Source organism: Micromonospora sp. NPDC050495, from assembly GCF_040655175.1.
Taxonomy (GTDB): Bacteria; Actinomycetota; Actinomycetes; order Mycobacteriales; family Micromonosporaceae; genus Micromonospora.
Window position 1 is genome coordinate 57,672 of the sequence record NZ_JBFAJK010000019.1, and the last position, 54,455, is coordinate 112,126.

General features: G+C 73.4%; 45 protein-coding genes and 7 tRNA genes (1 of these 52 only partly in view). 24 read left to right on the forward strand and 28 right to left on the reverse strand.

Translation table 11 applies throughout. The features are described 5' to 3' along the window. Positions 1-1,400, reverse strand: the 5' portion of a protein-coding gene (locus AB0I11_RS19660; RefSeq protein ID WP_357322058.1) for a non-ribosomal peptide synthetase. Its footprint begins 1,078 nt before the window's first position; the window shows 1,400 of its 2,478 coding nt (coding positions 1-1,400); its start codon is at positions 1,398-1,400; its stop codon lies off the left edge, out of view. A 299-nt stretch (positions 1,401-1,699) separates the two neighbouring features. Here AB0I11_RS19660 and AB0I11_RS19665 point away from each other — a divergent pair, with 299 nt between their 5' ends. Then, on the forward strand, positions 1,700-4,021 hold the full coding sequence (locus AB0I11_RS19665; RefSeq protein WP_357322061.1) for a BTAD domain-containing putative transcriptional regulator: 2,322 nt from the start codon (positions 1,700-1,702) through the stop codon (positions 4,019-4,021). Between the two features lie 16 nt (positions 4,022-4,037). Here AB0I11_RS19665 and AB0I11_RS19670 read toward each other — a convergent pair whose 3' ends face one another. Further along, positions 4,038-5,015 (reverse strand): DUF5937 family protein, encoded by a 978-nt coding sequence (locus AB0I11_RS19670; protein ID WP_357322064.1) that lies wholly within the window; start codon positions 5,013-5,015, stop codon positions 4,038-4,040. Positions 5,016-5,085: 70 nt separating this feature from the next. On the opposite strand from AB0I11_RS19670, the gene AB0I11_RS19675 reads away from it, so the two are divergent. The 5 genes from AB0I11_RS19675 to AB0I11_RS19695 all read left to right on the forward strand — a co-directional run bounded on the left by AB0I11_RS19675 (position 5,086) and on the right by AB0I11_RS19695 (position 10,092). Further along, positions 5,086-6,345, forward strand: coding sequence for an MFS transporter (locus AB0I11_RS19675; protein WP_357322067.1), 1,260 nt, complete (start codon positions 5,086-5,088; stop codon positions 6,343-6,345). A 135-nt stretch (positions 6,346-6,480) separates the two neighbouring features. Beyond that, on the forward strand, positions 6,481-7,035 hold the full coding sequence (locus tag AB0I11_RS19680; protein ID WP_357322070.1) for a hypothetical protein: 555 nt from the start codon (positions 6,481-6,483) through the stop codon (positions 7,033-7,035). Between the two features lie 95 nt (positions 7,036-7,130). Further along, positions 7,131-7,811, forward strand: a complete 681-nt coding sequence (locus AB0I11_RS19685; protein WP_357322073.1) for a response regulator transcription factor — start codon at positions 7,131-7,133, stop codon at positions 7,809-7,811. A gap of 5 nt (positions 7,812-7,816) precedes the next feature. Beyond that, the gene (locus AB0I11_RS19690) at positions 7,817-9,211 is read left to right on the forward strand and encodes a HAMP domain-containing sensor histidine kinase (protein WP_357322077.1); all 1,395 of its coding nucleotides are present in this window, start codon (positions 7,817-7,819) and stop codon (positions 9,209-9,211) included. Beyond that, positions 9,199-10,092: a Gmad2 immunoglobulin-like domain-containing protein gene (locus tag AB0I11_RS19695; RefSeq protein ID WP_357322080.1), complete on the forward strand. Its 894-nt coding sequence runs from the start codon at positions 9,199-9,201 to the stop codon at positions 10,090-10,092. The genes AB0I11_RS19690 and AB0I11_RS19695 overlap by 13 nt, the downstream gene beginning before the upstream one ends. A 6-nt stretch (positions 10,093-10,098) precedes the next feature. Here AB0I11_RS19695 and AB0I11_RS19700 read toward each other — a convergent pair whose 3' ends face one another. Together AB0I11_RS19700 and AB0I11_RS19705 are read right to left on the reverse strand one after the other, a co-directional pair. Next, entirely contained in the window at positions 10,099-10,317 is a 219-nt protein-coding gene (locus tag AB0I11_RS19700; RefSeq protein ID WP_357322083.1) for a hypothetical protein, read from the reverse strand. Between the two features lie 52 nt (positions 10,318-10,369). Continuing rightward, the gene (locus tag AB0I11_RS19705; protein WP_357322085.1) at positions 10,370-11,266 is read right to left on the reverse strand and encodes a LysR substrate-binding domain-containing protein; all 897 of its coding nucleotides are present in this window, start codon (positions 11,264-11,266) and stop codon (positions 10,370-10,372) included. Between AB0I11_RS19705 and AB0I11_RS19710 the strand changes: the two genes are divergently transcribed. The 3 genes from AB0I11_RS19710 (at position 11,214) to AB0I11_RS19720 (ending at position 13,137) form a co-directional block, all read left to right on the forward strand. Then, positions 11,214-12,173 (forward strand): NAD(P)-dependent oxidoreductase, encoded by a 960-nt coding sequence (locus tag AB0I11_RS19710; RefSeq protein WP_357322190.1) that lies wholly within the window; start codon positions 11,214-11,216, stop codon positions 12,171-12,173. The two genes, AB0I11_RS19705 and AB0I11_RS19710, sit on opposite strands and share 53 nt — an antisense overlap. Further along, positions 12,170-12,577 carry a RidA family protein gene (locus AB0I11_RS19715; RefSeq protein WP_357322090.1) on the forward strand — a complete coding sequence of 136 codons (408 nt, stop codon included), beginning with the start codon at positions 12,170-12,172 and terminating at the stop codon, positions 12,575-12,577. Before AB0I11_RS19710 ends, AB0I11_RS19715 begins: the two co-directional genes overlap by 4 nt. 77 nt (positions 12,578-12,654) lie before the next feature. Then, a complete protein-coding gene (locus tag AB0I11_RS19720; RefSeq protein WP_357322093.1) occupies positions 12,655-13,137 on the forward strand; it encodes a hypothetical protein in 483 nt (160 codons plus the stop codon). A gap of 51 nt (positions 13,138-13,188) precedes the next feature. Here the strand turns inward: AB0I11_RS19720 and AB0I11_RS19725 are convergent. The 10 genes from AB0I11_RS19725 to AB0I11_RS19770 form a co-directional block, all read right to left on the reverse strand. Then, positions 13,189-13,259 (reverse strand) — tRNA-Cys (locus AB0I11_RS19725). 12 nt (positions 13,260-13,271) lie between these two features. Next, positions 13,272-13,344: transfer RNA gene (locus AB0I11_RS19730), tRNA-Arg, on the reverse strand. Positions 13,345-13,349: 5 nt separating this feature from the next. Then, positions 13,350-13,422, reverse strand: a tRNA-Gln gene (locus AB0I11_RS19735). Positions 13,423-13,445: 23 nt separating this feature from the next. After that, positions 13,446-13,517, reverse strand: a tRNA-Arg gene (locus tag AB0I11_RS19740). A gap of 47 nt (positions 13,518-13,564) precedes the next feature. After that, a complete protein-coding gene (locus AB0I11_RS19745; RefSeq protein WP_357322096.1) occupies positions 13,565-14,764 on the reverse strand; it encodes an RtcB family protein in 1,200 nt (399 codons plus the stop codon). A gap of 28 nt (positions 14,765-14,792) precedes the next feature. Continuing rightward, positions 14,793-14,866, reverse strand: a tRNA-Gly gene (locus AB0I11_RS19750). Between the two features lie 27 nt (positions 14,867-14,893). After that, positions 14,894-14,966 (reverse strand) — tRNA-Glu (locus AB0I11_RS19755). A gap of 30 nt (positions 14,967-14,996) precedes the next feature. Beyond that, a tRNA-Pro gene (locus tag AB0I11_RS19760) sits at positions 14,997-15,069 on the reverse strand. A 241-nt stretch (positions 15,070-15,310) separates the two neighbouring features. Then, positions 15,311-15,433 (reverse strand): hypothetical protein, encoded by a 123-nt coding sequence (locus AB0I11_RS19765; protein ID WP_357322100.1) that lies wholly within the window; start codon positions 15,431-15,433, stop codon positions 15,311-15,313. 92 nt (positions 15,434-15,525) lie between these two features. After that, positions 15,526-16,116, reverse strand: a complete 591-nt coding sequence (locus AB0I11_RS19770) for a helix-turn-helix domain-containing protein (RefSeq protein WP_357322103.1) — start codon at positions 16,114-16,116, stop codon at positions 15,526-15,528. Positions 16,117-16,203: 87 nt separating this feature from the next. On the opposite strand from AB0I11_RS19770, the gene AB0I11_RS19775 reads away from it, so the two are divergent. Both AB0I11_RS19775 and AB0I11_RS19780 read left to right on the forward strand, forming a co-directional pair. Next, positions 16,204-16,899, forward strand: coding sequence for a methyltransferase domain-containing protein (locus AB0I11_RS19775; protein WP_357322106.1), 696 nt, complete (start codon positions 16,204-16,206; stop codon positions 16,897-16,899). A gap of 127 nt (positions 16,900-17,026) precedes the next feature. Then, positions 17,027-18,298 carry a hypothetical protein gene (locus AB0I11_RS19780; protein WP_357322109.1) on the forward strand — a complete coding sequence of 424 codons (1,272 nt, stop codon included), beginning with the start codon at positions 17,027-17,029 and terminating at the stop codon, positions 18,296-18,298. Between the two features lie 102 nt (positions 18,299-18,400). On the opposite strand, the gene AB0I11_RS19785 is transcribed toward AB0I11_RS19780, so the two are convergent. Together AB0I11_RS19785 and AB0I11_RS19790 are read right to left on the reverse strand one after the other, a co-directional pair. Then, complete coding sequence (locus tag AB0I11_RS19785; RefSeq protein WP_357322112.1) at positions 18,401-20,407, reverse strand: translation factor GTPase family protein; 2,007 nt, start codon at positions 20,405-20,407, stop codon at positions 18,401-18,403. 307 nt (positions 20,408-20,714) lie between these two features. Further along, entirely contained in the window at positions 20,715-21,107 is a 393-nt protein-coding gene (locus tag AB0I11_RS19790; RefSeq protein ID WP_357322115.1) for a hypothetical protein, read from the reverse strand. 167 nt (positions 21,108-21,274) lie between these two features. Here AB0I11_RS19790 and AB0I11_RS19795 point away from each other — a divergent pair, with 167 nt between their 5' ends. After that, the gene (locus tag AB0I11_RS19795; RefSeq protein ID WP_357322118.1) at positions 21,275-22,054 is read left to right on the forward strand and encodes an alpha/beta hydrolase family protein; all 780 of its coding nucleotides are present in this window, start codon (positions 21,275-21,277) and stop codon (positions 22,052-22,054) included. Between the two features lie 46 nt (positions 22,055-22,100). Here the strand turns inward: AB0I11_RS19795 and AB0I11_RS19800 are convergent, their stop codons facing one another. From AB0I11_RS19800 to AB0I11_RS19815, 4 genes are all read right to left on the reverse strand, one after another. Then, positions 22,101-23,141, reverse strand: coding sequence for a zinc-dependent alcohol dehydrogenase family protein (locus AB0I11_RS19800; protein ID WP_357322121.1), 1,041 nt, complete (start codon positions 23,139-23,141; stop codon positions 22,101-22,103). Between the two features lie 209 nt (positions 23,142-23,350). Then, entirely contained in the window at positions 23,351-23,857 is a 507-nt protein-coding gene (locus tag AB0I11_RS19805; protein ID WP_357322123.1) for a DinB family protein, read from the reverse strand. A gap of 75 nt (positions 23,858-23,932) precedes the next feature. Further along, entirely contained in the window at positions 23,933-24,763 is an 831-nt protein-coding gene (locus tag AB0I11_RS19810; protein WP_357322126.1) for a M15 family metallopeptidase, read from the reverse strand. Between the two features lie 76 nt (positions 24,764-24,839). After that, the gene (locus AB0I11_RS19815; protein WP_357322129.1) at positions 24,840-25,805 is read right to left on the reverse strand and encodes an acetylxylan esterase; all 966 of its coding nucleotides are present in this window, start codon (positions 25,803-25,805) and stop codon (positions 24,840-24,842) included. 188 nt (positions 25,806-25,993) lie between these two features. Between AB0I11_RS19815 and AB0I11_RS19820 the strand changes: the two genes are divergently transcribed. Beyond that, positions 25,994-27,040, forward strand: a complete 1,047-nt coding sequence (locus AB0I11_RS19820; RefSeq protein ID WP_357322132.1) for a LacI family DNA-binding transcriptional regulator — start codon at positions 25,994-25,996, stop codon at positions 27,038-27,040. Here the strand turns inward: AB0I11_RS19820 and AB0I11_RS19825 are convergent. The 3 genes from AB0I11_RS19825 to AB0I11_RS19835 all read right to left on the reverse strand — a co-directional run bounded on the left by AB0I11_RS19825 (position 27,037) and on the right by AB0I11_RS19835 (position 30,506). Next, positions 27,037-28,332 (reverse strand): D-alanyl-D-alanine carboxypeptidase, encoded by a 1,296-nt coding sequence (locus AB0I11_RS19825; protein WP_357322135.1) that lies wholly within the window; start codon positions 28,330-28,332, stop codon positions 27,037-27,039. The two genes, AB0I11_RS19820 and AB0I11_RS19825, sit on opposite strands and share 4 nt — an antisense overlap. Positions 28,333-28,429: 97 nt before the next feature. After that, a complete protein-coding gene (locus AB0I11_RS19830; RefSeq protein WP_357322138.1) occupies positions 28,430-29,443 on the reverse strand; it encodes an acetylxylan esterase in 1,014 nt (337 codons plus the stop codon). Between the two features lie 25 nt (positions 29,444-29,468). Continuing rightward, positions 29,469-30,506 (reverse strand): substrate-binding domain-containing protein, encoded by a 1,038-nt coding sequence (locus AB0I11_RS19835; protein WP_357322141.1) that lies wholly within the window; start codon positions 30,504-30,506, stop codon positions 29,469-29,471. 273 nt (positions 30,507-30,779) lie between these two features. Between AB0I11_RS19835 and AB0I11_RS19840 the strand changes: the two genes are divergently transcribed. The 8 genes from AB0I11_RS19840 to AB0I11_RS19875 all read left to right on the forward strand — a co-directional run bounded on the left by AB0I11_RS19840 (position 30,780) and on the right by AB0I11_RS19875 (position 43,281). Continuing rightward, the gene (locus tag AB0I11_RS19840) at positions 30,780-33,224 is read left to right on the forward strand and encodes a glycoside hydrolase family 3 N-terminal domain-containing protein (RefSeq protein ID WP_357322144.1); all 2,445 of its coding nucleotides are present in this window, start codon (positions 30,780-30,782) and stop codon (positions 33,222-33,224) included. Between the two features lie 2 nt (positions 33,225-33,226). Beyond that, positions 33,227-34,219: an ABC transporter permease subunit gene (locus AB0I11_RS19845; RefSeq protein WP_357322147.1), complete on the forward strand. Its 993-nt coding sequence runs from the start codon at positions 33,227-33,229 to the stop codon at positions 34,217-34,219. Next, entirely contained in the window at positions 34,213-35,145 is a 933-nt protein-coding gene (locus AB0I11_RS19850) for a carbohydrate ABC transporter permease (protein ID WP_357322150.1), read from the forward strand. The genes AB0I11_RS19845 and AB0I11_RS19850 overlap by 7 nt, the downstream gene beginning before the upstream one ends. A 49-nt stretch (positions 35,146-35,194) precedes the next feature. Further along, complete coding sequence (locus AB0I11_RS19855) at positions 35,195-36,832, forward strand: extracellular solute-binding protein (RefSeq protein WP_357322153.1); 1,638 nt, start codon at positions 35,195-35,197, stop codon at positions 36,830-36,832. A gap of 116 nt (positions 36,833-36,948) precedes the next feature. Beyond that, positions 36,949-38,478 carry a xylan 1,4-beta-xylosidase gene (locus tag AB0I11_RS19860; RefSeq protein ID WP_357322156.1) on the forward strand — a complete coding sequence of 510 codons (1,530 nt, stop codon included), beginning with the start codon at positions 36,949-36,951 and terminating at the stop codon, positions 38,476-38,478. Then, complete coding sequence (locus AB0I11_RS19865) at positions 38,475-39,161, forward strand: DUF624 domain-containing protein (RefSeq protein ID WP_357322159.1); 687 nt, start codon at positions 38,475-38,477, stop codon at positions 39,159-39,161. Before AB0I11_RS19860 ends, AB0I11_RS19865 begins: the two co-directional genes overlap by 4 nt. Next, positions 39,158-41,191: a beta-galactosidase gene (locus tag AB0I11_RS19870; protein WP_357322162.1), complete on the forward strand. Its 2,034-nt coding sequence runs from the start codon at positions 39,158-39,160 to the stop codon at positions 41,189-41,191. The genes AB0I11_RS19865 and AB0I11_RS19870 overlap by 4 nt, the downstream gene beginning before the upstream one ends. Beyond that, positions 41,188-43,281 carry an alpha-glucuronidase gene (locus AB0I11_RS19875; protein WP_357322165.1) on the forward strand — a complete coding sequence of 698 codons (2,094 nt, stop codon included), beginning with the start codon at positions 41,188-41,190 and terminating at the stop codon, positions 43,279-43,281. The genes AB0I11_RS19870 and AB0I11_RS19875 overlap by 4 nt, the downstream gene beginning before the upstream one ends. 47 nt (positions 43,282-43,328) lie before the next feature. On the opposite strand, the gene AB0I11_RS19880 is transcribed toward AB0I11_RS19875, so the two are convergent. Genes AB0I11_RS19880 through AB0I11_RS19895 form a run of 4 tightly spaced genes read right to left on the reverse strand, consistent with a single transcriptional unit; the run spans position 43,329 to position 48,815 of the window. Beyond that, complete coding sequence (locus AB0I11_RS19880) at positions 43,329-45,653, reverse strand: glycoside hydrolase family 3 N-terminal domain-containing protein (RefSeq protein ID WP_357322168.1); 2,325 nt, start codon at positions 45,651-45,653, stop codon at positions 43,329-43,331. A 38-nt stretch (positions 45,654-45,691) separates the two neighbouring features. Continuing rightward, positions 45,692-46,558 (reverse strand): carbohydrate ABC transporter permease, encoded by an 867-nt coding sequence (locus AB0I11_RS19885; RefSeq protein WP_357322193.1) that lies wholly within the window; start codon positions 46,556-46,558, stop codon positions 45,692-45,694. Continuing rightward, positions 46,555-47,550 carry a sugar ABC transporter permease gene (locus AB0I11_RS19890; RefSeq protein ID WP_357322172.1) on the reverse strand — a complete coding sequence of 332 codons (996 nt, stop codon included), beginning with the start codon at positions 47,548-47,550 and terminating at the stop codon, positions 46,555-46,557. Before AB0I11_RS19890 ends, AB0I11_RS19885 begins: the two co-directional genes overlap by 4 nt. Next, positions 47,547-48,815, reverse strand: a complete 1,269-nt coding sequence (locus AB0I11_RS19895; RefSeq protein WP_357322175.1) for an extracellular solute-binding protein — start codon at positions 48,813-48,815, stop codon at positions 47,547-47,549. The genes AB0I11_RS19890 and AB0I11_RS19895 overlap by 4 nt, the downstream gene beginning before the upstream one ends. A 205-nt stretch (positions 48,816-49,020) precedes the next feature. On the opposite strand from AB0I11_RS19895, the gene AB0I11_RS19900 reads away from it, so the two are divergent. Continuing rightward, positions 49,021-50,001 carry a LacI family DNA-binding transcriptional regulator gene (locus tag AB0I11_RS19900; RefSeq protein WP_357322196.1) on the forward strand — a complete coding sequence of 327 codons (981 nt, stop codon included), beginning with the start codon at positions 49,021-49,023 and terminating at the stop codon, positions 49,999-50,001. A gap of 52 nt (positions 50,002-50,053) precedes the next feature. Here the strand turns inward: AB0I11_RS19900 and AB0I11_RS19905 are convergent, their stop codons facing one another. Next, complete coding sequence (locus AB0I11_RS19905; protein ID WP_357322178.1) at positions 50,054-51,073, reverse strand: LacI family DNA-binding transcriptional regulator; 1,020 nt, start codon at positions 51,071-51,073, stop codon at positions 50,054-50,056. Positions 51,074-51,439: 366 nt separating this feature from the next. Here AB0I11_RS19905 and AB0I11_RS19910 point away from each other — a divergent pair, with 366 nt between their 5' ends. Together AB0I11_RS19910 and AB0I11_RS19915 are read left to right on the forward strand one after the other, a co-directional pair. Next, complete coding sequence (locus AB0I11_RS19910) at positions 51,440-52,630, forward strand: endo-1,4-beta-xylanase (RefSeq protein WP_357322181.1); 1,191 nt, start codon at positions 51,440-51,442, stop codon at positions 52,628-52,630. A 251-nt stretch (positions 52,631-52,881) separates the two neighbouring features. Beyond that, positions 52,882-54,315: an endo-1,4-beta-xylanase gene (locus AB0I11_RS19915; RefSeq protein WP_357322184.1), complete on the forward strand. Its 1,434-nt coding sequence runs from the start codon at positions 52,882-52,884 to the stop codon at positions 54,313-54,315. Positions 54,316-54,455: the final 140 nt, after the last annotated feature.

Below are 54,455 nucleotides of genomic sequence, written 5' to 3' on the forward strand. Positions count from 1 at the left end.
AGGTAGCGCAGGGCGGCCAGCGCGTCGGGCGCCTCGGTGGCCAGCTGCCGGGCCACCGAGGTGGCCAGGAACATCATCGTCACGCCCTGCTCGCGCAGCCGCCGGCGCAGCCTTTCCGGCACGATGACGTCGTCGATGTCCAGGTCGGCCAGGCAGGCGCCGTTGAGTAGCGCGCCCCACACCTCCAGGGTGGCCGCGTCGAAGGACATCGTGGCCGCCTGCCCCATCACGTCGTCGGGACGTACGGCCACGTAGTCGGTGTCGCGGACCAGCCGGACGATGTTGCGGTGGCTGACCCCGGTGCCCTTGGGCCGGCCGGTCGAGCCGGAGGTGTACATCACGTAGGCGAGCTGGTCGGGGTGGACGGTGACCGTGGGCGGCGCGTCCGGGCCGTCGCCGGTGGCGTCGTCCACGGCCAGCCGGGGGGTGCCGTCGGCGGGCAGCCGGTCGGCCAGCGCGGCCGGGTGCAGCAGCACCGCCGGGCGGGCGTCGGCGCACATCAACGCCAACCGCTCGACCGGGTAGCCCGGGTCCAGCGGCAGGTACGCCGCCCCGGCCTTGAGCGTGGCCAGGGCGGCCACCACCCAGCCGGCGGTGTCGGCGAAACAGAGCCCCACCAGGGACTCCGCGCCGACGCCGAGGGCGCGCAGCCGCCCGGCCAGCCGGTTCGACCGCCGGTCCAGCTCGCGGTAGCTGAGTACCCGGTCGCCGTCGCGCAGCGCCGGGGCGTCCGGGCGGCGGGCGGCCCACTCGGCGAACAACTCCGGCACCGACCGGTCCCGCGGGTACCCGGTGTCGGTGGCGTTGACCGCGAGCACGCTGCGCCGGTGGGTCTCGTCGTCCAGCAGGGACAGGTCGGAGAGCCGCCCGTCGGGGCGGTCCCGCAGCCGGGCCAGGAGCAGGGTCAGCTCCGCGGCGACCGGTTCGGCGTGCCGGTGACGCACGGTCAGCGTCCCGTCGGCGGCCACGGTGAGCCGCAGCTCGCCCCGGGCCCCGGCGGGCAGCGGGTCGGGCCCGATCGACACCACCGGCCGGTACGCCCCGGCGGCCGGCTCCGGCTCCGGACCGTCCCCGGTCGCGGCGTCGGCGGTCGCGGCGTCGGCGGTCGCGGCGTCGGCGGTCGCGGCCCGGACCAGGTCGCGCAGCTCGCGCCAGGTCGGGTCGGCGGACAGCCGCAGCGGCAGCGGACGCCAGCCGTCCCCGGCCGGCACCTCGGCGAGCAGCTCCCGCCGGCCGGTGCGGCGGCGCAGCAGGGCGAGCAGCCCGGCCAGCACGACGACCAGTGACTCGTCCGACCCGGCCGGCAGCGCCACGACGGCCACGCCGGGGCCGGCCGGGGCCGGCGGGTACGGCAGCTCGGGCGGCTCCGGCAACGCGCGGACCTGCGGCTGTTCGGTCATCGGATCTCATCCCCGATCGGCAGGCGACATGCGACGTCGGGGATTCTGCGCGGCGCGGGTGCCGGTTGCTTGTACGGCTACTGCGGGTGCCGTTCGGCCACCCTGACGGAAGTCTGAGCGTCGGCATAAGCCAATAGCGCATAGCAGTCAGTAAGTACACCGACTCTTTTGGTTATGGCGACAACGCTCGATGCCGACGATGATCGGGCCGGGGGGAAGCCACACCGGGCGAGGAACACGCATCGCCACGGTTGCTCTCCGCACGCCCGATCCTCCACAAGAGACCCCAGGAGCGGTGGATGTCCGGAGACCAGATCAGGCCGGGCTGGCGTTCCACGCCGACCCGGAACGCAAGGAAGGACGAGCATCGGACGCCGCGCGCACCGGACGCCCGGCTGCCCGGTGACGCGGAGCTGGGCGGCGCGCTGCGCCGGCTCGCCGACGCCGGTGACCGCACCGCCGCGCACCTGTGCCTGGTGGCCCAGCCGATGCTGTTCGGCCCGGTGGCACGCCGCACCCCGCTCGGCGATACCTGGCGGGACGCGCTGCGCCGGCACCTCGCCGGCGCCCCCGGCGAGGCGGCGGCCCGGCTGGCCGACGTACCGCTCGGCGGCACTGCCGCCGACGCCGTGCAGGTGCACTGCTTCGCCGCCGCGTACCACCTGGCCGCCGGCGAGCCGGAGCGGGCCGGGTACGCGGCCGAGGAGGCGGCCCGCGCCGCCGCGGGCTGCCGGCTGCCGGCTGCCGCGCAGGCGGTGGCCCGGCTCGGCGTGCTGCTGGCCGCCGCCGGCGGTGACGAGGCGCCCACCCGGGGCGGCCCGGACCTGGCCGCCGGGCTCCCCAGGCCGGATTTTGGGCTGTTCCGGTTGATGCTCCACTTCGAGGTGGCCCATCAGGCGCTGCGCACCGGGAACGCCGGCCCGGCGCTGCGGCACGCGGAGGCGGCGATCCGGCTGGCCGAGGCGACCGGCGGCAGCGGCCACGAACCGTACGCGCTCAGCCTCGCCGCCGCCGCCAAGTGTCAGCTGGGCCGGTTGGAGGACGCGCTCGCCGACGGCGCCGCCGGGCAGCGGCTGCGGGAGTTGGCCGGCGGCTCCACCGAGGAGGCGTTCGGGCTGGCCGTGCTCGGCATGGTGCACCGCCGTCGGCGGGAGCCGCGACAGGCCCGGCAGGCCCTGGAGCAGGCCCTCGCCGCCCTCGACTCCGGCGTGCGCCGCCCCGCCCTGCGGGTCTGGGTCCTCACCGAGCTGGCCCGGGTCCGCGCCGCCGACGACCTGCGCGCCGCCCGGGACCTGGCCGAGCGGGCGGTCACGCTGGCCGGCGACGCCGAGCGGTCCTCCGCCCTGCTGGCCCGGGGCTGGGTGGCGCTGCTGGCCGGCGACACCGGCCGGGCCCACCACGACGCGGCCGACGCGCGCACCGGCGCCACCCTCGACCGGCGGCGCGCCACCCTGGTCCAGGCCCTCCAGCTCACCGTGCTGGCCTCGGCCGACCCGCGGGCCGCCACCGGGCTGCTGGACGACGCCGCGACCCTCTGCCAGGAGCTGGGCGACCGGGCCGAGGAGGCGGCCGTCCGGCTCATCGCCGCGCGGCTGCGCGGCCGCCGGGCCCGCCGCGGCGCGGAGGGCGCCGAGCAGCAGCTCCGTCGCTGCGGGGTACGCCTGGACCCGGGCGTCGCCGACGGGCTCACCGCCATCACGCTGCGGGTGCCGGCCGTGGCGGTGCATACCCTCGGCGACTTCCGGGTGTTCCGCTCCGGCACCGTCGTGCCGTACCGGGAGTGGCAGTCGAAGAAGGCCCGGGACCTGCTGAAGATCCTGGTCGCGCACCGGGGCCGGGCGGTGCCGCGCAGCCGGCTGATGGAGCTGCTCTGGCCGGACGAGACCCCGTCGCGCACCGCCAACCGGCTCTCCGTGCTGCTGTCCACGCTGCGCCGGGTGCTCGGCACCGGGCAGGGCGGCGGGCACGGCCCGGTGCTGGCCGACCGCAGCTCGGTGGCGATCGACCTGAACGTGGTCGACGTGGACGTCGAGGCGTTCCTCATCGCCGCCGAGGAGGCGCAGGCCGCGCAGCGGGCCGGGCACGCCGACGCGCCCCGGCTGCTGGCCCGCGCCGACGAGCTGTACGGCGGTGACTTCCTCGCCGACGACCCGTACGACGACTGGACGCAGCCGCTGCGCGAGGAGGCGCAGGCCGCGCACACCAGCGTGCTGCGGGCGCTGGCCCAGCACGCCGGGGACACCGACCAGAAGCTGGTCTACCTGATGCGGCTGGTGCACCGCGACCCGTACGACGAGGACGCCCACCTGGAGCTGGTGCAGGTGCTCCGCGGCGCGGGCCGGCACGGCGAGGCGGAGCGGCGCTACCGCGCGTACGCCGACCGGATGCGCGAGCTGGGCATCACCCCGGCCGGCCGGTCCGCCCCGGACGAGCCGCTCGCCGCCGCGCCGCCGGCCCTCACCGGTACCGCGCCGCCGGCCGCCGGCCGGCCGACGGCGACCGACGCCCGCCGCGTTCCGCGGCCCCGGCCGGCCTGGTCGACCGAGGTCGGGCCGGGGCACCCGCCGCCGCTGTCGTACCGGCCGGAACACCCGCGACCCGCGCTGAGCCACCGCGGCTGAGGGTGGCCGTGGATCACTATTGGCCGGCCCCGGCGAGCAACGCCTCCGCCGAGCTGGTCCGGGCGTAGCGCAGGAACCGCCCGACCCGGTGGCTGCCGACCAGGCCGGCGTCGCGCAGCGCGGTCAGGTGGTGCGAGACCGTGCCGGCGCTCAGGCCGCAGCGCTGGGCCAACTCGGTGGTCGCGGCCGGTACCGCCAGCTCGTGCAGCAGGATCGCCCGGGTGCGTCCCAGCACCCGGGCGAGCGCCTCGCTGGCCGGGACGGTGCTGCGTTCCCAGAGCGTGCCGACGCCCCGGGCGGCGTAGCGCAGGACCGGCTGGGTGGCCGGCTCGGTCAGGTTCGACCAGACCCGCGAGCCGGCGAAGACCGACGGCACCAGCAGCAACCCGCGGCCGGCCAGGTCGGTCGCGCCGGCCCGGGTCAGGTGGTCGACGCGCAGCACGCCGTCCTCCCAGGAGACGGACGTGTCGATCCGGTTGAGCAGGCCGCGCACGCCCTGGGCGGCCATCACGCCGGCGCCGACCAGCACCTCCCGCTCCAGCAGGGTCCGCATCCGCGGCCAGTACGGCGCCAGCGCCGCGTCCGCGTACCCGGCGATCACGTCGGCGAGCCGGGCCAGGCCGGCGGCGGGGTCGTCGTAGAGGGCGGCCAGCCGGGCCGGCCGGGGGCCGGGCAGCTCGTCCAGTCCGGCCCGGACCACCTCCGGCGGGGTGGCCACCAGGGCGGCCAGTTCCAGCTCCAGCGTGGGCTGGAAGGTCAGCGGCGGTGGGCAGACGAAGGACGGGATGACCGTCGTCGGCACGGGCACCAGGTCGGCGAAGATCCGCCAGTCGAGGGTGGACAGCCGTGGCCGGACCTGCCGCAGCCACGGCTGGTGGGCGGGGAAGAACTCCGGGTTCTTGACCACCCGCAGGCTGGCCACCGCCTCCCACAGCGGCGAGACCGCGAACCGGATGTTGGCGAGGTCGTGGGCCCCCAGCGCGACGCTGAGCATGGCACCTCCATTGGATTCGACGCAGCTCAAACTTATCGACCCAGCCGGGTCCGGCGACCAGGGTGCTGCCATGACCACCATCGCGCGCCCACCGACCCGGTGGCCCCGGCCGTTCCGGTACGTCTACGCCGCCAACCTGGCCGACAGCATCGGCTACCAGGTGGGCTACCTGGCGCTACCGGTGCTCGCGGTGTCCGTGCTCGGCGCCACCCCCGGGCAGGTGGGCCTGCTCGCGGTGCTGAGCACCGCCGCGTTCCTGCTGGTCGGCCTCCCCGCCGGGGTGTGGGTGGACCGCTCGCCCCGCCGCACGGTGCTGATCGTCGCCGACCTGGTCCGCGGCGCGCTCTACGCCTCCGTCCCGCTGGCCTGGTGGGCCGGCGGCCTCACCATCGGGCAGTTGTACGCGGTGGTGCTGCTCGCCGGGGTCGCCACGGTCTTCGGCGACGTGGCGGCGCAGAGCTTCCTGCCGGAACTGGTCGGCCGGGATCGGCTGGTGGCGGCGAACTCCCTGCTGATGACCAGCAACGCCACCGTGCAGATCGGCGGGCGCGGTCTCGGCGGGCTGCTCGTGCAGGGACTCGGCGCACCGGTCGCGCTCGCCCTGAACGCGGTCACCCACCTGCTCTCCGCGCTCGCCCTCACCCGGGTACCCCCCGCCACCGGCGGTGCGGCCCGCGGTGCCGCCCGGCCCGGCGACTTCGGTCGACAACTCACCGAAGGGGTCCGGCATGTGCTGGGCAACCCGCTGCTGCGCCCGCTCGCCGTGTCCCTGGCCGGCATCAACCTCACGGTCAACCTGATGACCACCATGCTGCCGGTGGTCTTCCTGCGCGAACTGGGGCTCGGCGCCGGCGTCCTCGGACTCTTCCTCGCCGCCGGTGGCGCCGGCGCGCTGCTCGGCGCGGTGACGGCCCGGCCGCTGGCCGCGCGGATCGGGCACGGCCCGATGCTCTGGCTGCCCGGGGCGGTGGTCGCGCCGGCCGGCGCGCTGGTCGCGCTGGTCGATCGGGGCGGATGGTTGTGGCTGGCCGGGCTGGGTTGGCTGGCGCTGGCGTGGCGGACCGGGATCGGCAACGTGATCGGCGTCAGCCTGCGCCAACAGGTGACCCCGGACGCGCTGCTCGGCCGGATGAACGCCACCTTCCGGTTCCTGCTCACCGGCGCGATCGCGGTGGGCGCCGGGCTGGCCGGCCTGCTCGGCCAGTACGCCGGCCCACGGACCTCGCTCTGGATCGGCGCGGCCGGTGTGGCGCTGACCTGGCTGCCGGTGTTCCGCTCGCCGCTGCGGACCCTGGCCGACCCGGCCGCGCCGCCGGCGGTCGAGCGCTGACCGCCGCCGCGCCGCCCGGCCTGTTACCCGGCGGTTACCCGGCTGCGAAGCCACTGTGGCACGCCGGGCCGACCGTCGAGGCACGGAAGCACCGGAACCCGTCCGGTGGTCCGCAACCTCGACAGGAGAACAGCGATGAGACTGCGCAGAGCGATGTTGGCGCTGGTGGTCGTGCTCGGCGGACTGGTCGCCGGCGCGAGCGGCGCCACGGCGGCCGCCCCGTACTGCGGGATCACCTGGGGCAGCACGGCCAAATCGGGGGGCGCGCTGAGCGCGGCCCCGCTGATCGAGGTCCGCACCGGGCGGCACGACTGCTGGGACCGGGTGGTCTTCGAGTTCGACGGGTCCGCGGACGGTTACGCGGTGGCCTACGGCGAGACGTACACCGAGGGGCAGGGGCTGGCGCTGTCCCCGTACACCGCGGGGGGCGCGCTGCTGCGGGTGTCGCTGCGTGCGCCCGCGTACGACGACAACCACGTCGGCACCCTGCCGTACCGGGCCGGTGAGCACGCCGCCACGGTGCTCGGCTACCGGACCCTGCGGGACGTGGTGTTCGGCGGCAGCTACGAGGGCTACAGCACCTTCGCCGTCGGCGTCCGCGCCCAACTGCCGTTCCGGGTCTTCGTGCTCAGCGGTCCCGGTACGCACAGCCGGATCGTCCTCGACGTGGCCCACCAGTGGCAGGAGTGACCGCCGCGGCGGTGGTGCGGGGAGCCGACCGGCTTCCCGCACCGGCCGTTACGCCAGGTCCGTGCACCGTCGCGCCGGGCTACCCTGAGCAGGTCATGGAGGGCCGTGTGCTGGTCGTCGAGGACGATGCCTCCATTCGGGAGGTCACCGCCCTGGGCCTGCGGCGCGCCGGGTTCCGGGTGGACACCGCGGCGGACGGACCGACCGCGCTGGCCGCCTGGCGGGCCCGCCCCGTCGACCTGATCGTGCTGGACGTGATGCTGCCCGGCCTCGACGGCTTCCAGGTCTGCCGGGAGATCCGGCGCACCAGCCAGCTGCCGATCCTGATGCTCACCGCCCGCACCGACACCATCGACGTGGTCGTGGGCTTGGAGTGCGGCGCGGACGACTACCTGCGCAAGCCGTTCGACCTGCCGGAACTCGTCGCCCGGGTGCGCGCGGTGCTGCGCCGGACGGTGGCCCCGCCCGAGCAGCACACGGTCACCGCCGGCCCGCTGGAGATCGACCCGGCCCGGTTCGTCGCCCGCAAGGCGGGCCGGGAGCTGACCCTCACCGCCACCGAGTTCCGGCTGCTGCTGGAGCTGGCCCGCCGTCCCGGGCAGGTGTTCACCCGGGAGCTGCTGCTGGACCGGGTGTGGGGGCACAACTACCTCGGCGACTCCCGGCTGGTCGATGTGGCGGTGCAACGTCTGCGGGCCAAGGTGGAGGACGACCCGGGGGCGCCCACCCTGATCCGCACCGTGCGCGGCGCGGGCTACAAGCTCGCCCCGGGGTGAGGGCCGTGGCGGCGGGCAGGGTCAGCCCCGGGCGGCTGCGGCGGCGGCTCGTCGTCGCCTTCGTCCTGGTCGCCGGGGTGTCCGCCGGGGCGCTCGCCGGCGGCTCGTACCTGATGCTGCGGCAGGCCCGCTTCGACGGTTCCCTGCAACGCGCCGCCGCCGACGCCCGCTACCAGCTCGTGCTGGCCGGGCAGTTCGTGCCGCTGACCGACACCCGCCGGGCGGATCTGCTGGCCAGCTTCGCGCAGAACGGGCGGCCGGTGCTGCTGGTCACCGGCGACGTCCAGACGTCCGACCCCCGCTACGCGCCGGCGCCCGGGCCGGCCCTGCGCGACACGGTCGCCGCCGGCCAGCTCGGCTTCCAGCGCTCGGCCGGCGCCGCCGGATCGCACCTGCTGGTGGTCGGCGGCCGGATTCCCGGCTCCACCGCGGAGCTGTACGTGGTGACCGTCGAGGACGACCTCGTCGACGACCTGGACCAGCTGCGTACCGCGCTGGCGGTCGGCTGGATCGCGGTGGTGCTGGTCGCCGCCGCGGTCGGGCACACCCTCGCCCGGCGCACCCTGGAACCGGTCGGCCGGGCCAGCCGGGCCGCCCGGGCGGTCGCCGAAGGGCTGCTCGACACCCGGCTGCCGGTGGACGGCCGCGACGAGTTCAGCGTCTGGGCGGCCTCCTTCAACGAGATGGCGGAGGCGCTGGAGACGAAGATCGAGGCGCTGTCCCGGGCCCAGGCCCGCGAGCGGCGCTTCACCGCCGACGTGGCGCACGAGCTGCGTACCCCGGTCACCGCCCTGGTGGCGGCGGCGTCGCTGCTGGCCGACCAGCTCGACGCCCTCCCCGCCGACGGCCGCCGGGCCGCCGAACTCCTGGTCACCGACGTGGTCCGGCTGCGCCGGCTGGTCGAGGAGCTGATGGAGATCTCCCGCCTGGACGCCGGGCGGGAGGCGGTGGCGGTCCGGCCGGTCGACGTTGTAGCGCTGCTGGGCGGTATCGCCACGGCGCGCGGCTGGGCTGACCGGATCCGCGTGACCGGCGCCGCCCCGTCGGTGGACACCGACCCGCGCCGGCTGGAACGGGTGCTGGCCAACCTGCTGTCCAACGCCGTCGAGCACGGCGGCGGCGCGGTCCGGGCCGAGGTGCGGCACACCGGGACGGCGCTGGTCGTCGACGTCACCGATCGGGGGCCGGGCATCCCCGCCGAGCACCTGCCACACCTGTTCGACCGCTTCTACAAGGTCGACCCGGCCCGTACCGGCGCCGGCAGCGGCCTCGGCCTGGCCATCGCCCAGGAGAACGCCCGGCTGCTCGGTGGCCGGCTGACCGTCGACAGCGAACCCGGCCGGGGCACCCGCTTCCGCCTCGACCTGCCCACCACCGGAGACGAGCCGTGCGAAGCCTGATCGCGCCGGTCGCGGCGCTGCTGCTGCTCACCGCCGGCTGCGCGCCGGCCCGTTCCGGCACGCTCGGCCCGGCCCCGGTCGCCCCGACCACCCGCACGCCGCCGGCCGCCACGGCACCCCGCACCCCCTCCCCCGCCGCCTCGCCCGGCCGGCCCACCCCGACGCCGCCGGCCGCGCCGGCCAGCACCGCCGCGCCGGGGCCCGGGGACACCGTCACCGTGCAGCTCTGGTTCACCCGCGCCGGCCGGCTGGTGCCGACCCGGCGCACCCTGCCCGCCACCCCGGCCACCTCCCGGCTGGCCCTCACCGAACTCGCCGCCGGGCCCACCCTGGCCGAGACGGCGGCCGGGATGACCTCGCTGGTCCCGCCCGGCGTGCAGGTCAGCCGGATCGCCGACCGGATCGCCACGCTGGTCCCGCCGACCAGCTTCGACACCGGCGGCGCGAGCGCCGCCCGACTGCGCCGCGCCCAGGTGGTCTGGACGCTCACCCAGTTCCCCACCGTGCGGCGGGTCGCCTTCGCCTCGACCGACACCGCGCCGGCCGACCGCGCCGACTACGCCGACCTGCTCCCGCCGATCGTGGTCACCGGCCCGGCCGTCGGCGACCGGGTCAGCAGCCCGATCACCGTCACCGGTACCGCGAACGTCTTCGAGGCCACGGTGAGCGTGCGGGTGCTCGACAGCGCCGGCCGGGAGATCGGCACCGCGTTCACCATCGCCACCTGCGGCTCCGGCTGCCGCGGCGACTACCGGGTCGCCGTGCGCTACCGGCGGGCCGCGCCGGGCCCGGGCACCATCGAGGTGTACGAGGTGTCGGCGCAGGACGGGTCGCGGATCAACTCGGTGGCCGTGCCGGTCGTGCTGGCCGCCAGCGGCTGACCGCGCCTACCGGGCGTCGGCGTCACGGGCCTCGTAGATCCACGCCTCCGCCGCGCCCTCCGGCGCCCGTTCCGCCCGCTGGTACTCGACGACGCCCGTCTCCTCGTGCGCGCCGTGCAGTTTGAGCTGGTACGTCGGCGGTGGATGCTCGGCGTCCGGCACGTCCCAGTTCACCGGCACCCCGTCGTACGGCCCGCCGCGCAGGCGCAGCTTCACGATTGCCACGTTCTGACCGTAACGAAGCGGGCGGTCGCGCGGGCGGATTAGCGGGCTCCGGTCAGCCCAGACCGGCCGCCGCCTCGTCGAGGTGGGTCAGGAACCGCCGTACCGCCGCCGGCCGGCTGCGCCCGGCGACGGTGGCCGCGAAGACCCGCCGCACCGAGGCGTCGTCGGGGTGCAGCCGGAGCAGGGCGAGATCGGGCGGGGTGGCCCGGACCGCGAGCGCGGGCACCAGCGCGACGCCGAGCCCGGCCGCCACGCAGCCGAGCTTGCCGGTCCACTCGGCGGCCACGATGTCGACGCGGGGCCGGAAGCCGGCGGGCAGGGTGGCCCGCAGCAGGGTCTCCTCGGCGGTGGCGGAGCCGGCGATGAACGCGTCGTCGGCCAGTTCGGGCAGCCGGACGGTGCGGCGGTGGGCGAGCCGGTGCGTGCGGGGCACCGCCACCAGCAGCACCTCGTCGACGAGGTGGTGCAGGTCGAACCGCTCGCCGTCGAGCGGCTGGTCGGGCGGCGCGCTCACCACGGCCACGTCGGCGTCCCCGGTGAGCAGGCGGTCCAGCAGCCGCGGCGTCAGCCCTTCGACCAGGTGCAACGCCACCGCGGGGTGGGCCGACCGGAACGCGGCCAGGGCGCGGGGCACCAGTGCGGCCACCGCCGTGGGGAACGCACCGACCCTCAGCCGGCCGGCGGTCAGGTCCCGCAGCGCGGTGAGGTCCCGGCGGGCGGTGTCCAGCCGGTCGAGCACGGCCTCGGCGTGGCCGAGCAGGCAGCGGCCCTCCTCGGTCAGCGCGACACCGCGCGGCAGCCGGTCGAACAGCGGCGCGCCGACCTCGGCCTCCAGGGCGGCGATCTGCCGGGACACCGCGGACTGGGTGTAGCGCAGGCTCCGGGCGGCCGCCGTGATGGAGCGGTGCGCGGCGACGGTACGGAAGGTGTGGAGGGTCTCGGGCTGCACCCGACCATCCTGCCATGCTGCTGACGCATGGCAGGGATGCCAGAGATTCGCTGGTAGCATCGCCGCGCGGCTCCTAGCGTTGCGGCACATGGACCTCGCACTGCTCGGCACCGGCACGATGGGCACCGCCATCGGCCGTCGCCTGCTGGCCGCCGGCCACCGACCCACCGTCTGGAACCGCACCCCCGCCCGGACCGCGCCGCTCGTCGCGGCGGGCGCCCGCGCCGCCGCCACCCCGGCCGAGGCCGTCCGGGACGCCGACGTGGTGATCACCATGCTCACCGACGCCACCGCGGTACGCGACGTGCTGCGCTCCGCCGGGCCCGCGCTGCGGCCCGGCACCCACGTGGTCGAGATGTCCACCGTCGGCCCGGCGGCGCTGCCGGAACTGGCCGCGCTGCTACCGCCGGGCGTGCACCTGGTCGACGCGCCCGTCGCGGGCAGCGCCCCGGCCGCCGTGGCCGGCCGGCTCACCGTGCTGGCCGGCGGCGACGAGGCCGCGCTCGACCGGGTCACCCCGGTGCTGGAGCGGCTCGGCACCGTCCGCCGCTGCGGCGGTCCCGGTCGCGGCGCCGCCCGGAAGCTGGTGCTCAACACCGCCCTGGTCACCGCCGTCGCAGCGGTCGCCGACGCGCTGGCGGTCGCCAAGGCGGTCGGGCTGGACCGGCGGACCGCGCTCGACGCCCTCGCCGACGGACCGCTCGGCGCCGCGGTCGCGCGGGCGACCAGCACGGACGCCGCGTTCGCCGTGAGCCTCGCCGCCAAGGACGCCCGGCTCGCCCTGGACGCCCTGGACGGCGCGCCCGCGCCCCTGCTGCGCGCCGCCGCGACGGTCCTCGCGGCCGCACCCCACCCCGACCTCGACCTCGCCACCCTCACCCGCGATCCCGGCAAGGAGCACCCATGAGCATCACCCTGGACAACCCGGCGACCGTCCCCGCGCCCTTCGGTGACCGGTTCGCCCACGTCGCCCGCCTCGACCTGCCCGGCGGCGCGCTGCTCGTCCTCTCCGGCCAGGTAGGCGTGGACGAGCACGGCGTGATCGTCGAGCCCGGCGACGTCCGGGCCCAGTCGGAACGGATCTTCGCGCTGATCGGCGACCTGCTCGCCGCGCACGGCGCCACCTTCGACGACGTCCTGCACGTCCGGACGTTCCTGACCGACCTCGGCGACCTGGCCGGGTACGCGGCGGTCCGCGGCCGGTACTTCCCGCGCACCCGACCCGCCAGTACCACCGTGGAGGTGAGCCGGCTCTTCCTCGACGGGGCGGTGCTGGAGGTCGAGGTGATGGCCGCGGTCATCTCGACCTGACGTGCCGATCCGAGCGACCCGCTCGCCGTCCGGGACCGGTGGGCGGCGCCGGATCCGCCAGCCGCAGAATGGCCGCCGTGACGATCTTCCTGTGCGCGCGCTGTGGCGAGGCGTTGACCGCCGACCTGGCTGCGCTGCCCGCCGTTCCGGACGCGCCCGACGAGTCGCAGCGCGATCCGGAGACACGGCGGCTTCCCTCCACCGTGCCGGCCGGTCACTACGCCGTCGAAACAGAGCCCTGGGGCGGGCCCTACGTACCCCAGGACAATCAGGACGATCCAAAGCCCTGCCAGCCACGGGGCAACTGCTACTGCACCGACGACGGCTTCGTGACGTCCGCCGGACCGAGGAACACCATCGTGATCCACCCGGACGACGCTCCCACGCTGCGGCCGCTGCCGAACTGGGAGAACAGCTCCGGCTGCTGTGGCCCGGCGGGCTACCACGGCCCGAACCGGGCGTGCCCGTGCGGCAACCGCCTCGCCACCCTCGCCGCCGACTGCTACACACCGTATGAACTGCACCTGGATCCGGTACGGGTCACCCCGGTCGAGGGGTAGAACACCGCCCGACCCGGTGGTCGAGCTGTCCCCACAGCGGACGGCAGGTCGAGACCAGAGCGGGAATCGAACCCGCGTGCACGGTTTTGCGGACCGTTCCCTCACCACTCGGGCACCTGGTCGGGATGCGGCGGTGCCCCCGGCTGGAATCGAACCAGCGACCTTCGGATCCGGAATCCGACGCGCTCTCCGCTGCGCCACGGGGGCGTGAGCTGCGAGCCGAGGACTCGAACCTCGAACCTTCCCTTCCAGAGAGGGACGTGCTGCCTGTTGCACCAGCTCGCATGGGATCCGCGTACCGCGGACCGTGCCCCGACCAGGATTCGAACCTGGGCATCCGGCTTCGTAGGCCGGCGCGCTGTCCGCTGCGCCACCGGGGCGTACCGACCGGCGCCCCACCCCCTCCCGGGGCGCCGGTCGCCGGGTGTCAGCCCTTCACGCAGACCACCTGCTTGAGATGGGCGACCACCTCGACCAGGTCCTCCTGCTGGGCCATCACCCGGGTGATGTCCTTGTACGCGCCGGGGATCTCGTCGACCACCCCGGCGTCCTTGCGGCACTCCACGCCGGCCGTCTGCGCGGCCAGGTCGGCGGTGCTGTACGTCCGCTTCGCCTGCCCCCGCGACATCCGCCGCCCGGCCCCGTGCGAGGCCGAGCAGTACGCGTCGAGGTTGCCCTTCCCGCGCACGATGTACGAGCCGGTGCCCATCGAGCCGGGGATGATGCCCAGGTCGCCCTTGCCGGCCCGGATCGCCCCCTTGCGGGTCACCAGCACGTCCACCCCGTCGTACGTCTCCTCCGCCACGTAGTTGTGGTGGGAGGAGATCGGCTCGTCGTAGCTCACCTGCGGGAACTCGTCCCGGACCACCTGGCAGAGCAGGGCGAGCAGGACGGCGCGGTTGCGCCGCGCGTACTCCTGCGCCCACCAGAGGTCCCGGCGGTAGGCGTCCATCTCTGGCGTGCCGGTGAGGAACACCGCGAGGTCCCGGTCGGGCAGGTCGACGTTGTGCGGCAGCCGCCGGGCCACCGCCATGTGCCGCTCGGCCAGTTCCTTGCCGATGTTGCGCGAGCCGGAGTGCAGCATCAGCCAGACCCGACCGTCGTCGGGCCCGCCCTGCTCGAGGCAGACCTCGATGAAGTGGTTGCCGCCGCCGAGGGTGCCGAGCTGTCGCTGGGCCCGGGTCTCCAGCTGCGCCACCTTCCGGTCGAGGGTGCCGAAGCGTCGCCAGAAGTCGGCCCAGCCGCCCTGCTCCAGGCCACGGATCCGGCGCGGGTCGAGTGGGTCGTCGTGCTTGGCGAAGCCGACCGGGATGGCCGCCTCGATCGCGCCGCGCAGCGCCGCGAGGTCGTCGGGGAGGTCGGCGGCGGTGAGCGAGGTGCGGACCGCGGACATCCCGCAGCCGATGTCGACGCCGACGGCGGCCGGCGACACGGCCTGCCGCATGGCGATGACCGAGCCGACGGTGGCGCCCTTGCCGAAGTGCACGTCGGGCATGACCGCGACGCCCTGCACCCACGGCAGCGCGCCGATGTTGCGCAGCTGCCGGGCCGCCTGCGCCTCGATCGTGTACGGGTCGGTCCAGACCCGGACCGGCGCCCGGGTACCGGCCAGCGGGGTGAAACCCATCGTCGTCTCCTTGCCTGAGGGATCTGCGAGCGGCTGGCCGGATTCGAACCGGCGATCTTCACCATGGCGAGGTGACGCGCTGCCTGACTGCGCTACAACCGCGAGGCTGGTCCCGGGCTGGGACCGGCGTAGGCCGTGCGGGGCTCGAACCCGCAGCCTCCCGGGTGAGAACCGGGTGAGCTTCCTGTTGCTCCAACGGCCCGTGCGGGACGGCGCCGCCGTCCACGCGTTGTCCGGGACCGCGGAATCGAACCGCGTGTCTCTCGCGCCCAAGGCGAGCGGGTCAGCCAGCTCCCTCGTCCCGGATGCCCGGCCCGGCGCGCGGAGGCGCCGGCCGGGATCGTGCTCATGTCGTCCACTGTGGAGTTGAGAAGCAGCGATGCCGCCGGCCACGGCCGGGGCGGGTGAGGCAGGACTCGAACCTGCAACCGTCGGGTTTGGCATCCGGTGCTCGTCCGGTTGAGCTACGCCCCTCGGATCCGGGTGACGAAAAAGCCGCCCGGTCCCGGTAGCGGGGCGGGCGGCTGCGCGGGTGTCGCGCCGGCGCTAGTCGCGCCACCACCCCGGTTGCTCCCGCTGCCCTCGGCAGGGGCCCAGGTTGCCTTCCGGCAGCAGGGCACCGCCGCGCGGCGCGGGCCGCTCGGCCTGGGTGCGGTACTGCTGCGACACGGCGTACTCCCTGGGTGTGGCACCGGTTGATGTTGCTCGGGCAACGGTAGGCGCATGCCGGGGGTACCGCAATGGATATTCGGGCGGGAGAATCAGCCGGCGCGCAGACCGGCCAGAATGACTGCGACGAGCCGGCGGACCGCGGCGGCGGACGGTAGCGCGGCGGCCGCGTGCAGGGCGTGCTGACAGTACGCGGTCAGTTCGGCGGGGGGTACGTCGGCGCGGACCCGCCCGCCGCGGGCGGCGTCGGTCAGCAGGTCGGTCAGCAGGTTGGTGACCTGTCGATGCGCGTCGGAGACGTGCCCGTCGCGGTGCAGGAGGGTGGCGAGTTCCGCGCCGAACCGGGCGTGCTGGTGGTGCTGGGCTCGCTCACGTTGGATGCGGGCGTACGTGTCGAGGACCGCCTCGAGCCGGGCGTCGGGGTCGCCGCCGCGTTCGCTGGCCTTGGCGAGCGCCGCGAGATGGGCGGCGACCTCCCGGTCATGCCAGGCGAGCAGGATCGCTCGGACGTCCGGGAAGTACTTGTAGAGGGTGGCGCGGCCGATGCCGGTCTGCTCGGCGATCTGGGACATGGTCACGGTCAGGACGCCGTGTGCGCCGGCCAGTTCGACGGTCTTGTCCAGGATCGCGTCGTGCACCGCGCGCCGGTGCGCCTCGATCGTCTCGTTCCACAGCTTCGGCACGGCATCCATCGTACAGGTCGCCCCTAGCGCGACGCTTCGTATTGATATAGACAGTCTGTATCGCAAATTCGATGAGGCGGAGGTTCGATGGGACACGGGAAGCAGGCGCGCGAACGGCACGAGCACGATGGGGACGGGGGCGGGATGCTGATCCGCCGCGCCCGCCGCTACGAGTGGAGTGCGGCCTTCGGCATGCTGGGGCGCCGCCGGCAGGTCTACGACGGCCTGGTCGCCCTCAGCGGGGTCGGGCCCGGCGACCGGGTGCTCGACATCGGCTGCGGCACGGGATATCTCACCCGACGGGTGGCGCGGGCGGTCGGCCCGGGCGGAACCGTCGTCGGCATCGACCCGTCACCCTCGGTCATCGCGTACGCCGCGACCCGCTCAGCGGCCAACTGCACCTTCCAGGTGGCCGGCGCGCAGGCGTTGCCGCACGCGGACGCCTCCTTCGACGCGGTGGTCTCCAGCCTCGCCATCCACCACCTGCCCTCCGACGACCGGGTCACGGCGCTGGGCGAGATGCGCCGGGTGCTGCGTCCGGGCGGGCGGCTGCTGCTGGCCGACTTCCGCGAGCAGCCACGCCACCTGCGCCTGGCCAACCTTCTCGGCGTGCTGGCCCGTCACGCTCGACAGCATCACTCGATGGCCGACCTCGCCGACCTGGTCGGGCGGGCCGACTTCGAGCTGACCGGATCCGGGGACCGCTGGCCTTCCCTGCGCTACGTGCAGGCCCGCCGGTCGATGACCGACGTTTCGGCGCACCGTGAAGGATCCCGACCCTGACCTGTCGACTGGGCACACGGGACGCGGCGGACGTACGCCGGCTGATGCTGGACCCGCGGCTGCCGCTGCCGGCGATGTGATCTTCGTCATTGATGATCTTCATGATCCAGGGCTACCTTCGACCGCCATGATGATCAATCGACGCACACTGCTGAAGGGTCTCGCCGCCGCGCCGGTCGCCATCACCGGCGCGGCGGCGATCGGCCAGCACCCTGCCTCGGCCGCCGGGGCACCCGTCGGTCCGCAGCCGGCCCCGGCCGACCTCTCCTACCTCACGGCGAGCCACTTCAAGCTGGCGTACCGGACCACCACCAGGACGGGCACCGTGGCGCCGTACACCCAGGTGATCAACGACATCCAGCTCAACGGCTCGTTACCGTGGGCCACCGTCGACGACGTGCTCAACTCGGCCAACCGCACCGGGGTCAAGTGGGATCTGGACATGACCGCGTTCGCGCAGGGCTGGACCTGGGACCCGAGCACGAACGACCGGACCGGCGGCTGGGTGCCCCAGGGCATCACGACAAGTGCCGACTACGCCGACGTCGGCACCTACAACGGCCGCCGGGTCACCCTGGTGTCGTGGTACGACAACCTGGACGACACGACCGGTAAGGGCGCGCGGATCAGCTTCGTCGACATGACCAACCCGGCCGCGCCCAAGTACCGGCACGTGCTGCTGGTCGAGCCCTTCCTCGACCCGTCGACCGGCGGCGCCGGCATGCCGAACTTCAAGGCCATCAACTTCCACGCCGGCGGCCTGATGTGGTACGGGAAGCTGCTGTACGTGGTGGACACCAACAGGGGCATCCGGGTCTTCGACACCACGAAGATGCTGAAGGTCACCGCCAACGGCGACGAGTCCAGCATCGGCCGGCAGTCCAACGGCAGCTACACCGCGCACAACTACGCGTACGTGCTGCCGCAGAGCGCGGCCTACGACGCGCAGACCCCCACCGGCGGCGAGCGGCCCATCCAGTGGTCGTTCATCTCCCTCGACCGCACCACCACGCCGGACAGCATCCTGGTCGGCGAGTACGGCAAGCCGGAGGAGCCCGCCGATCACAAGCGGCTGTTCCGGTTCAGCATCGACGCCAGCACCCGGCTGCTGACCGCGACCAGCAACGTGGCCACCGCCACCAGCGCCATCCAGATCGACATCAACGAGATGAACGGCGCCACCAGCGTCGGCGGCAAGTACTTCATCTCCCGGCCCAACGGAAACGCCGTCGGCGACCTGATCACGTGGGTACCCGGCAACAACGTGGTCTACAACGAGTTGCCGGTCACCCACCCCGAGGACCTCTCCTACGACAAGACCACCGGCTGGCTCTGGAACCTGAACGAGACGCAGGGCGAGCGGTACGTCTTCGCCCGCAAGATCAGCCTGCTCGGGTAGCCGGGGTCTCGCCGGGCGGCCGGACCACGGCGGCCCGCGAAGGTGCCCCGCCCCGGACCGACATCCGGGGCGGGGCATTCTCCGCGCCGGCCGGAGGGCCGGTCACCGGTCGGTCCGGGCGGTGACCCGGCGGGCGACGGCGAGCAGGTACTCCTTGCGGTTGAGCGGGTCGTGGTCCCAGCGGGGCCGGCTCGGTGCCGGGCCACGCACCGGCCGGTAGTGGTCGAACTCGGCCTCCAGGCTGCCCTCGCCCCGGGTGAGCGACGGCAGCCGCTGCTCCAGCGCGTGCACCCGGCCGGCCGGCACCTCCCCCTCCACCAGGTACGCGCCGCCGCGCAGCAGCGAGCTGCGGGGCACCGCGTCCAGACCGGCGAGCACCGGCAGGACCACGCCGAACAGGTCGGCCGGCACCTCCAGGCGGAACCGGTGCACCGGCTCGTGGACGCGGGTGCCGGCCTGGCGCAGCGCGGCCATCAGCACCAGCGGGGTGAGGTTGCGGAAGTCGCCGGCGGTGCTGGACATGCTCTTGTCGAACACGGCGTGCGCGTGGCTCTGCCGGGCCCAGTAGCCGCCGTGGGTGAGGGTGACCACGCAGTCGAGCACCGACCAGCCGTGCAGCCCCTGGTGCAGGGTCTCCCGCACGGTGTCCTCGATGGCCTTGAGGAAGGCCGGCGGCATCGAGCCGAGTTCGATGCCGAGCCGGAAGGCCACGCCGCTGTCGACCGGCCCGGGCTCGATCCGGAGCCCGACCGTGCCGAGGAACGGGTTCGGGTCCCTGCCGATCCATTCCACCGCGGCACCGGCGCCGATGGGTCGTTCGACGCAGACGGTGGTGGTCTCCCGGAAGGTGACCGGGACGCCGTACTCGTCGGCGAGGGTGGCCTGGATGACCTCCTTCTGCACCTCGCCGTAGAGGGAGACGGCGATCTCCCGGCGCAGGTCGTCCTGGCGCAGATTGATCAGCGGGTCCTGCTCGGCGAGCTGGGCGAGCGCGGCGTGCAGCGCGGGCCGGTCGGTGGCCCGCGCGGGCTCGACGACGGTCTCCAGGGTGGGTGGGGAGAAGTGGTGCCGGCCGCCGGGGCGTTCGGGTGCGACGCCGAGCGGGTCGCCGACGCGGACGTCGGTGAGGCCGTGCAGGCGGGCGATCCGGCCGGCGCCGACCGAGCCGGCCGGTGCCGCGTCGCCGCCGTCGAAGACGGCCAGGGCGGTCACCTTGGCCTCCTGGTCGCCGCGGTACCGGATCCGGTCGCGGACCCGCAGGGTGCCGGCGAAGATCCGGGCGTACGCGACCTTCTCGCCGGCCGGGCCGCGTTCGACCTTGAACACCGTGCCGGACAGCGGCGCCGCGTCGTCGCCCTCGCCGGCCGGCAGCAGCTCGGCGATGGCGCCGATCAGGTCGTCGACCCCGGCGCCGGTGATCGCGGAGCCGGCGTGCACCGGGTGCACCCGGGCCCGGGCGGTCTGCGCGGCGAGCGCCGCCCGCAGCCGGGCGCCGGTCACCGCACGCTCGTCGGCGAGGTACGCGCCGAGCAGCGCGTCGTCGTGCGCGGTGAGCAGGTCGACGAGCCGGGTGGTGTGGTCGGGGTCGTCGATCGGGTACGGGCGCCAGCGGGCCGCCGGGGTGCCGGCGGCCTGGACCCGGCCGAGGGCGACCGCGTACGGGGTGAGCCGGTCGGTGATCTGGCGCAGCACCCGGTCCGGGTCGGCGCCGGCCCGGTCCACCTTGTTCACGAAGATGAGGGTGGGGATGCGGAGCCGGTGCAGGGTGCGGGCGAGCACCCGGGTCTGGGCCTGGACGCCCTCGACGGCGGAGACGACGAGCACGGCGCCGTCGAGCACGCCGAGCGCCCGCTCCACCTCGGCGATGAAGTCGGGGTGGCCCGGGGTGTCGATGAGGTTGACCGTCACACCGGCGACGGCGAAGGAGACCACGGCGGAGCGGATGGTGATCCCCCGCTGCCGCTCCAGCGCCATGGTGTCGGTACGGGTGCTGCCGTCGTCCACGCTGCCGGGCACGTCGATGACGCCGGCGCTGTGCAGCAGCCGTTCGGTCAGGCTGGTCTTACCGGCGTCGACATGGGCGAGGATGCCGAGGTTGAGGGTTGCCACGAAGCGTCATGTCCTCCGGGTAGGCGGTCGTTCCCTTCTGGTGGGACATGGACGCGGCTCGCATCGTGGTGCTCCTTCACTCGGTGGACGTCGTACGGGCATTGCAGCAGCGGGCCGGTGGGCTCGGCAACCGGTTAACCCGCACGGGTGACCGGGCGGCGGCACACCCGTGCCGGGCAACGGGGGCGGGCGGGACATCGGGGGGACCACGACGGGTACCCCGGCCGGAGTGGGCCGGGGTACGGGACGTCGGTGGACCGCGAGCAGCCGCTCGCGGGGCGTGCCCGGCGGGGCCGGGCCGGGTGCGCTAGCGGACCTGCGCGACCGGGCGCCGCTTCATCTCCTCCATGAACGAGAACGCGGCGGTCAGCTCGGGCAGCGTCGTACCGGCCCGCCACGCGGCGGCCACCTGGGCGACCTGGAGCAGGTCGGTGGCGTCGCCACGGGCCTGGACCTCGTCGGACACCCGGAGGTCGATCATGAAGTAGCGGGCCTGGGAGCCGAGGCCGACGCAGACCACGCCGTGCGCCGAGGCCAGCTCGGCGCAGGTGAACCGGGCCCGCCCGTGGTCGGGGGCGGTGACCTCCCCGATGTCGAGCCGGTGCCGGGCGGCGGTGTCGGCGAGCGCGGCCGCGAGGCCACCCCGTTCGACCAGGTCCGGGTAGAGGCGCACACCCAGCGCCGACGACACGTCGCTCATGCCTGACTCCCACTTCCTCGTGACAGAGACCAGCAGCGCGCGGGTTACGGGAATGTTTCCGGCGCGCATCGCCATCCTGTCCCTCCCGGCCGCCTTCCGGCAATAGGAACTGTCCATTCGACCTCCGTCGTGGCCGGCCGGCACCACCGGCGGTACGATCCCGCCCCATGGCCCGGATCCGGTGCGACTTCTTCTCCGAGACGCTCGGCATGAGCACCTCGATGACCGTGCTGCTGCCCGAGCGCGCCGCGACGCAGATCGGGATGACGGGCAGCGGGGCCACCGCGGATCCGCCGGTGCTCTACCTGCTGCACGGACTGACCGACGACGACACGATCTGGACCCGGCGCACCGCGATCGAGCGGTACGTCGCGCGGCTCGGGCTGGCCGTGGTGATGCCGCAGGTCCAGCGAAGTTTCTACACCGACGAGGCGCACGGCAACCGGTACTGGACCTTCCTCAGCGAGGAACTGCCGGTGATCTGCCGGTCCTTCTTCCGGCTCTCCGACCGGCCGGCGGACACCTTCGTGGCCGGCCTGTCGATGGGCGGCTACGGGGCGTTGAAGTGGGCGCTGCGGCAGCCGGGCCGGTTCGCGGCGGCGGCCAGCCTCTCCGGCGCGCTCGACGTCGCCCGGCGGCGCGACCATCCGACCCGCCCGCTGGATCCGGCGGTCTGGCACACCGTCTGGGGTGACCGCGCGGTGGCCGGCGCCGACGACGACACGGTGGCGCTGCTGGAGCGCGCCGGCGACGACCTGCCGGCGCTCTACGTCGGGTGCGGCACCGAGGACTTCCTCTACGCGGACAACGTCCGCTTCGTCGAGACCGCCCGCCGGCGCGGTGTGCCGCTGACCGTGGACTTCTCCCCCGGCGACCACGACTGGGCGTACTGGGACGCGAAGATCCAGGACGTGCTGGCCTGGCTGCCGCTGCGCCGCGACCGGTGACGGCCGCACCCCCGGCCCTGGGTCGGGGATGCGGCGGGGCGCCGGGTCAGCGGCGGGTCAGCACGACCTTGAGCGCGCCGGTCTCCGCCGGCCGGGAGAAGACATCGTACGCCTCGACGATCTGGTCCAGCGCGAACCGGTGGGTCACCATGTCCGCCGTGTCGAGCTGGCCGGCGACCAGCATCCGCAACAGCGTCGGGGTGGTCCGCGTGTCGACCAGGCCGGTGGTGATGGTGACGTTCCGGATCCACAGTCGCTCCAGGTGCAGCGTCGCCGGACTGCCGTGCACGCCGATGTTGGCGACCCGGCCGCCGGCCCGGACCAGGGTGGTGCAGAGCTCGAACGTGGCCGGGGTGCCGACCGCCTCGATCACCACGTCCGCGCCGAGCCCACCGGTCACCGAACGGACCGCCTCGAGCGGGTCGTCGTCGGCGAGCACGGTCAGGTCCGCGCCGAACCGCTTGGCCGCGTCGAGCCGGCTCTGCGCCTTGTCGACGGCCACGATGTGGGTCGGCGAGTAGAGCTTCGCGGTCTGGATGGCGGCCAGCCCGATCGGTCCGGTGCCCACCACCGCCACGGTGTCGCCGGGACTTACCTGTCCGTTGAGCACGCCGACCTCGTAGGAGGTGGGCAGGATGTCGGCCAGCAGCACGGCCGCCTCGTCGGAGACCTGCTCGGGCAGGTGGTAGGTGGACAGGTCGGCGAACGGGATGCGGGCGTACTCGGCCTGCACGCCGTCGACCGTGTGGCCGAGGACCCAGCCGCCACCGCCGAGGCACTGCCCGTAGGCGCCCTCGCGGCAGTAGCGGCACACGCCACACGCGGAGATGCAGGAGGCGAGGACCCGGTCGCCCTCCTTGAGGTTGCCGACGCCGTCGCCGACCGCGACGACGGTGCCCACCGCCTCGTGGCCGAGCACGCGGCCGGCCGGCACCTCGGGCACGTCACCGCCGAGGATGTGCAGGTCGGTCCCGCAGATGGTGACCGCGTCGACCCGGACGATCGCGTCCCGGGGGCCGGCGATGGTGGGGTCCGGGATGTCGGACCAGGACTTGTCGCCCGGCCCGCCGTACACGAGTGCCTTCATGGCTCCTCCTTCACGCCGTTTCTCCCTGCCACGCTTCTCCGCCGGCGGGGCGGCGGAGAAGGGCCGAACGGACCGGCCGGCGGGACCTCCGCCCCGGCACCGGGCCGGAAGGGCGGGCGCAGGGGACGAGGCCGCCGCCGGGGGCCGGGCGGCGCGGCGGGCGGGCGCGCGACGAGGCCGCCGGGGCGGGGTGTACGGGCGGGGACCGGTCAGACGCCGACCGCGCCGTCGAGGGCCTCCCGGAGGAAGTCGGCGTGGCCGTTGTGCCGGGCGTACTCGTGCATCATGTGCAGCATCACCAGGCGCAACGAGACGTCCTCCGCCCAGCGGGCGTTGTACGCGGTGACGTCGAGCGACTCGGCCTCCCGCTCGATGCGGCGGGCGTGCTCGACCTCGCGCCGCCACGCCTCGAACGCCGCCGACCGGTCCGCCGTGCTGGCGTCGTACGCCTCCTGGTAGTCGCCGCTGTCCGACCAGACCAGCGGGAGGTCCTCCCCGTTGATCACCCGGCGGAACCACTGGCGTTCCACCTCGGCCATGTGCCGGACCAGGCCGAGCAGCGACAGGGTGGACGGCGGCGAGGACTGCTGGCGCAACTGCTCGTCGGTCAGCCCCTCGCACTTGAGGGCCAGGGTGGCCCGGTGGAAGTCGAGGAAGGCGCGCAGCATCTCCCGCTCCCCGGCCACCAGCGGCGGCCCGATCCGTTCGGTCTCCACGACGCTCCCCTCCGAGCGGCCACCGGCCGGCCCGTCCCGTGTTCCGACCGGAGAGCCTAGCCGCAGCCCCGCCGCTCACCGCAGCGACGACCGGGCCACCGGAAAGTCGAAGTACGTCTTCGGGTACGGCTCGTCGAGGTAGCGGTAGTGCCACCACTCGCGGGGGTAGTTCTCGAAGCCCTGCGCGGTCATCAGCCGCTTGAGCAACTGCCGGTTGTCTCGGGCGGTCCCGGTGATCCGGGCGTCGGCGGTGTGCGCGCGCGGGTCGAAGCAGTCGTAGCCGGTGCCCATGTCGACGGAGTTGTCGGCGAAGCGCCGGCCGGCGGGCGCGGTGCAGGCCACCAGCGGCTGCCCGGGCGCGTACCCGGGCTGGTCGGGGGTGGGCACCGGAACGAGCGTGAGGTCGACTGTGCTGCCCCGGCTGTGCGCGGTCGGCGCGCCGACGTAGCCGTCGGCGAAGAGCCGGTCCTTCGGCTCGGCGGGATAGAACTCGCCCTTCATCTGCTGCTCGCCGGGGCGCTTCGCCCAGGCGACGAAGTCGTCCACGGCCCGCTGCGGGCGGTAGCAGTCGTACACCTTGAGGCTGCGCCCCTGGGCGAGCGCGGCGGTCTGCACCCGGTGCAGCGCCTCGGCCGCCGGGCGGGTGAGCAGGCAGCGCGGCTCGGCGTAGCCGGTGATCGGCCGGCCGACGAAGTTGTGCGCGCCGGCGTACCGGATGTCGGTGCGCACGCTCGGGTCGACGGCGGCGAGGTCGACGATGTCGGCCGGGGCGCGCGGCCCGGCCGGGGTGGCCGACGGAGTGGGCGCGGTGGGCGGCGGCGGTGTCGGCGGCGGGGCGGGCCCGGGCCGCTGGCAGGCGGCGGTCAGCGCCGCGGCCAGCACGGCCACGGCGGTCGCCACGCGCACGCCGGTCCTCACCCCGCCGTGTCTACCAGCATCGGGGCCCGCCGGGCCGGCAACCGTGGGCGCCGGGGGCGGGCCGTCAGCCGTCGAGGGCGGACCGGAGAAAGTCGAGCGCGGCGGCGTCGTCGTCGATGCCGCCCGCCTCGTGGCCGTTGTACCGCCAGACGGCCAGCTCGGCCGGCCCTCGGTAGGCGTGCACCGCGGCGAACACCGTGGACGGCGGCACGATCTCGTCCATCAGGGCGACCGAGAAGCGGGCGGGCACGGTGGCCCGCCGGGCGAAGGCGACCCCGTCGACGTAGCCAAGGGTGTGCAGTGCGGCGTCCTCCCGGTCCCGGTGCACCGCCAGGTAGTCCCGGATCTCCCGGTAGGGGTGGGCGTCGGTGATGGTCACCGCGCGCGGGATGTCACAGAGGAACGGCACGTACGACACGGCCGCGCGCAGGTCGGGCACCAGGGCGGCGGTGGCCAGCGCGGCGGCGCCGCCCTGGCTGTGCCCGAGCACCGCCACCCGGTCCGGGTCGACGGCCGGCAGCCGGCGGGCGGCGTCGACGGCCCGGACCGCGTCGGTGAGGAAACGCCGGTAGTAGTAGCGGCGGGGGTCCTCGATGCCCCGGGTGGTGACGCCGGGCGCCTGCGGGCCGGCGCCGGCCAGGTCGGGGGTGTCGCCCCGGCTCCACCCGGAACCCTGGCCCCGGGTGTCCATCTGCAGGTGCGCGTAGCCGGCCGCGGCCCAGAGCAGGTTCTCCAGCGCGTGCCCCCGGCCGCCGCCGTAGCCGACGTACTGCACCACGGTGGGCAGCGGTCCGGTGGCGCCGCGCGGCACCCGCAGCCACGCCCGGACCGGCTGGCCGGCGAAGCCGGGGAAGGTCACGTCGAAGACGTCGAGGCTGGTCAGCGGCGTGGTCACCGGGGTCACGTCGAGGTCGCCGCCGCACTCGCGCGCCTCGGCGAGGGTCTCGGCCCAGAAGGCGTCGAAGTCGTCCGGCTCGCGTAGCGCGCTGCGGTAGCCGCGCAGGTCCGCCTCGGGCAGGTCGGTGTACAAGAGCCGCTCCTCCGCTGGCCGACCGGGAAATTTCCGAAACCTGGCGATGATCTCCCGGAACGCTAGGGCGACCCCGGGTTGTCGTCAACCCCCGGGCCGTACGGCAAGATGATCCGGGGGCGGCAGGCCGTTCCGAGCGCCGTCGGCACCGTTGCCGTCGGTGTTCCGGCCGGGTGAAGGAGACGCGGGTGAGCACGGACGGCGAGCGCAGGGTGACCATCACCGTGATCGCGCGGGAGGCCGGGGTCTCCGTGCCCACCGTCTCCCGCGTGCTCAACGGCCGTTCGGACGTCGCGCCGGAGACCCGGGAGCGGGTCGAGGAGCTGCTGCGTCACCACGGCTACCGGCGGCGCGGCACCCGCGCCGCGCACCGGGCGGGCCTGCTCGACCTGCTCTTCCCCGACCTGGACAGCCCGTGGGCCCTGGAGATCATCCGCGGCGTGGAGGACGTCGGGCACGCCGCCGGGGTGGGCACCGTGGTCTCGGCGATCCACCGCGAGTCCACCTCGACCCGGCAGTGGCTGCAGAACCTGCGCGCCCGCGCCTCGGACGGCGTCATCCTGGTGACCTCGCACCTCACCTCGCCGGTGCACGCGCAGCTGCGCCGGCTCAACGTGCCGGTCGTGGTCGTCGACCCGGCCGGGGCGCCCGCCACCGACGTGCCCACCATCGGCGCCACCAACTGGTCCGGCGGGCTCGCCGCGACCGAGCACCTGCTCGCGCTCGGGCACCGCCGGATCGGTCTGGTGGCCGGCCCGCCGCACCTGCTGTGCAGCCGGGCCCGGCTCGACGGCTACCGGGCCGCCCTGGAGCGGGCCGGCATGCCGCTGGACGACCGGCTCGTGCAGCCCGGCGACTTCTATCACGCCTCCGGCTTCGCGGCGGGGACGGCCTTGCTGGAGCTCGACGACCCGCCCACCGCGGTCTTCGCGGCCAGCGACCAGATGGCCTTCGGGGTCTACGAGGCGGTGCGCCGCCGCGGGCTGCGGGTCGGCGACGACGTCAGCGTGGTCGGCTTCGACGACCTGCCCGAGGCACGCTGGGCGTCGCCGCCGCTGACCACGGTCCGGCAGCCGCTGGTCGAGATGGGGCGGCTCGCCGCGCGTACGGTGCTGCGCCTGTCCCAGGGCGAGGAGATCGAGTCCCCGCGGGTCGAGCTGGCCACCGAGTTGGTCGTGCGGGACAGTTCGGTCCGGTACGACGCCGAGCGGGTCCCGGCGGACCTGTCCCGCTAGCCACGGCCACCGTCGTCCGGCGGGCGCGGTGACCCGGCCGGCGCGACGAGGGCGGCCGGGTGCCGGCGTCGGCGGCCCAGCAGCACCGCGCCGCCGGCCACCAGCAGCGCCCCGACGGCCACCGACGACCGGGCGCCCGGCCAGCCGCCGACGTGCGTGGCGGCGGGAGCGCCCCCGGCCCGGCCGGCGGCGAGCGCCGACCCGCCGGCCGACGGGGACGGGCTGGCCGAGCTGAGTTCGCCCGGCCCGACCAGCCGCCCCACCGCCGCGTCCCGGGGCAGCGCGAACCCCCAGTCGAGCAGGGCCGCGCCCTGCTGCCAGCCGCGCTGGGTCGGGATCTCGGCGCCGAGCAGGGTGACCACGAGCCGGCGTCCGCCGCGCTCGGCGGCCCCGACGTAGGTGTGCCGGGCCAGGTCGGTGAAGCCCGTCTTGCCGCCCAGGGCACCCGGATACTGCGCCAGCAACTGGTTGTCGTTCTGGATCTCGAACGGCTTCACCCGCAGCGCCGGCTGGCCGGGCACCACCGCGGTACGGGTCGCGGTGTACCGGCGGAAGGCGGGCTGGGCGAAGCAGGCCCGGGCGATCAACGCGAGGTCGTACGCGCTGGTGAACTGACCTGGTCCGTCGAGGCCCGATGGGGTCACCGCGTGCGTCTGGCGCGCCCCCAGCCAGTGCGCCTGCTCGTTCATCGCCCGGACGCCCCCGGCCAGCCCGTCCGGGCCGCCGCCGAGGCGGGCGAGGGCGTTGGCCGCCTCGTTGCCGGACTTGAGCAGCAGACCCAGCCAGATCGTCTCGATCCGGTACCGGCCGCCCTCGACCAGTCCCACCGCCGAGCTGCCCGGCTCGATGGCCACATCCCCGGCGGTCACCGTGACCTCGCGGTCCGGGTCCAGCATGGGCAGCATGGTGGCGGCCAGCAGCAGCTTCTGCACGCTCGCCGGCACGCCGTACTCGTGCGGGCCGCAGCCACCCAGCACGGCGCCGCTGTCCAGGTCGGCGACCAGCCAGGAGGTCGCGGTGACCGGTGGCGGGGCCGGCGTCGAGGCGGGCACCACGAGACCGGCGGTCGCCAGCGCGGCCCCGCCGACCGCGCGGGCCGCGGGGTCGGCCGGCGGCGGTGGCTGCGGTGGCCGGGTCGCCGGGGCCCGCACGTTCGGGCAGGGCGGCGGGCCGGCCGGCAGGCGTCCGCCGCGGGCCGAGCCGCCGGCCCGGGCGTTCGCCGGGACCGCCCCGGGCAGGCTGAGCGCCGGTACGAGCAGGGCGACGGCGAGCGCCGCGGGCAGGCCTCTCATGTCCCCGGACGCTAGCCACACCGCCACGATCGGGTTGCCTGCTCGGCCATTCGCGCCCGGCGGGCCCGCCCGGGCGGTAAGGTTCCCGGCCCTCTCGTCACCCCCCGGTGGGGGCGGGCCCCGGCAGGGGTACGCGCTGCGCCAGCCAGCGCAGCTGCCGCCGCACCTGCACGGCCTCGCCGCCCTCGTGCTGGTTGAACGGGTAGACGTGGATCTCCCGGTCGCCGGGGTCGAGCCGGCCGTGGTCGGTGCCGTACTGGTTGTAGGCGGCGAACGCGGTGCTCGGCGGGCAGACCCGGTCCCGCAGGCCGACACCGAAGTGCGCAGGCGCGGCGGCCCGGCGGGCGAAGGCGACGCCGTCGACGTAGGACAGGGTGGCCCGTACCCGCGCCTCCGCCTCCCGGTTGACCGCGACGTACTGCGCGATCTCGCCGTACGGCGCGGCGTCGGTGATCTCGATGGCGCGCTGGATGTGGCAGAGGAACGGGGCCGTGGTGAGCAGCGCCGCGAGGTCGGGGACGAGTCCCGCCACGGCGAGGGCGAGACCGCCGCCCTGGCTGTTCCCGGCGGCGACCACGCGGGCGGCGTCGACGCCGGGCAGCGCGCGCACGGCCTGCACGGCGCGCACCGCGTCGGTGATCAGCCGGCGGTAGTAGTAGCGCTCCGGGTCCAGGATGCCCCAGGTCACCGGCCAGGGGCCGCCCGCGCGGCCGGCGTGCGGGTCGTCGGTGTCCCCGCTGCCGTACTGACCCGACCCCCGGGCGTCCATCAGCAGGTGGGCGTATCCGGCGACCGGCCAGGTCAACCGCTCGTGCGGCAGGCCGCGCCCGCGCCCGTAGCCGACGTACTCCACGACGGCGGGCAGCGGTGTGTCCACTGCGGCCGGTCGGGTGTACCAGGCCCTGACCGGGTCGCCGCCGAAGCCGGCGAAGGTCACGTCCCAGGTCTCCACCAGGCGCAGGTCGGTCGGCTCCGGCCGGACGTCGAGCAGCACCGGCCGGGGCGCCTCGGCGGCCAGCGTCGCGCGCCAGAAGGCGTCGAAGTCGGCCGGCTCCGGCACCGTGGGCGCGTACCGGCGCAGGTGGTCGAGGGGAAGGTCGAACAGGGCCATGGCTCCTCGCGGGTGGAGACGGGACTCAGCGGGTCCGGGCGGGCGGGGCGGAGGTCTCGCGCACGATCAACTCGGTCACCAGGTCGACCCGGCTGGCCGGCAGGTCCACCCCACGGGCCAGCTCGAGCAGCATCTGGGTGGCCGTGCCGGCCATGTCGCGCAGCGGCTGGTTGACGGTGGTCAGGGCGGGGCCGATCCAGGCGGCCACCGGCAGGTTGTCGTAGCCGACCACCGACAGGTCGCCGGGGACGTCCAGACCGAGCTGGCGCGCCGCCCGGAGCACGCCCATGGCCTGCATGTCGGAGCCCGCGAAGATCGCCGTGGGACGCTGCGCCGTGGTCAGCAGCTCCATCCCGTACGTGTAGCCGGCGTCGACGTAGAAGCTGCCGAAGCGCACCAGCTCCGGTTCCACCGCGACGCCCGCCTCCTCGTGGGCGGAGCGGAAGCCGGCCGCCCGGGCCCGGCTGCAGAGCACGTCCTGCGGCCCGGAGATGATCCCGATCCGGCGGTGGCCGAGACCGAGCAGGTGGCGGGCGGCGAGCAGGCCGCCGTTGAAGTTGTTCGAGCCGACGGTGGGCACCGAGGCCGAGGTCGCGCTGTCGGTGTCCAGCACCACGAAGGGGATCTTGCGGCGCTGGAGCTGGCGCTGCTGTGCCTCGCCGAGCTGGCACAGCACGAACAGCACGCCGCGCGGCGGGTGGGCGAGCAGCTCGTCGAGCCACTGCTGCGGGGGGCGGTGCGCGCCGCCCAACTGGGAGAGCACCACGTTGACCCCGGCCGGCGCGGTCACCGACTCCACCCCCCGGATGATCTCCATGGCCCACTCGTTGTCGAACTCGTGGAAGACCAGGTGAACCTGCCCGGCGTCGGCCGACCGCCGGCGTGACCGGCGGCGGTACCCGTGCCGTTCGAGGCTGGCCTCGACCCGGGCCCGGGTGTCGGCGGCGACGTCGGCGCGGCCGTTGAGCACCTTCGAGACGGTGGCCACGGAGACGCCGACCTCGTTGGCGATGGTCGCGATGGTGGCGGCGCCGGGCGGGGTGGCGGGGCGGGACGTCGTCATGGGCCTCATCCAAGCGTCCGAAAATTTCGGCGGACATTATCACAGGCGTCGCCGGTCGACGATGACCCGTCGGGGCTGGGCAACCGGCTCCACAGCTCGTTGCCGTCGATACCCTCCAGCGTGGACAGCGCTTTCCCCCACCTCTTGACACGGTCCGGCCCGCCCCCTAAGTTCCCGCAACAAGTACCACGTGGTCGCCGAAAGTTTCGGAGGAGACCGCGGCTTCCCGATGCTCCGCCCGGGAGGACTGCTGGTCGGATTCGAGAGGTGTGCATGACCGACCAGTTGCCCGTCACCCACCCGGCGGTCCAGCCACCGGCGGCCCAGCCCGGCCCGGCGGCCCAGCCCGGCCCGGCGATCGATGCCCAGCCGTGGCGGGACTCTGCGCTGCCGCCGGACCGGCGCGCGGACGCGTTGCTCCCGCTGATGTCGCTGGAGGAGAAGATCGCCCAGCTCGTCGGCGTCTGGGTCGGCGCCGACGCGTCCGGAGCCGGCGTCGCCCCGCACCAGTCCGACCTGGCGAGCGACCCGCCCGAGTGGGGCGAGGTGATCCGGCACGGCCTCGGCCAGCTGACCCGCCCGTTCGGGACCGCGCCGGTCGACCCGGTGCACGGCGCCCGGTCGCTGGCCGCGTCCCAGGCGGAGATCGCGGCGGCGAGCCGGTTCGGCATCCCGGCCCAGGTGCACGAGGAGTGCCTCACCGGGTTCGCCGCCTGGCGGGCCACGGTCTATCCGGCGCCGCTGAGCTGGGGCGCCACCTTCGACCCGGAGCTGGTGCAGGAGATGGCCGGACGGATCGGCCGGTCCATGCGGGCCGCCGGCGTCCACCAGGGCCTGGCGCCGGTGCTGGACGTGACCCGGGACTACCGCTGGGGCCGCACCGAGGAGACGATCGGCGAGGACCCCTTCCTGGTCGGCACGGTCGGCGCCGCGTACGTCCGGGGTCTGGAACGGGCCGGCGTGGTCGCCACCCTGAAGCACTTCGCCGGCTACTCGACCTCCCGCGGCGGCCGCAACCTCGCCCCCGCCCAGGTGGGGCGTCGGGAGCTGGCCGAGGTCATCCTGCCGCCGTTCGAGATGGCCCTGCGCCTCGGCGGGGCGCGCTCGGTGATGAACTCCTACGCCGAGATCGACGGCGTGCCGGTGGCCGCCGACGGGAGCCTGCTGACCGGACTGTTGCGAGACGAGTGGGGCTTCACCGGGACCGTCGTCGCGGACTACTTCGCGGTGCGCTTCCTGGAGACCCTGCACGGCGTCGCCGCCGGGGCGCCGGACGCGGCCCGGCTCGCCCTGACCGCCGGCATCGACGTCGAACTGCCCACCGTGGACACCTTCGGCCCCGAACTGGTGGCGGCGGTCCGCGCCGGTACGGTCGACGAGGCGCTGGTCGACCGGGCGCTGCGCCGGGTGCTCATCCAGAAGATCGAACTCGGCCTGCTCGACGACGGCTGGCAGCCGCTGCCCCCACAGGTCGAGCAGGTACGCCTCGACGACGAGCGCAGCCGGGACGTCGCCCTACGGCTGGCCCGGGAGTGCGTCGTCCTGCTGCGCAACCGGGCGGAGCTGCTACCGCTGACCGTGCACCAGCGGATCGCCCTGGTGGGTCCGGTCGCCGACGACCCGATGGCGATGCTCGGCTGCTACTCGTTCCCGCTGCACGTCGGCGTCCACCACCCCGACCACGAGACCGGGGTGGAGATCGCCTCCCTGCGCGCCGCCCTCGACCGGCTGTTCCCGAAGCTCAGCTACGCGCCGGGCTGCGCGGTGACCGGCGACGACACCAGCGGCATCGCCGCCGCCGTGTCGGCCGCGGCGGCCGCCGACGTCTGCGTGCTGGCCGTCGGCGACCGGGCCGGGCTGTTCGGGCGGGGCACCTCCGGTGAGGGCTGCGACGCGGTCGACCTGCGGCTGCCCGGCGTGCAGGCCGACCTGGTCCGGGCCGTCCTGGACACCGGCACCCCGGTCGTCCTCGTGCTGCTGACCGGCCGGCCGTACGCCCTCGGCGCGGAGTACGACCGGGCCGCCGCCGTCGTGCAGGCCTTCTTCCCCGGCCAGCGTGGGGCGCGGGCGCTGGCCGAGGTGCTCGCCGGCCTGGTGAATCCGTCCGGCCGGCTGCCGGTCAGCGTCCCCCGCGACGCCGGCGGCCTGCCCGGCACCTACCTCGGCCCGACGCTGACGCACCGATCGAAGGTGTCCTCGGTCGACCCGACGCCGGCCTTCCCGTTCGGCCACGGGCTCAGCTACACGACGTTCGAGTGGAGCGCGGCCGCCGTGTCCGGGGCGGCGGCCCGACCCGACGCGCCGGCGCCCTGGGCGGTCGACGGCGAGGTGACCGTCGAGATCACGGTCCACAACACCGGGTCGCGCGCCGGCGCCGAGGTCGTCCAGCTCTACCTGCACGATCCCGTCGCGCAGACCACCCGTCCGAGGGTCCGCCTGATCGGTTACGCCCGGGTGCCGCTGGCGGCCGGCGAGGCCGCCCGGGTCAGCTTCACGGTCTCCGCCGACCTCGCGTCGTTCCCGGGCCGGCACGGCCGGCGGATCGTCGAGCCCGGCGACGTGGAGCTGCGGTTCGGCCGGTCGAGCGCCGAGCTGGTGGCCGCCCTGCCGCTCCGCCTGGTGGGTGCCGAACGGGACACCGGCCCGCACCGGCGGCTCGAGCCGTCGGTGCGCGTCGAGCCGGCCAGCACCTTGCCGCACACCGCCGAGGAGAGGTAGCGATGAGCAGCCCCGGAGCTCTGCGTCCACCACCGACAGCGAGCCCGCCGCCGGCGGCGCCGTCCCGCGCCACGCCCGCCCGGCGCAAGCGCCGGCGCACCTGGCGACAGGCGCTGCGCCGGGACTGGCAGCTCTACTCGCTGGCCGTCCTGCCGCTGCTGTTCTTCCTCGTCTTCCGGTACCTGCCGATGCTCGGCAACGTGATCGCCTTCCGCCGGTTCCGGCCGGGCGGCAGCATCTTCGGCGAGTACTGGGTCGGCCTGCGGTACATCCGGATGTTCCTGAGCGACCCGACGTTCTGGGACGTCTTCACCAACACCCTGGTGCTGGGCGCGTTGACCCTGCTGTTCTGCTTTCCCCTGCCGATCGTGCTGGCGCTGCTCCTCAACGAGCTGCGCAGCACCCGGCTCAAGCGGTTCGTCCAGTCCGTGTCGTACCTGCCGCACTTCCTGTCGATCGTGATCGTGGCGGCCATGGTCATGCAGCTGTTGTCCGTCGACGGGGCGGTGAACCAGCTGGTCCGGGCGGTCGGCGGCGAGGCGGTGCCGTTCCTGCAGCAGGCCGGGTGGTTCCGGACCATCTACGTCTCCTCGGAGGTCTGGCAGACCGTCGGCTGGGGCACGATCCTCTACCTGGCCGCGCTGACCACCATCGACGAGGACCTGTACGAGGCGGCCCGGATCGACGGGGCCAACCGGTGGCGACAGACCTGGCACGTGACCCTGCCCGGGATCCGGCCGACGATGGTGACCCTGCTGATCCTCAACATCGGCACCTTCATGGCGGTCGGGTTCGAGAAGATCCTGTTGTTGTACAACCCGTTGACCTATCCGACCGCCGACGTGATCTCCACCTACCTGTTCCGGGTCGGCATCGTCTCCAACAACTTCAGCTACGCGGCCGCGATCGGCCTGTTCGAGTCCGCGATCGGGTTGACGCTGGTGCTGTCGGCCAACGCGATCTCCCGGCGAGCGGTGGGAGCGAGCCTGTGGTGATCGTCGACCGGGTCACGTCCCGCCGGGCGGCCAGCGGCCGGACCGGTATCCGGCCGAGCCGGGGCTTCCGGGTCTTCCAGGTGGTCAACGCGATCGTGCTGACCGGCATCGTGGTGGTGACGTTGTACCCCTTCGTCAACATCGTGGCGCGGTCGCTCAGCGACAACGCGTACATCGTTGCCGGACAGGTGAACCTGATCCCTCGCGGATTCAACATCGCCGCGTACAAGGCGGTGATGTCCGATCCGCTGTTCTGGACGAACTATCGCAACACGGTCTTCTACACGGCGGTCGCCACGGCCGTCTCGTTGGTGCTGACCACCTGCTACGCCTACGTGCTGTCCAAGAAACACCTCAAGGGCCGCAACGCGCTGGTCGGGATCGCCGTGTTCACCATGTTCTTCAGCGGCGGGCTGATCCCCAACTACGTCCTGGTCACCAGCCTCGGGTTGAAGAACACCGTGTGGGCCATCGCGCTGCCCAACGCGATCAGCGTGTTCAACCTCCTCGTCATGAAGGCGTTCTTCGAGAGCCTGCCGGTCGAGTTGGAGGAGGCCGCCGCCGTCGACGGGCTGAACACGTACGGAATTCTGCTGCGCATCGTGCTGCCGCTGTCGAAGGCGGTGGTCGCCACCATGTTGCTCTTCTACACCGTCTCCTTCTGGAACTCCTGGTTCTCCGCGTTCCTCTACATGGATCAGATGGACCTACTCCCGGTGACGGTGTACCTGCGCAATCTCATCGCCGGCGCGACCGACGCGACCTCGACCGGCGGCGGTCTCGGCAGCGCCACTGACGTCGTGCAGTCCGCCGCCACCATCCAGGCCGTGACCATCGTGCTCACGGTCCTGCCCATCCTGACGGTCTACCCCTTCATCCAGCGGTACTTCGTCTCCGGAGTCATGCTCGGGGCGGTCAAGGGATAGCCGCGAACGCAACCACCCGCACACCACCCCCACCCGAGAGGAATGCCCCATGGTTCAGCTATCCCGGCGCCATCTGCTGTTCGCCGCCGGCGCGGCCGCCGTCGTGTCGGTGGCCGGCTGCGGCGACGACGCCGCCGACAAGAAGGACCTCGCCGACAACCGGGTCGGCGCCATGGACAAGTACGGCGTCGGCGACCAGTTCAAGGCCACCACGTCGGTGTCGTTCTCGATGCTCTACAACAACCACCCGAACTATCCGCTGAAGAACGACTGGCTGTTCTGGTCGGAGCTGACCAAGCGGACCGGTGTCAAGATCGAGCCGGTCGCCGTGCCGCTGAGCGACTACGAGCAGAAGCGCAGCGTCCTGATCGGCGCCGGTGACGCCCCGTTCATCATTCCCAAGACCTACCACCCGCAGGAGGAGGCGTACGTCTCCTCGGGCGCCATTCTCCCGGTCAGCGACTACCTCGACCTGATGCCGAACTTCAAGGACAGCATCGAGAAGTGGAACCTGCAGGCGGAGATCGACGCGCTCCGGCAGGAGGACGGCAAGTTCTACCTGCTGCCCGGCCTGCACGAGAAGCCCTGGCAGGACTACACCCTCGCGGTCCGGATGGACATCCTCGAGGAGCTCAAGATCCCGGTCCCGCAGACCTGGGACGACGTGTACACCATGCTCAAGGCAATGAAGGCGAAGTACCCGAACGTCTACCCACTCTCCGACCGGTTCGGCAAGCCCAACCCGGCCGGCAACCTGCTGAACATGCTGGCCGTGTCGTACGGGCTGTCGGGGGCCGGCTGGAACTTCCAGCACACCAGCTGGGACGCGAACGCCAAGAAGTTCATCTACAACGGCTCGTCGGAGCAGTACAAGGCGATCCTGGAGTACCTGCACAAGCTGGTCGCCGAAGGGCTGCTCGACCCCGAGACCTTCACCCAGACCGACGACCAGGCCCGCCAGAAGCTCGCCAGCGGCAAGTCCTTCGTGATCAGCGCCAACGCGCAGAGCCTGGTCAACGACTACCGGCCCGACATGGCGAAGACGTTGCCGAACGCGCGGATGGCGAAGATCCCCTTCCCGATCGGGCCGGCCGGACCGATGAACCCGGCGCCCCGGCTCGAGAACGGCATCATGATCTCCACGAAGGCTCGGGACAGCAAGAACTTCGTGGCGATGATGCAGTTCATCGACTGGCTCTGGTACTCGGAGGCCGGCAAGGAGTTCGCCAAGTGGGGTGTCGAGGGGGTCACCTACACCAAGGACTCGTCCGGCAAGCACACCCTCGCCCCAGACGTCGACGTCCTCGGGCTGAACCCCAAGGGGACGAAGCATCTGCAGAAGGACTTCGGCTTCTACAACGGCATCTTCGCCTACGGCGGCAAGCCGGAGCTGGTGCAGGCGTTCTTCTCGCCGGAGGAGGTGGAGTTCCAGAAGGTGCTCAACGCCCGGCCGCCCGTCCCGGTCGCGCCGCCGCACCCGCTCAGCGACGCCGAGCGCGAGCAGGTGACTCTCTGGGAGACGCCGCTGAAGGACTTCGTCTACGGGAACTCGCTGAAGTTCATCCTGGGCCAGCGCAACCTCAGCGAGTGGGACGCCTACGTGAACGAGCTCAACGGCAAGCACATGAGCTCCTACCTGGACGTCATCAACAAGGCCTACGACCGGTACCAGAAGAACCACGGCTGACCGGACGGCCGCCGGCCGGGCCCGCACGCGGCGCCCGGCCGGCACGCCCTCGGGCGGCCCTCCGTCCGGCGGCGCCGCTGCGGGCCGCCGGGCGCAGGGCAGAGGAGAGGACTGACATGCGGGTCGTCGTACCGGAGCAGGCCACCGGCCGGCTGACCGAGGCGTGGCGCGCCTGCGTCGGCACCGGCCGGTTCGAACTGGCGCTGCGACGCGACTACCAGGACTCGCTGGCCCTGATCCAGCGGGAGATCGGCTTCCGGCACATCCGCGGGCACGGGCTGCTCAGCGACGGCGTCGGCGTGCACCGGCCGTACGAGTACCAGGGCTCGCGCCACGTCCGGCACGCCTTCACCTACGTCGACCAGGTGATCGACGCCTACCTCGATCTCGGCATCCGCCCGTTCGTGGAGCTGGGCTTCATGCCCGCGGCCCTCGCCTCCGGCGACCAGACGGTGTTCTGGTGGCGCGGCAACGTCACCCCGCCCGGGTCCTGGACCGAATGGGCCGACCTGGTCCGGGCCACCGTCGCCCACCTCGTCGACCGGTACGGCCTCGACGAGGTGCGCGGCTGGCCGATCGAGGTGTGGAACGAACCGAACCTCACCAACTTCTGGCAGGGCGCGGACGAGGCCGCCTACCACCGGCTCTACGAGGTCACCGCGCACGCCGTGAAGGAGGTCGACGCCGGGTTGCAGGTCGGCGGTCCGGCCCTCTCCCCCGGCGCCGACGACTGGCTGCCCCGCTTCGCCGACTTCGTCGCCGCCCGGTCGGTGCCGGTCGACTTCGTCAGCAAGCACGCCTACTCCTCCGGGCCGGCCCAGCACGTGCCGTTCGGCGTCCACCAGACGCTGACCCCGGCCGCCGGGCTGCTGGCGCAGTTTGCCACCCCGGCCGCACTGCTGCGGGACACCGCCCTGGCCGGGCTGCCGGTGCACATCACCGAGTTCAACTCGTCCTACCGGCCCGACAACCCGATCCACGACACCGCCTTCCACGCCGCGTACCTGGCTCCCGTGGTGGCCGGCGGCGGCGACCTGGTCGACTCCTTCTCCTACTGGACCTTCAGCGACATGTTCGAGGAGGAGGGGGTGCCGACCACGCTGTTCCACGGCGGCTTCGGCCTGCTCACCCACCGCCAGATCAAGAAGCCGACCTACCATCTGTACGCCTTCATGGCCCGCCTCGGTGACCAGGTCCTCGCCCGCGGCGCGGACCACCTGGTCACCCGGGACGGCACCGGTCGGATCACCGTGCTGGCCTGGGCGCCGGTGGACGTCACCGGCCGCGAGCCGGCCCCCGACCGGCACACCGTGCAGCTGTCCCTGCCCCTGGCACCGGGGGCGAGCACCGCGTTCCTGCTGCGCTCGTCGGTCAGCGAGGAGGCGGGCAACGCGTGGCGGGCATGGCACGAAATGGGCCGGCCGGCCTCCCCGCACGCCCGCCAGCTGGACGCCCTACGGGAGGCCGCCGAGCCGGTCCGGCGGCACGCCAGCCTGCCCGTCGTGGCCGGCCGCGTCGCGCTCGACTTGCACCTGTCCCGGCACGAGGTCACCCTGGTCGAGCTGACCGCGGTCGCCGACGAGACCCCGCCGTGGTGGCACGACGAGCGGCTGCTCGGCCAGCCCACCGGAGAGGAACCCGCATGAGCGACGCCGGCGTCCACCGCCAGTTCGGCGACGGGCCGCTGTCCCGCGCCGCGGCGCTGATCTACACCCTGCTCGTGGTCGAGCTGCTGCTGCTGGTCGCCGCCGCGCCCGGCCTCGTCGCGCTCACCCTGCTGGACCGGGACATCAGCAACCTTCCGTTGGCCGCGGCGTGTGCGATCCCGCTCGGCCCGGCGCTCTCCGCCGCATGCTACGCGCTGCACCACCAGCGCCCCGACCTGACCGACCTGCACCCGGCGCGGGTCTTCTGGCGCGGCTACCGGACCAACCTCCGCGACGCCCTGCTGGTCTGGGTGCCGTTGCTGGTCTGGCTGACCGTCATCGCGACGAACCTGACCCACCTGTCGGCCGCGGGCCTGCCCGGCTGGTGGGCGGTGCCGCTGGTCCTGGTCGGCGCGGGGGTCACCCTGATCGGGGTGAACGCGCTGGTGATCACCTCGTTGTTCACCTTCCGCCTCCGCGACGTGCTGCGGCTGGCCCGGTTCTTCATCCTGCGCACCCCGGTCGGCACGCTGGGCACGGCGGGCCTGCTGGTCGCGGCGACCGCCCTGGTGCTGGTGACCTCCGAGGCGGTGCTCGTCGCCCTGGGCGCGGTGCTGGTCTTCGCGCTGCTGCGCGGCAGCGAGCCGATGATCGCCCTGATCCGGAAGGACTTCACGGCGTGAGGCTGCCCCGCACCGCCAAGGTGCCCTTCGGTGGGGACTACAACCCCGAACAGTGGCCCGAACCGGTGTGGCAGCAGGACTACCGGCTCTTCGACCAGGCCCGGATCGACCTGGTCACCCTGGGCGTCTTCGCCTGGGCGCAGACCCAGCCCGCCCCGGACGTCTACGACTTCACGCTGCTGGACCGGATCGTCGACCGGGCGACCGCGGAGGGCCGGATGATCTGCCTGGCCACCGGCACGGCCGCCCACCCGGCGTGGCTGGCCCGCGCCCACCCCGAGGTGACCCGCACCGACTTCGAGGGACGCCGGCACCGGTTCGGGCAGCGGCACAACTCCTGCCCCAGCTCCCCGGTCTTCCGCCGGCTCGCCAGCGAACTGGCCCGCCGGGTCGCCGCGCGGTACGCCGGAAACCCGTCGATCGTGGCCTGGCACGTCGGCAACGAGTACGGCGGCGCCTGCTACTGCGACCGGTGCGCCGCCGGCTTCCGGGACTGGCTGCGCCGCCGGTACGGCACCCTGGACGCGCTCAACGAGGCCTGGTACACGACCTTCTGGTCGCACACCTTCACCGACTGGGACCAGATCGAATCGCCGTCGGCGCTGACCGAGCACTGGCGCGGACCGGACCACACCGCGTTCCAGGGGATCACCCTGGACTATCTCCGGTTCATGTCCGACGCCATGCTGGCCACCTTCCTCGACGAGAAGGCGGCGATCCGCGAGTCCAGCCCGGACGTCCCGGTCACCACCAACTTCATGGGCATGTACCGGCCGATCGACTACCACCGCTGGGCGCCCCACCTCGACTTCGCCTCGTGGGACAACTACCCGCCGGACGACAGCTCGCCGTCCTGGATGGCGCTGACGCACGACCTCATGCGCGGGCTGAAGGACGGCCAGCCGTTCTGGTTGATGGAGCAGACCCCGAGCCACACCGCCTGCCGGGACGTGAACCCGCTGAAGCGGCCGGGGGTGCTGCGGCTGTGGAGCTGGCAGGCGGTGGCGCACGGCGCGGACGCGGTGCTCTTCTTCCAGCTGCGGGCCTCCCGGGGCGCCAGCGAGAAGTACCACGGCGCGGTCATCGGCCACGCCGGCCGGTCGGACACCCGGGTGTTCCGGGAGGTCGCGCAGTTGGGGTCCGAGTTCGAGCGGCTCGGCGCGGCGACGCTGGGCGCGCGTACCCCGGCCCGGGTCGCGCTGCTGTTCGACTGGGACAGCTGGTGGGCGTTGGAACTCTCCGACGGCCCGTCCCGGCTGGTCCGCTACCAGCAGCTGGTGCTGGCCTATCACCGGGCGCTCTGGGACGCCGGCGTGGACGTCGACGTCGTGGCGGTCACCGCGGAGCTGTCCCGGTACGACGTGGTCGTCGCGCCGGCGCTGCACCTGCTCAAGGGCGACGTCGCGGGGCGGCTGGCGGAGGTGGCCGCCCGGGGCGGCTCGGTGCTGACCACGTTCCTGTCCGGACGGGTCGACGAGAACGACAACGCCTTCCTCATGGACGTGCCCGGCCCGCTGGCCGAGCTGATGGGCGTACGCGTCGACGAGTGGGACGCCCGCGGACCGGAGTTCGTCAACCCGGTGCTCCTGGGCAGCGGCGCCGACCGGGTCGAGGTGGCCGGCCGGCTGGTCTTCGAGCTGGTGATCCCCGAGGGGGCGGAGACGGTCGGCACCTACCAGGCCGACTTCTACGCCGGCACCCCGGCCGTCACCCGGAACACCTACGGCGCGGGCGACGGCTGGTACGTCGCGACCGGGCTGGACCAGGCGGGCGTCTCCTGGGTGGTCCGGCGGGTGCTCGACCGGCACCACCTGGTCGGGCCGTACCCGGACGTGCCGGACCTCGAGACGGCCGTCCGGGTCGCCGGGGACGGCACGCGCCTGCTGTTCCTGCTCAACCACCGCGCCGAGCCGGTCGAGGTGACCGCCCGCGCCGGTGCGGTCGACCTGCTGACCGGGGACCGGGTCGAGGCCGGCGACCCGGTCACGCTCGCGGCACGCGGTGTCCTGGTGCTCCGGGAGGATTCATGACCACCGACCGACCCGTCGACGTGCACCCCGCCTGGTTGCCGCCGGAGGCGTTCCGCGCCCTCGGCGCCCGCCGCACCCTGGTCTGCGGTGCCGGCCCGCTGGTGGAGACGGTGCTGCGGGAGGTGACCGCGGCCTGCGCCCGGTACGGCGGCAGCGTACGGCGGCGCGGGCCGGCCACGGCAGGCCCGGCGGACGGGCGCCCCGACGACGACCCGGCCGACCTGGTGTTCGCGCTGGCCACGGCCGGGCCGCTGCCCGCCGGCGCCGAGGAGGTCGCCGCCGAGCACCGGCGCGGCCGGGAGGCGCTCGGCACCGAGGGCTTCCTGCTGGCCCGGCGGGCCGGCGTCACGGTGGTGCTGGCCGAGGAACCGGCGGGACTGCTGTACGGCCTGTTCCACGTGGTCCGCCTCGGCGAGTCGGCGTTCGGTGCCGCCCGACCGCCGCAGGCGCACCGGCCGGCGATGCGGCGGCGCATGCTCGACCACTGGGACAACGTCGACGTGCATCCGGTGATGGGGCAGGTCGAGCGCGGCTACGCGGGCGGGTCGATCTTCTGGCGGGACGGCGCCCCGCGCGGTGACCTGGGCCGGATCCGGGCCTACGGCCGGCTGCTGGCGGCGTCCGGGGTCAACGCGGTCTCGGTGAACAACGTCAACGTGCACGGCACGGAGGCGCGGCTGCTGACCGATCGGCTCGGCGACGTGGCCGCGATCGCGGACCTGCTGCGGCCGTACGGGATCCGGGTGCACCTGTCGGTCACCTTCGCCGCGCCGGTCGTGCTCGGTGGCCTGCCGACCGCCGACCCGCTGGACGAGCGGGTACGGGCGTGGTGGGCCGCGACCACCCGCCAGGTGTACGACCGCATCCCGGACTTCGGCGGCTACCTGGTGAAGGCCGACTCCGAGGGGCAGCCCGGCCCGTTCAGCTACGGGCGGGACCACGCCGACGGCGCGAACCTGCTCGCCGACGCGCTGGCGCCGTTCCACGGGGTGGTGCACTGGCGGGCCTTCGTCTACAACCACCGGCAGGACTGGCGGGACCGGTCGACCGACCGGGCCCGGGCCGCCTTCGACCACTTCGCGCCGCTCGACGGGCGGTTCCGGCCCAACGTGATCGTCCAGGTGAAGCATGGCCCGATCGACTTCCAGGTCCGGGAGCCGGTCTCCCCGGTGCTGGCGGCCATGCCGGCCACCCGGTTGGCGGTGGAGTTCCAGGTGACCCAGGAATACACCGGCCAGCAGCGGCACGTGTGCTTCCTGGGCCCGTGGTGGAGCGAGGTGCTCCGGTTCGCGCCGTGGGGCGACGACCGTACCGTCGCCGGTGTGGCCGCCGGCGAGCGGGGGGACGGCGGTGGGCTGGTCGCCGTCTCGAACGTCGGCGACGACCCGTTCTGGACCGGGCATCCGCTCGCCCAGGCCAACCTGTACGCGTTCGGCCGGCTGGCCTGGGATCCCCGGCTGGATCCGGCCGCCGTGCTCGACGAGTGGATCGGCCTGACCTTCCCGCCGGCCCCGGACGGCGACCCCGACCTGGTGCGGCGGACCCTGCACGAGCTGATGGACGACTCCTGGCGCACCTACGAGCGGTACACCGCGCCGCTGGGCGTCGGCTTCATGGTCCGCCCCGGGCTCCACTACGGCCCCGACGTGGACGGGTACGAGTACAGCCGGTGGGGCACCTACCACTTCGCCGACCGGGACGGGGTGGGCGTGGACCGCACCCGCGCCTCGGGCACCGGGTTCACCGGCCAGTACCCGCCGCCCTGGTCGGAGGTCTACGAGTCGGTCGAGCGGTGCCCGGACGAGCTGCTGCTCTTCTTCCACCACGTGCCGTACGGGCACGTGCTGCGCAGCGGCTCGACCGTGATCCAGCACATCTACGACACCCACTTCGCCGGCGTCGAGCAGGTCCACGCGATGCGGCGCCGGTGGGATGCGCTGTCCGGCCGGGTCGACCGGGCGCTGCACGACCGGGTCCGGGAGCGCCTCGACGAGCAGGTGCGCTGCGCGCAGGAGTGGCGGGACCAGGTCAACGCCTACTTCTTCCGCAAGTCCGGGGTGCCGGACGCGCGGGGCCGGCGGATCCACTGACCGGGCTGGCCCGCCGGGCGCCCACGGGGACGCCCGGCGGACCGGCCTCACCTGATCTCGGCGGTCGTCCAGCGCGGTGAGTCGTTGGTGACCGGCACGGTGGCGCCCACCAGGGTGGTGCGCGCCTCCGTGTCCCGCTGCGCGCTGGTGCCGACCCAGAGGTCGACGTCACCGGGCTCCACCACCCGGGTGAGGGTGCGGTCGGTGAAGGCCAGGCGGGTGGTGGGCACCGTCAGCTCCACGGTGACCGTCTGGCCCGGCTCCAGGTGCACCCGCTGGTAGCCGAGCAGCTGGGCCACCGGCCGGGTCACCGAGGCCACCACGTCCCGGCCGTAGAGCTGGACCACGTCGTCGCCGGCGACCGCGCCGGAGTTCGTCACCTGGACGGCCACCCGCAGCGCCCCGTCGGTCGGCACCGTGGCGGGCACGGTCAGGCCGGTGTGCGCGAACGTCGTGTACGACAGGCCGTGCCCGAACGGGGCCACCGCCGTCGCCGCCAGGTTGGTCACCTCGTTGCCCTCGCCGAGCGTGGGGTGCAGGTACGAGTACGGCTGCGCCCCCGCCGAGCCCGGCAGGCTGACCGGGAGCCGGCCCGACGGGTTGACCCGCCCGGAGAGCACGCCCGCGATCGCCCCGGCCCCCTCCTCACCGGGGAAGAACGCCTGCACCACGGCCGCGCAGCGGGACAGCGCCCAGCCGATCGCGTACGGCCGGCCGGTGAGCAGCACGAGCACGACCGGGGTACCGGTCGCCAGGACCGCCTCGACGAGCTCGCGCTGGACGCCGGGCAGCTCCAGGTCCTCCCGGTCGCAGCCCTCGCCGACCGTGCCGCGCCCGAAGAGGCCGGCGTGATCCCCGACGGCCAGGACGGCGACGTCGGCGGCGCTGGCCGCGGCGACCGCCTCGTCGAAGCCGGACCGGTCGTCGCTGTCCACGTCGCAGCCGTTCGCCGCGGTGACCAGGTCGGCGCCGAACTCGGCCCGGAGCGCCTCGAGCACCGTCGGCACCTCGATGCCGGTCTCCACCCCGGGGTGCTGGACCAGCACGTGGTTGAGGAAGGAGTAGCACCCGAAGAGGGCGGCCTGGCGGTCCGCGTTCGGGCCGATGATCGCCACCCGCCGGCCGGCGGGCAGCGGCAGCACGTCCTGGTTGGCGACCAGGACGAGCGACTCCTCGGCGAGGCGGCGGGCGATCGACCGGTGCTGCGGTGAGTCCAGGTCGACCGCGCGGGGCGGCTCGTCGGTGAACGTGGCGTCGAGCAGCCCGAGTTCCAGCTTCTGGCGCAGGACCCGCAGCACCGCCCGGTCGACGAGCGCCTCGTCGACCGTGCCGGCCCGCACCTGCTCCCGCAGGGTCAGGTAGGCGTCGCCGGTCGGCAGCTCGATGTCGACACCCGCCGCGAGCGCCTGCGCGGCCGCCTCCGCGTGGTCGGCCGCGACCTGGTGCAGCAGGTTCAGGAACGCGACGCCGTAGTAGTCGGCCACCACGGTGCCGTCGAAACCCCACCGGTCGCGCAGCACGCCGGTCAGCATCGTCGGGTCGGCGGCCACCGGCACGCCGTCGATCTCCGTGTACGAGTGCATGATGCTGCGGGCGTTGCCGTCGAGGATCGCCATCTCGAACGGCGGGAACAGCACGTCGGCGAGTTCCCGCGGCCCGGCGTGCACCGGGGCGAAGTTACGCCCGGCGCGGGAGGCGGAGTAGCCGGCGAAGTGCTTCAGCGTGGCCAGTACGCCCTGCGACTGGAGGCCGCGCACGTACGACGTGCCGATGGTGCCGACCAGGTAGGGGTCCTCGGCGATGCACTCGTCGACCCGGCCCCAGCGCGGGTCCCGGATCACGTCGAGCACCGGGGCGAGGCCCTGGTGGATGCCGAGCGTCCGCATGGAGGCCCCGATCGCCTCGGCCATCTCGCTGACGAGTTCCGGGTCGAACGCGGCCCCCCAGCCCAGCGGGGTGGGAAAGGTGGCGGCCTGCCACGCCGAGAGCCCGGTGAGGCACTCCTCGTGGACGATCGCCGGGATCCCGAGCCGGGTGCCGGTCACCAGCTCCCGCTGGAACTTCCACAGCCAGGCCGCGCGGGTCACCGCGTCGACGGGGCGGGTGCCGTAGGCCCGGGTCAGGTGGCCGAGCCCGTGCCGGGCGAAGTCCTCGAGTTTGGTGGAATCGCCGAACTCGCCCTGCAGGGGCGCGACCGCCTCGCCGTCCTCCTTCTCCCAGAAACCGACGAGCTGGGCGACCTTCTCCTCGATCGTCATCCGGCCGAGCAGCTCGCGTACGCGGGCCTCGCCGGCGTGTCCATCGGGCCGGTCGTGGTCGGGAGCTGCCTGAGCCGGTACCGGCCCGCCCACAGCCGCGTGGACCTCAGTCATGTTGTGCCTTTCCTTGATTGTGCTGCTACCGCTGTCGCTCAGCCCTTGACCGCGCCCTGGAGGCCACCGACGATCTGCTTCTCGGCCATCGTGAAGAAGAGCAGTGCCGGCAGCATCGCCAGTGAGGTGAAGGCGAGCACGCCCGCGGTGTCGGTGGAGTACTGGCTCGAGAAGCTCTGCACCCCGAGCGGCAGCGTGTGCAGGTTGACGTCGCCGAGGACGAGAAGCGGCAGCAGGAACGCGTTCCAGCTGGCCACGAACGCGAGCACGCCGACGGTGACCAGCGCGGGCCGCGACAGTGGCAGCGCGATGCGCCAGAGGAAGCCGAGCCGGTTCGCGCCGTCGATCGCGGCCGCGTCCTCCAACTCGCGAGGGATGGCGGACAGGAACGGCCGCAGGATCACGATCGTCAGCGGTAGCTGGAAGGCGACCTGCGGGAGGATCACGGCGTAGTAGGAATTGATCAGGTTCAGGTCGCGCAGCATCAGGTAGAGCGGCAGGATCGCCGCGCCGGCCGGGAAGAGCAGGCCGAGGGTGAAGAAGGTGTAGAGCGCCTCACGCCCCCGGAAGGTGTAGCGGGCCAGCACGAACGCGGCGGCCATCCCGAGCACCACGACGCCGAGGGTGGTGCCGAGGGCGATCACTCCACTGTTGAACGCCTGCTGCCAGAAGTTGCTCCGGCTCAGCACCCGGGAGTAGTTCTCCCAGACCCACGGGTCGGGCAGGCCGGCGGGGTCCGCGACGATCTGGGGAGTGGTCCGGAAGCCGCCGATGACCACGTAGAGGATCGGGGCGATCGAGACGGCCGCGATGGCGAGCGCCAGCGCGTAGGTGAGCGGGGTGCCCCAGGACAGCGGCCGGCGCTGCCCGGACGGGGAGAGGACGGGGTTGGTGGCCACGATCAGTTCGCCCTCCGGGTGATGGCGCCCTCGATGTCCCGGCGCAGGATGAAGCGCTGGAACAGCAGCGCCGCGACGAACGAGATGACGAAGAGGATGACGGCCACCGCGTTGCCGTAGCCCCACAGCCGGGCGAAGAACCCGTTGTCCACCATGTACGTCGCCATCGTGCCGGAGGCCCCGAGCGACCGCACCGCGGGCACCGAGGTCACCCAGATCACGTCGAAGACCTGCAGCGAGCCGATCATCGACAGGAACGCCCAGATCCGGATGGTCGGCCCGAGCAGCGGGAGGGTGACGTGCCGCTGGGTCTGCCACCAGCTCGCGCCGTCGATGGCGGCGGCCTCGGTCAGCTCGTGCGGCACGTTGGACAGGCCGGCGAGCAGGAGGATGATGGCGAAGCCGACGTACTTCCAGGTGAGGACGAACAGCAGCGTCCAGATGACGACGTCGAGGTCGGCGAGCCACGCCTGGACCAGGCCGCCGAGTCCGAGCGATTTCAGCAGCGCGTCGAGCGAGCCGTTCTCCACCAGGATCAGCTTCCACATGATGCCGACGGTGACCTCGGCGAGCACGTAGGGCACGAACGCCAGCAGGCGGAACAGGGCGCGCCCGCGGAAGCGGCGGTTGAGCAGCAGGGCGATGCCGAGGGCTACCGGGCCCTGGATCAACAGCGACCCGAACACGATGATCGCGTTGTTGCGCAGCGCGTCGAGGAAGATCGGGTCCTGGAAGGCCAGGGTGTAGTTCCGCAGGCCGACGTAGTCGGTGGGCGGTCCGACGCCGCGCCAGCGATAGAGGCTGTAGTAGACCGCGAAGCCCATGGGCACCAGCACGAACATCACGTACACGACGATCGCCGGCGTGGTGAGCCCGACGATCTCGTACCACTTGCGGCGGGTCTCGGCCCGCCGGGATGCGCGCCCGGCGGGCCGGTGACCCGCCGGCGGCGTCGAGACGCCGCCGGCGGGGAACCGGGTCTGGTCGGTGGAGGTCACTTGCTCGCGGCTGCCTTCATCCGCTCGACGACCTGCTCGGGCGTGCCCTTGCCCGAGAAGATGCCGACGATCCCGTCGTTCATCGCGGTGCCGACGGTGCTGCCGTAGGCGGTGTCCAGCCAGAGCTGCACGTAGCTGGCCTGGGACGTGGCCTCCAGGATGGACTTCAGGGCCGGGTCCTTGATGCCGGCCTCCGCGCCCTTCGCCACGGGCAGACCGGTGCCAGTCTCGGCGTAGCCCTTCTGCACCTCGGGGCTGGCGATGTACTTGAGGAACTCGACGCACTCGGCCGGGGCGTTCTTGGCACAGGCGAACCCGTCACCGCCGCCGAGGGCGGCCTTGGGGTCACCGGCGGAACCGGAGATCGCCGGCACCGGGAACCAGCCGAGGAACTTGGCGAGCTTGGCCTTGTCCGTGGCGACGGTGTCCAGGGTGCCGCGGTTCCAGTCGCCCATCAGCTCCATCGCGGCCTTGCCGTTGGCGAGCAGACCGTTGGCGCTGGTCGGGTCGTTCTGGCCGGGGGTGGCGATGAAGTTGTTCTGGAACGGCTTGGTGTCGATGAAGGCCTTCAGGTCCTGGCCGGCCTTCACGAAGCACGGGTCGTCGAACTTCTTGTCGAGGGACGCCTTCTTCAGGGTGTCGACCGAGCAGTCACGCAGCGCGAAGTTGTACCACCAGTGCGCGGCGGGCCACTTGTCGCCGGCACCGACGGCGATCGGGGTGACGTTGATGGCCTTGAGCTTGGTGACGGCGGCGTTGAGCTCGTCGAAGGTGGCCGGCGGCGCGGTGATGCCCGCCTGGGCGAACATGTCCTTGTTGTACCAGATGCCCTCGATGCCCATCCGGAACGGCAGGCCATACTGCTTGCCGTCCACCTGCCAGATCTCGGCCGCGCTGCCGATGTTGGCAACCTCGGTCTTGACCTGGTCGGTGATGTCCTTGAGGTAGTCGGCCTCGACCTGATCGCGCAGCTCGCCACCACCCCAGGTCATGAAGATGTCCGGCGGGTCGTTGCTCAGCAGCGCGGCGGGGATCCGGGTGCGCTGGAGCTGGTTGGTCTCGATCGCCTCGATCTCGATCTTGACGGTCGGGTGCGCCGTGGAGAAGTCCTTGGCGACCTTCTCCCAGTAGGTCTTGCCGGGCCCGTCCTGGTTGGCGTTGTGCCACCAGGTGAGGGTCACCGGGTTCTTGTACAGCTCACTCTCGTTGGACTTCTCATCGTCGCCGCCGCTGTTGCAACCAGCGACGACGAGAGCGCTTGTCATAAGCAGTGCCAGGGCGGCACCCGCACGGCGCTTTATCGCCATCGACGTCTCCTCCGTAGGCAGTGGTGGTACTCGGCCTGCGGGGGAGTTTTTCAGTCGGGTACGTCACTGTCAATCGGTATCGATAACGTTTTCGAATCACTCGGGACACGGGCTAAGCAGCGGCTCTATCATCGTCGGCGTGGTGTTCCCGGAGCGCGTCAAGATGTCGGATGTGGCACGAACTGCCGGCGTCTCGGTGGCAACAGTATCGAAGGTTGTCAATGGAAGGTACGGCGTGGCCCAGGCAACCGTGGAGCGCGTCCAGCAGGTGATCCGCGAGCTCGGCTACGAGGCCAGCCTGGGGGCGCAGAGCCTGCGCAGCCACCGTACGAACGTGCTCGGCATCCTGGTCGCCGAGTTCGAGCCGTTCTCGACCGAGCTGCTCAAGGGAGCGTCCCGGGAGGTCGCCGGCAGCGGGTACCAGTTGCTGGCCTACTCCAGCGGCGACGGCGAGGGCGCCGCCATAGGCTGGGAGCGGCGCTCGCTGGCCCGGCTCTCCGGGACCCTCATCGACGGCGCCGTGATCGTCACCCCGACCGTGATCGAGACCAAGCACGGCTTCCACGTCGTGGCCGTCGACCCCCACACCGGCCCGTCCGGCCTGCCCACCGTCGACTCGGACAACTTCGCCGGCGCCGTGCTCGCCACCAACTACCTGCTGGCGCTCGGCCACCGCCGCATCGCGCACATCAGCGGGCGCCCCGACCTGGAGTCCGCGCGCCTGCGCGAGGCGGGCTTCCGCAAGGCCATGTCCGACGCCGGGGTGGCGGTGGACGAGCGGATCGTGCGCGTCGGCGGCTTCCGCACCGAGAGCGCCGCCGGCACGGCCGCCGAGCTGCTCACGCTCCCCGACCGGCCGACGGCGATCTTCGCCGGCAACGACCTCTCCGCGATCTCCACCATGGACGTCGCCCGGAACATGGGACTCACCGTGCCCGACGACCTGTCCGTGATCGGCTTCGACAACATCCCGGAGTCGGCACTGGTGAACCCGCCGCTGACGACGATCATGCAGCCGCTGCAGCGGATGGGCGCCGAGTCGCTGCGCCTGCTCATCGATCTGATCGCCGGCGTCGAACGCGACACCCACATCCGGCTCCCCACCGAGCTGGTCGTGCGGGCCTCGTGCCGGGCCCACCCGTGACGCCGCGGCCCGGGCCGCGCCCGGAGCCACCTCCCGCGCGACCCGGCGGGGGTCAGCCGGCCAGCGGGGCCGCACTGTCGCGCACCACGAGCTCGGTGGCCAGCTCCACCCGCGGACTCTCGATCCGCTCCCCCTGCGCCAGGCGCAGGATCGTCCGGGCGGCGAGCAGACCCATCTTGGCCAAGGGCTGCCGGACCGTGGTCAGCGGCGGGGAGCACCACCGCACCTCCGGCAGGTCGTCGAAGCCGATCACGCTGATGTCGTCGGGCACCCGCAGGCCGCGCCGCCGGACGGCCTCGTAGACGCCGAGGGCCATCTGGTCGCTGGCGGCGAAGATCGCGGTGGGCGGGTCGGGCAGGCGCAGCAGTTGGGCGCCGGCGGCGAACCCGGCCTCGTGGTAGAAGTTGCCCGGGTGGATCAGCTCGTCGTCGACGCTGAGGCCGGAGCTGTCCAGCGCCGCCCGGTAGCCGTCCAGGCGGGCCCGGCTGCACATCAGCTGCGGCGGCCCGGAGATGAAGCCGATCCGCCGGTGGCCGAGCGCGAGCAGGTATTCCGTCGCGCGCAGGCTGCCCACCCAGTTGGTCGCGCCGATGGTCGGTGACTCCTGCGGCGGCACCCCCGTGGGGTCGACGATGACGACCGGGATGTTGAGCCGGCGCAGCTCCGCCTGCAGCGGCGGCTCGAGGGTCGAGGTCACGAAGATGACCCCCTCGGTGGAGCGGGTGCGCAGGTTGTCCAGCCACTGCCGGGCGGACGAGCTACGCCGGTGGATCGCGGAGACCACGGTGCCGATGCCGGCGGCGTGCGCCACGTCCTCGACCCCACGGATGATCTCGACCGCCCACGGGCTGTCCAGGTCGTTGAAGACCAGGTCGATCAGGCCGGAGCTGGCCCGCATGCTCGGCCGGCGGCGGCGGTAACCGTGCCGCGTCAGCAGCTCCTCGACCCGTTCCCGGGTCTGCGGCGCGACATCGGAGCGGCCGTTGATGACCCGCGACACCGTGGGCACCGAGACGCCGGCCAACTGCGCGATCGCCGCGATGGTGACTTTCCGGGAATCGTCCGACGTCACCGGTCGCCCTTTCGTCCTGGCTCGAGCGACCGACGACAAACCCCGGCCGGAGCCGCCCTGCGCCCACGGGCACCCGGCCGGACACCGATACTTTCGATCGCTTTGAAGGGCACCGTATGACCCCTCACGTTCCGGGTCAAGGCCCTGCCGTACCTGGTCGGCCGCTTCGGCGCCGCCGCCGACCGGACCGACGGCGGTGTTGACGAGGGGGATTGACGATCGTATTGTTCCGGCTCAGCTACCGGAAGTTTGCCCGGAAGTATCGACTCCCGCACCGTCCCCGCTGATCGGCGCCGCTCCTGCCGCACCGGCCGCGACCCGCATCGACTCCTGGTCCGCCCGTTCGCACCACCCGGAGGAACGCTCATGAAACTGCGACGATGGATAGCCGCCGGCGCGGTCGCCGTGGCGACCGCCGCCGTGCTCACCTCGCCGGCCACCGCCGGCCGCCCCTACGATCCCACCGACCAGAGCCTGCGCAACCTGGCGCTGCGCCACGGTCTGGCGGTCGGCACGGCCGTGGACCTGGCGGCCCTCGACGACCCCGCCGACCCGCGCTACCGCGAGCTGGCCGCCTCGGAGTTCTCCACGGTCACCGCCGAGAACGCGATGAAGTGGGAGAGCCTGGAGGCGACCCGCGGCACCTACAACTGGGGGCCGGCCGACGAGCTGGTCACCTTCGCCCGGCAGCACGACCAGCGGGTCCGCGGGCACGTCCTGGTCTGGCACAACCAGCTGCCCGGCTGGCTGACCAGCGGCGTGGCCGACGGCTCGATCAGCACCGCCGAGCTGCGCGACATCCTGCGCCAGCACATCACCAACGTGGTCACCCACTTCAAGGGCCGGATCTGGCAGTGGGACGTGGTGAACGAGGCGGTCAGCGACCCGTGGGACACCCCGTCGACCCTGCACTACAAGGGATTCTGGGCCGAGCACCTCGGCCCGGGCTACATCGCCGACGCGTTCCGCTGGGCCCGCGCCGCCGACCCGCACGCGCTGCTGTTCTACAACGACTACAACATCGAGGCGTTCGGCTCGCGGGACCCGGCCAACGACAAGACCCAGTTCGTGTACGACATGGCCAAGCAACTGCGGGCCCAGGGCGTACCGATCGACGGCATCGGCAGCCAGGGTCACCTCGGCACCCAGTACGGCAACTTCGACACCTTCCAGGTCGTCGAGGCGCTGCGGAAGTTCGCCGGCCTGGGCCTGGCCACCGCGTTCACCGAGGTCGACGTGCGCAGCCAGCTGACCGAGGGCGTGCAGGCGGGTGACGAGGCCGAGATTAACCCGCGGTTGCAGGCGGCGGCGGCGAACTTCGACGTGCTGCTGCAGGCCTGCCTGGCAGAGCGGCACTGCCTGTCGTTCACCGTCTGGGGCTTCACCGACAAGCACTCCTGGGTGCCCGGCTGGTTCACCGACCCGCCGGAGGGCATGGCCACCATCTACGACGAGAACTACCAGCCCAAGCGGGCGTACCAGGCGTTGAAGGCCGACCTGATCTACAGCGGCCCGCCGTACGTGCTGCCGCGCATCCCGCAGCGGCCCCGCCGCTAGGCGCGGGTGGATGGTGAGCGGGGCCGGTCGATCCACCGGCCCCGCTCACCATGTCCGGGGCCGGGGCATTGAGATTTCGGAATTGTTCCGTTAGTTTTCGAGAGATTAGCTTCGATTACTCACGGTGGGGCGGGAGACCATCCCGATCCGCGCGGCCCCCGGGCGGCCGCGTCGCGAGCCGAGCCGACCACCGTGGCGGGCAGTCGTCGAAGCGGACCTCCTCATCGGTACAGCTATCGAAAGGCTCCTTGATGGACAACGTGCTCGCCCGCGGCAGCGGGAGTTCGACGAGCCGGCGCCGGCCCCTGGCCGCGCTGCTGGCGGCGGCGGCCGGAGCGGCGATGATCGCCGCCTCGGTGGTGGTGGCCTCCAGCGCCAGCGCCGGCACCACGCTGGGTTCGGCGGCGGCGGAGCAGGGGCGCTACTTCGGCACGGCGGTGGCCGCCTACAAGCTCTCGGACGCCACCTACGTCGGCATCCTGAACCGCGAGTTCAACATGGTCACCCCCGAGAACGAGATGAAGTGGGACGCCACCGAGCCGTCCCAGGGCCAGTTCTCCTTCAGCAACGCCGACCGGATCGTCAACCACGCCCGGTCGAACGGCATGCGGGTACGCGGGCACGCCCTGGCGTGGCACCAGCAGCAGCCCAGCTGGGCGCAGAACCTCTCCGGCACGGCGCTGCGGCAGGCGATGATCAACCACATCACCCAGGTCGCCACCTACTACCGGGGCAAGATCTACGCCTGGGACGTGGTGAACGAGGCCTACGCCGACAGCGGCGGCGGCCGCCGCGACTCCAACCTCCAGCGCACCGGCAACGACTGGATCGAGGTGGCGTTCCGCACCGCCCGCGCCGCCGACCCGGACGCCAAGCTCTGCTACAACGACTACAACATCGACAACTGGACCTGGGAGAAGACCCAGGGCGTGTACAACATGGTCAAGGACTTCAAGGCGCGGGGCGTGCCGATCGACTGCGTCGGCCTGCAGTCGCACTTCAACAGCGGCTCGCCGTACCCGGGCAACTACCGCACCACGCTGCAGAACTTCGCCACCCTCGGCGTCGACGTGCAGATCACCGAGTTGGACATCGAGGGCTCCGGCAGCACCCAGGCCGCCACCTACGGCAACGTGGTCAAGGACTGCCTGGCCGTGTCCCGCTGCAACGGGATCACCGTCTGGGGCATCCGGGACAGCGACTCGTGGCGGGCCAGCGGCACGCCGCTGCTCTTCGACGGCAACGGCAACAAGAAGCAGGCGTACACCGCGGTGCTCGACGCCCTCAACGCCGGCGGCGCCACGCCGCCGCCGACCACCGCGCCGCCGACCACCGCTCCCCCGACCACCGCTCCCCCGACCACCGCGCCGCCGACCACGCCGCCGCCCTCGGGCAACGGCTGCACCGCGTCGCTGACGCTCAACCAGTGGCAGGGCGGCTTCGTCACGAGCGTGCGGGTCACCGCCGGCGCGAGCCCGTTGAACGGCTGGAGCGTCACGCTCACGCTGCCCTCGGGTGCCACGATCACCAACACCTGGAGCGCCCAGCCGAGCGCCACCAGCGGTGCCGTGACGTTCCGCAACGTCGACTACAACAGCCAGGTCGGCGCCGGCGCGACCACCGAGTTCGGCTTCCAGGGTGTCGGCACCGGGCCGTCCGGCACCGCCACCTGCACCGCCGGCTGACCGGCCGCGGCCCGACGCCGGAGCCTCCGGCGTCGGGGGGCCGGCCGCGGCGCCGGCCGCGACGTCCCCGTGGCGCCGCGGCGCGGGGGGGGGGCGCGGGGGCCCCCCGCCCCCCCCCGACGCGGGGCGGGGGGGGGAGA

Excerpts from the sequence above, each read along its gene's own strand:
- AB0I11_RS19665 (WP_357322061.1), top strand. The coding sequence starts at position 1,700 with ATGTCCGGAGACCAGATCAGGCCGGGCTGGCGTTCCACGCCGACCCGG.
- AB0I11_RS19670 (WP_357322064.1), bottom strand. The coding sequence starts at position 5,015 with ATGCTCAGCGTCGCGCTGGGGGCCCACGACCTCGCCAACATCCGGTTC.
- AB0I11_RS19675 (WP_357322067.1), top strand. The coding sequence starts at position 5,086 with ATGACCACCATCGCGCGCCCACCGACCCGGTGGCCCCGGCCGTTCCGG.
- AB0I11_RS19680 (WP_357322070.1), top strand. The coding sequence starts at position 6,481 with ATGAGACTGCGCAGAGCGATGTTGGCGCTGGTGGTCGTGCTCGGCGGA.
- AB0I11_RS19685 (WP_357322073.1), top strand. The coding sequence starts at position 7,131 with ATGGAGGGCCGTGTGCTGGTCGTCGAGGACGATGCCTCCATTCGGGAG.
- AB0I11_RS19710 (WP_357322190.1), top strand. The coding sequence starts at position 11,214 with ATGGAGCGGTGCGCGGCGACGGTACGGAAGGTGTGGAGGGTCTCGGGC.
- AB0I11_RS19715 (WP_357322090.1), top strand. The coding sequence starts at position 12,170 with ATGAGCATCACCCTGGACAACCCGGCGACCGTCCCCGCGCCCTTCGGT.
- AB0I11_RS19745 (WP_357322096.1), bottom strand. The coding sequence starts at position 14,764 with ATGGGTTTCACCCCGCTGGCCGGTACCCGGGCGCCGGTCCGGGTCTGG.
- AB0I11_RS19775 (WP_357322106.1), top strand. The coding sequence starts at position 16,204 with ATGGGACACGGGAAGCAGGCGCGCGAACGGCACGAGCACGATGGGGAC.
- AB0I11_RS19780 (WP_357322109.1), top strand. The coding sequence starts at position 17,027 with ATGATGATCAATCGACGCACACTGCTGAAGGGTCTCGCCGCCGCGCCG.
- AB0I11_RS19790 (WP_357322115.1), bottom strand. The coding sequence starts at position 21,107 with ATGAGCGACGTGTCGTCGGCGCTGGGTGTGCGCCTCTACCCGGACCTG.
- AB0I11_RS19795 (WP_357322118.1), top strand. The coding sequence starts at position 21,275 with ATGGCCCGGATCCGGTGCGACTTCTTCTCCGAGACGCTCGGCATGAGC.
- AB0I11_RS19800 (WP_357322121.1), bottom strand. The coding sequence starts at position 23,141 with ATGAAGGCACTCGTGTACGGCGGGCCGGGCGACAAGTCCTGGTCCGAC.
- AB0I11_RS19825 (WP_357322135.1), bottom strand. The coding sequence starts at position 28,332 with ATGAGAGGCCTGCCCGCGGCGCTCGCCGTCGCCCTGCTCGTACCGGCG.
- AB0I11_RS19830 (WP_357322138.1), bottom strand. The coding sequence starts at position 29,443 with ATGGCCCTGTTCGACCTTCCCCTCGACCACCTGCGCCGGTACGCGCCC.
- AB0I11_RS19835 (WP_357322141.1), bottom strand. The coding sequence starts at position 30,506 with ATGACGACGTCCCGCCCCGCCACCCCGCCCGGCGCCGCCACCATCGCG.
- AB0I11_RS19840 (WP_357322144.1), top strand. The coding sequence starts at position 30,780 with ATGACCGACCAGTTGCCCGTCACCCACCCGGCGGTCCAGCCACCGGCG.
- AB0I11_RS19845 (WP_357322147.1), top strand. The coding sequence starts at position 33,227 with ATGAGCAGCCCCGGAGCTCTGCGTCCACCACCGACAGCGAGCCCGCCG.
- AB0I11_RS19855 (WP_357322153.1), top strand. The coding sequence starts at position 35,195 with ATGGTTCAGCTATCCCGGCGCCATCTGCTGTTCGCCGCCGGCGCGGCC.
- AB0I11_RS19860 (WP_357322156.1), top strand. The coding sequence starts at position 36,949 with ATGCGGGTCGTCGTACCGGAGCAGGCCACCGGCCGGCTGACCGAGGCG.
- AB0I11_RS19865 (WP_357322159.1), top strand. The coding sequence starts at position 38,475 with ATGAGCGACGCCGGCGTCCACCGCCAGTTCGGCGACGGGCCGCTGTCC.
- AB0I11_RS19875 (WP_357322165.1), top strand. The coding sequence starts at position 41,188 with ATGACCACCGACCGACCCGTCGACGTGCACCCCGCCTGGTTGCCGCCG.
- AB0I11_RS19880 (WP_357322168.1), bottom strand. The coding sequence starts at position 45,653 with ATGACTGAGGTCCACGCGGCTGTGGGCGGGCCGGTACCGGCTCAGGCA.
- AB0I11_RS19895 (WP_357322175.1), bottom strand. The coding sequence starts at position 48,815 with ATGACAAGCGCTCTCGTCGTCGCTGGTTGCAACAGCGGCGGCGACGAT.
- AB0I11_RS19900 (WP_357322196.1), top strand. The coding sequence starts at position 49,021 with ATGTCGGATGTGGCACGAACTGCCGGCGTCTCGGTGGCAACAGTATCG.
- AB0I11_RS19910 (WP_357322181.1), top strand. The coding sequence starts at position 51,440 with ATGAAACTGCGACGATGGATAGCCGCCGGCGCGGTCGCCGTGGCGACC.
- AB0I11_RS19915 (WP_357322184.1), top strand. The coding sequence starts at position 52,882 with ATGGACAACGTGCTCGCCCGCGGCAGCGGGAGTTCGACGAGCCGGCGC.